The following is a 51,338-nucleotide window of genomic DNA, read 5'->3' as shown; positions in this document are numbered from 1 at the left end:
GCACATCCCGCACAAACAACAACACCCCACCACCCAACCTCCCCCCCCCTCCCCCCCCCCCCCCCCCCCGCCCCTTTGCCGTGCGTGCCCGCGGTCCCGTCGCCGACCTTGACATCCCGCGTAGAACTGACGGACAGTCAGATTCACATCGACGATGTGACGCCGGGAGGCCTGCGCCGTGCACCTCGCCCCGACCGAAGGCCAGTTGCGGCTCCGCGCCGAACTGCGCGCGTACTTCCGTGCCCTCATACCGGACGGCACCCCCGCGGACCCGGCCGCCCAACGCGCCCTGCTGCGCCGCATCGGGGCCGACGGCCTGCTCGGCCTCGGCTGGCCCGTCGAGTACGGCGGCCAGGGGCGCGGCGCCGACGAGCAGTTCGTTTTCTTCGACGAGGCCTACCGGGCCGGCGCCCCCGTCTCGATGGTCACCCTCAACACGGTGGGCCCGACCCTGATGAAGTACGGGACCCCACAGCAGAAGGACCACCTCCTGCCCGGGATCCTGCGCGGCGAGACCGTCTTCGCCATCGGCTACTCCGAACCCGAGGCCGGCACGGACCTGGCCTCCCTGCGCACCCGCGCCGTACGCGACGGAGCCGACTGGATCATCGACGGCCAGAAGGTCTTCACCTCCAACGCCCAGAACGCCGACTGGATCTGGCTGGCCTGCCGCACCGACCCCGCGGCCCCCAAGCACAAGGGCATCTCGATCATCCTCGTGCCGACCGACGCGCCCGGCTTCTCGTGGACCCCGATCGAGACGGTGGGGGGCCTGACCACCACCTCCACGTACTACGACGCGGTCCGCGTGCCCGCGGGCAACCTCGTCGGCCCCGAGCACGGCGGCTGGAGCCTGATCACCAACCAGCTCAACCACGAGCGGGTGGCCCTGGCCGCCATCGGCATGCAGGCCGAAAACTTCCACGACGCCGCGCTCCGACACGCCCGCACCCCCGATCCGGTGACCGGCGAACGCCCCGCGGACCGGCCCTGGGTGCAGTCCCGGCTCGCCGAGGCCCACGCCCGGCTGGCCGCCGTCCGCCTCCTCAACTGGCGCCTCGTCCAGGACGTGGGCGCCGGCACCCTGGCCCCCGGTGACGCCAGCGGCGTGAAGTTCTTCGGCACCGAGAACGCCGTCGAGGTGTACCGGGCGTGCCAGGAGGTGGTGGGCGAGCAGGCCCTCGTACGGGGAGACGGCCCGGGCGCCTTCGCGGACGGCGAGCTGGAGCGGATGAACCGGGCCGCCCAGATCAACACCTTCGGCGGCGGGGTCAGCGAGGTCCAGCGGGAGATCGTCGCCATGATGCGGCTCGGCATGAAGGGGAGGAAGCGATGACCGCCACGGCGCCCGGGGAGACGCAGGACGCGGCAGCCCGGCGGTTCCTCGCGCAGCTCCTGGCCTACGAGGGCCGGCCCGCCGCCACCACCGGGCAGGGCAAGGACCCCGTCAACGAGGCCATGATCCGGCACTGGTGCGAGGCGATGGGCGACACCAACCCCGCCTACACGGGCCCGGGCGCCATCGCCCCGCCCACCATGCTCCAGGCGTGGACGATGGGCGGACTGTCGGGGCACACCGCCCGCTCCGGCGCCTACGACGAACTCCTCGCCCTCCTCGACGGCGCCGGCTGCACCTCCGTCGTCGCCACCGACTGCGAACAGGAGTACCTGCGCCCGCTGCGCCCCGGCGACACCGTCACCTTCGACGCCGTCATCGAGTCCGTGTCGCCGCGCAAGACGACCAGGCTGGGCTCCGGCCACTTCGTGACCACCCGCATGGACCTCCGCGTCGGCGACGAACCCGTCGGCACCCACCGCTTCCGGATCCTCAAGTACGCCCCCGCCGCCCGGCCGCCCCGCCCGGCCGGTCCCCCGCAGGCCGCCGCACCGCCCGCGCGGCCGGAACGGCCCCGTCGTCCCCGCCCCGTGATCAACCGCGACAACCAGGGCTTCTGGGACGGCGTCCGGGAGCACAAGCTGCTGATCCAGCGGTGCACGTCCTGCGCGACCCTCCGCTTCCCCTGGCTGCCCGGCTGCAACGCCTGCGCGGGCCTGGACTGGGACACCGTCGAGGCCTGCGGTGAGGCCACGGTCTTCAGCCACGTCGTGATGCACCACCCGCCGTTCCCGGCCTTCGACCCGCCGTACGCGGTCGCGCTCGTCGAACTCGCCGAGGGAGTCCGCATGATCACCAACATCACCGGCGTCCGGTACGACGCGGTGCGCATCGGGATGCCCGTCCGGCTGGAGTTCCTGCGGGTGGACGAGGACCTGGAGCTGCCCGTGTTCCGCGGCGGGGCGGAGGCCTGATGGACTTCCACCCCACCGAGGAGCAGGCCGCCGCGGTCGCGCTCGCCGCCCGCATCTTCCGCGACCTCGCCACCCACGAACGCCTCGCCGTGGCAGGCACCGGAACCGACGCCGAACTCTGGAAGGCCCTCACCGGGTCCGGGCTGATCGGCGCGGTGGAGGACACCGGCCTGCTGGGGCTGGTGCTGTTGCTGGAGGAGCAGGGCCGCACCACCGCACAGGTCCCGTACGCCGCCACCTGCGCCTACGGGGTCCTCCCCGTCGCCGCGCACGGCAGCGCCGAGCAGCGCGCCCGGCTGCTGCCCGCCCTGGGGACGGGCGAGGCGGTGGCCACCGGAGCGTTCCCGGCCCGCGGACGCTTCACCGCCTCGGCGAACGGCCGGCTGACCGGCACCGCTCCCGCCGTTCCGTGGCTGCGCGGCGCCACCCACGTCCTGGTCCCGGATGCCGAACGGGCCCTGTGGCTCGTCCGGACGGACGCGCCCGGTGTGGAGACCGCACCCGTGGAGACCACCGCCCCCTGGGCCGCCGGCCGGCTGGTGCTGGCCGGGGCCGAGGCCGAACCGCTGGGCCCGGCCGCCGCTCCGGGCGGGCAGTCCTACAAGGCCGTCCTCGCCGCCGCCCGCACCGCCTTCGCGGGGCTCCAGGCGGGCGTCTGCGCGGGCGCCGTGGCCCGCGCGGCCGAGTACACCTCCACCCGCGAGCAGTTCGGCCGACCGCTCTCCACGAACCAGGGCGTGATGCTGCGCGCGGCCGACGCGCACATGGACACCGAGGCGATCCGGGTCACCGCCTACGAGGCGGCCTGGCGCATCGACCAGGGGCTCCCGGCGCACGAGCACGCCCTGACGGCCGCCTGGTGGGCCTCGGAGGCGGGCAAGCGGGTCGTCCACGCGGCCCAGCACCTGCACGGCGGGACGGGCGCCGACCTGGACCATCCCGTCCACCGGCACTTCCTGTGGGGGCGCCAGCTCGACGCCCATCTCGGCTGCGGCAGCGAGCTGCTGGCCGAGCTCGGCGCCCTCCTGTCCCGGCCGCACACGGCATCCGAGGGGGAGCACGCATGAACGTGGGCGACACACTGCCGCCGCTGGAGATCCCGATCACCCGCACGCTCATCGTCGCGGGCGCGATCGCCTCCCGGGACTACCAGGACGTGCACCACGACGCCGAGCTCGCGCGCGAGAAGGGCTCCCCGGACATCTTCATGAACATCCTGACCACGAACGGCCTGGTCGGCCGGTACATCACCGACCACCTGGGCCCCCGGACCGTCCTGCGCAAGGTGGCCATCCGGCTGGGCGCCCCGAACCACCCGGGCGACACGATGACCCTCACCGGCACCGTCACGGCCCTGCACGGGGACACCGCCGAGATCCGCGTGGTCGGCGCCAACGGCATCGGCCACCACGTCACCGGTTCCGTCACCGTGACCCTGCCCGCGCCGGGAGCCACGGCATGCGCCCCGGGAGCCACGGCATGAGCGTGCGCAGCAGGGACGGGCTCGGCGGTCGGGCCGCCATCGCCGGCATCGGCGCGACCGAGTTCTCCAAGGACTCCGGCCGCAGCGAGCTCAGGCTCGCCGTCGAAGCCGTGCACGCCGCCCTCGACGACGCCGGGCTCACCCCCGCCGATGTCGACGGCATGGTCACCTTCACCATGGACACCAGCCCCGAGATCACGGTCGCCCAGGCCGCCGGGATCGGGGACCTCTCCTTCTTCTCCCGCATCCACTACGGCGGCGGCGCAGCCTGCGCCACCGTCCAGCAGGCTGCCCTCGCCGTCGCCACCGGCGTCGCGGAGGTCGTCGTCTGCTACCGCGCCTTCAACGAGCGCTCCGGCCGCCGCTTCGGCTCCGGCGTGCAGCATCGCGAAGCTTCGGCGGAGGGCGCCGCCCTGGGCTGGTCGTTGCCCTGGGGGCTGCTCACCCCGGCCTCCTGGGTGGCCATGGCCGCCCAGCGCTACCTGCACGCCCACCGCCTCACCCCCGAGGCGTTCGGTCACGTCGCCGTCACCAGCCGCCGGTACGCCGCGAACAACCCCGCCGCCTGGTTCCACGGCCGGCCCATCACCCTCGCCGAGCACGCCGCCTCGCGCTGGATCGTCGAACCGCTGCGGCTGCTGGACTGCTGCCAGGAGACGGACGGCGGACAGGCGATCGTCGTCACCAGTACCCGGCGGGCCCGCGACCTGCGTCACCCGCCCGCCGTGATCTCCGCGGCGGCGCAGGGGGCGGGCCGCCGACAGGAGGGCATGACCTCCTTCTACCGCGACGACCTCACCGGCCTGCCCGAGATGGACGTGGTCGCCCGGCAGCTGTGGCGGACCAGCGGACTGCGCCCCTCGGACATCGACGTCGGCATCCTCTACGACCACTTCACGCCGTTCGTGCTAATGCAGCTGGAGGAGTTCGGCTTCTGCAAGCCCGGCGAGGCCGCCGACTTCGTGGCCGCGGACGCGCTGCCCCTCAACACCCACGGCGGCCAGCTCGGGGAGGCGTACCTCCACGGTATGAACGGCATTGCCGAAGCCGTGCGCCAGCTGCGCGGCACCTCCGTCAACCAGGTCCGCGGAGCCGCACACGCCCTGGTCACGGCCGGGACCGGGGTGCCGACCTCCGGGCTCATCCTCGGGGCGGACGGCTGAGGCCCCGTGCCCCGGCGCCCGCACGCCGCCACCGCCCCCTCCACCTTCAGGAGGTGGGGCGCACCCCACCCCTACAACCTGAGGCGGACCCGGCTTCGGCACTTGCGGCCGATCCCCGCACGTCCCCGCGCTTCTAGCGTGGAGCCATGACCACGCCCGTGTGCACGCTCGCCTCGCAGCCGACGCCGTACCCGTCGTTCTCGGCGTACGTCCGGACCCGGGGCGCGGGCCTGCTGCGCACCGCGCGCTCGCTGACGCCCAACCCGTGCGACGCAGAGGACCTGCTCCAGACGGCACTGGCCAAGACCTACGCCGCCTGGGACCGCATCGAGGACCACCGGGCCCTGGACGGCTACGTCCGGCGCGCCCTGGTCAACACCCGCACCTCCCAGTGGCGCAAGCGCAAGGTCGACGAGTTCGCCTGCGACGAGCTCCCGGAGACCGAGGTGCCGTCGGGCACCGACCCCGCCGAGGCACAGGCCCTGCGCGACGCGATGTGGCGCGCCGTGACCCGGCTGCCCGACCGGCAGCGCGCCATGGTCGTCCTGCGCTACTACGAGGACCTGACCGAGGCCCAGACCGCCGAGCTGATGGGGGTCTCCATCGGCACGGTCAAGAGCGCCGTCTCCCGCGCGTTGGTCAAGCTCCGCGAGGACCCGGAGCTGAGCCCGGTCCGCTGACCCGGGCCCCTCCCGTCCTGCTCGACCAGGGCTGTTTCACGTGAAACCCCGGCCGTTGTTCCATGTGAAACACGGGCCGTCGTTTCACGTGAAACACCGTCCGCCCGCGCAGCTGCGTGTGCGCCGTGCACCGTCCGCGCCACCCCGGCCTGTGCGTGGCGCCACTCCGGGCCCCCCGACAGCGATTGCGCGCCGTGTTTGTACCTCCGGGTAGTGACATGCCGACCGGTACGTGCGCAGAATCGGCAGCATTCCAAGCCGCCGCAGCGCCGCAGCGCCCACGGGAGGACGCTTTGCTGAGCACGATGCAGGACGTACCGCTCCTCGTCAGCCGGATACTCCGTCACGGGATGACGATCCACGGGAAATCCCAGGTCACCACCTGGACCGGGGAGGCGGAGCCGGACCGGCGCAGCTTCGCCGAGATCGGAGCCCGGGCCGGGCGTCTGGCCCATGCCCTGCGCGACGAGCTCGGCGTCCAGCAGGACGACCGTGTGGCCACCCTGATGTGGAACAACGCGGAGCACGTCGAGGCGTACTTCGCGATCCCCTCGATGGGCGCCGTCCTGCACACCCTCAACCTCCGGCTGCCCCACGAGCAGCTCGTCTTCATCGCCAACCACGCCGCCGACCGCGTCGTGCTGGTCAACGGGACGCTGCTGCCGCTGCTCGCCCCGCTGCTGCCGCACCTGCCCACGGTCGAGCACGTGGTCGTCGCCGGCATCGGCGACCGCTCCGCGCTCGACGGGCTCGGCGTCCGCGTCCACGAGTACGAGGAGCTCCTCGCGGGCCGCCCGGACCACTACGACTGGCCGGAGCTGGACGAGCGCCAGGCCGCCGCCATGTGCTACACCTCGGGCACCACCGGCGACCCGAAGGGCGTCGTCTACTCGCACCGCTCCGTCTACCTGCACTCGATGCAGGTCAACATGGCCGAGTCGATGGGGCTGAACGACAAGGACACCAGCCTCATCGTCGTCCCGCAGTTCCACGTGAACGCCTGGGGCCTGCCCCACGCCACCTTCATGACCGGCATCAACATGCTGATGCCGGACCGGTTCCTGCAGCCGGCCCCGCTCGCCGAGATGATCGAGCGGGAGCGGCCCACGCACGCCGCGGCGGTCCCCACCATCTGGCAGGGGCTGCTCGCCGAGGTCACTGCGAACCCGCGCGACCTGAGCTCCATGCGGCAGGTCACCATCGGCGGCGCGGCCTGCCCGCCCGCCCTGATGGAGGCGTACGACAGGCTCGGCGTCCGCCTCTGCCACGCCTGGGGCATGACCGAGACCTCGCCGCTGGGCACCATGGCGCACCCGCCGGCCGGCCTGAGCGCCGACGAGGAGTGGCCGTACCGGATCACCCAGGGCCGCTTCCCGGCGGGCGTCGAGCCCCGCCTGGTCGGCCCCGGCGGCGACGTCCTGCCCTGGGACGGGAAGTCGGCGGGCGAGCTGGAGGTGCGCGGTCCCTGGATCGCCGGCGCCTACTACGGCGGCGGTCTCGGCGAACCGCTGCGCCCCGAGGACAAGTTCAGCTCCGACGGCTGGCTCAAGACCGGCGACGTCGGCGTGATCAGCCCGGACGGCTTCCTCACGCTCACCGACCGGGCCAAGGACGTGATCAAGTCCGGCGGCGAGTGGATCTCCAGCGTGGAGCTGGAGAACGCGCTGATGGCGCACCCCGATGTCGCCGAGGCTGCGGTCGTCGCCGTCCCGGACGAGAAGTGGGGCGAGCGCCCCCTGGCCACCGTCGTCCTCAAGGCGGGCGGGAGCGTGGACCACACGGCGCTGCGGGCCTTCCTCGGCCAGTCCATCGCCAAGTGGCAGCTGCCCGAGCGCTGGACGTTCATCGAGGCGGTCCCCAAGACCAGCGTCGGCAAGTTCGACAAGAAGGTGATCCGCCGGCAGTACGCCGACGGCGAGCTCGATGTGACCGTGCTCGACTGAGCCGCCGTCAGCCGCGCGTGAGCCAGGGCCGCAGCAGCCTGCTGACGGCGGGCATGGCCACGTAGGTCATCAAAGTGCTGAAGACGGCGGCGAAGACCGCCGTCCGCAGCACGAAGTGCACGTCCACCAGATACGGCCCGAGCACCGCGTTGCCCACCAGCGAGATCGGGAAGATGGCCAGCCCCGAGCTGATCGCCATCTTCCACCGAGGCGGCGCGGGCTGGGCCGTACCCGGCTTGGCGAACCACGTCTCCATGCCGTGCAGCTCGCGCCGGGCTATCTCGGTGTGGTGGTGGCCCTCGCAGTTCGCGAAGAAGGCGGCCCGCTCCGGGGAGTCCTGCCACCGCTGCAACGCGACCTGGTCGCGGAAGCGGTGCACGAGGAACCAGGGCCCGCCCGCCCGCGCCGGGCGGAACAGCCCGTAGCCGAGGTGGTCCGGGAAGGACGTGGCGGCCTCCAGGATCCCGCGCGCCCAGTTCTCGAACGCCTCCTCGTACCCCGGCTCGACCTGACGGGCGATGAGCAGGCTCACCTCCCCGTTGTCGGCGGGGACGGCGTGTTCGGACGTGTGGGTGATGGCCATCAGGCCAGGATGGCTAGTTGGTGCCGATCTTGGCGAGGAGGTCCACGATGCGACCCTGGACGTCCGCGGTGGTGGCCCGCTCGGCGAGGAAGAGCACGCTCTCCCCGGAGGCGAGCCGCGGCAGCGCGGCCTCGTCGATGCCGGTGGCCGTGTAGACCACCAGCGGGGTCCGGTTCAGCTGGCCGTTGGCGCGCAGCCAGTCGACGATGCCGGCCCGCCGGCGGCGTACCTGCATGAGGTCCATGACCACCAGGTTGGGCCGCATCCGGGACGCCAGCTCCGCCGCGTCGGTGTCCGCGCCCGCCCGGGCGACCTGGAGCCCGCGCCGTTCGAGCGCGGCCGTGAGCGCCGTCGCGATCCCGTCGCGCTCCTCGATCAGCAGGACCCGCGACGGATGCTGCTCGCTGTCGCGCGGCGCGAGCGCCTTCAGGAGCACGGCCGGGTCCGCGCCGTACGCCGCCTCGCGCGAGGCGTGGCCGAGCCCGGCGGTGACCAGTACGGGCACCTCCGCGGCGACCGCGGCCGCGCGCAGCGACTGCAGGGCGGTCCGGGTGATCGGGCCGGTCAGCGGGTCCACGAACAGGGCCGCGGGGAACGCGGCGATCTGCGCGTCGACTTCCTCGCGGGAGTGCACGACCACCGGGCGGTAGCCGTTGTCGCTGAGCGCCTGCTGCGTCTGCACATCGGGCGCCGGCCACACCAGGAGCCGGCGCGGATTGTCCAGCGGCTCCGGCGGCAGCTCGTCGTCGACCGGCGGTGGAACGGGCCGGCTGACCACCTCGACGGCCCCGCCGGGCCCGTCGAGCGGCTCCGGCCCCTCGGCCGCGCCCGCTTCGGGGGCGCCTATCACGAACGCACGGCCCTGCGGGGCGGGCTCGGCGAGCCGGCGGCGCCGACCGGACCCATTGGTGGCGGCGCCGTTACCGGACGCTGCGGTCGGGTCGACCGAGATGCCCTGGCCGAGGGTGCCGAGGGCGCGGACGCTGATCGGCTGTCCCGGCTCGGCCGCGCCGTCCTGCGGCTGCCGCGCTCCGGGCACGGCGCCACGGCCGGCCGTGGCGGCCTCGTCGTCCTCGGGGGCGGTCCGGGCCGCCGGAACCGGCCAGGCGGGAGTGGGCGGCAGCGCACGGCGCCGCCCGGTCGGCGGTACGGACTCCCCGTCGCCCGCGGCCGCCGGCGCGGCGGAAGCCGTGGACTCTGCGCCGGGCGTACCCAGCGTGCGCCGGGCACGCCGCCCGACCGGGGCCTCGCCCTCGGCGGAGCCACCGGGAGCTGACCCCGGAACCGGGACTGCGACCGGGACCGGAGCGGAGGCGGGAGCCGGGGCACCGGCCGGCGCCGATCCGGTCGGGCCGGGCGCGGCCGGGAACGGTCCGACGGCGGCCCCGGGCGGAACGGGAGCGGCGGCCGGGACGGCGGCCGAAGCCGGCACGGGGACCGGACCCGGCGTCGGGCCGGCGGGCAGCGCGAAGCCGCCCTCCGGGGCGATCGGCCGGGCGGGAGCCGGTCCGCCGGCGGGTGCGGCCGGAGCGAGCCCGGTCGCGGGCACCGGCCCGCCGGGCCGCGCGGGACCGGCCTGGCCCAGTGCACGCCGCCGACCGGCGGGGTGCTCGCTCACCGGAACCGGCGGCACGGAGGGCACGGGCGGCAGTGCGGGCATGGCGGTGCCCTGCGGGGGCACGGGCCTGCCGGTACCACCCTCGGCGCCGGAACCCGAGCCCGGGCCGTCGCCGTCGCCGTCGCGGCCGCGCCGGCGGCCGGTGCCGAGGCCGGCCGGGTTCACCGGGGACTGGGCGAGCGCAGGGGCCGCCGCGTCCGCGGGTGTCTCGCCGGCCCGCCGCCGCCCGGACGGCAGTGCCAGTGCGCCCCCGGCCGCAGCGGAGTCGGGCGCGCCCGCCTCGTCGGCGGAGTCCTCCAAGAAGGCGTCCACACCACGCCGGCCGCGCCGCCCGGTGCCCTTGGGGGCCGCGCCCCCGGATCCGGCGGCCGGCGCCGAGGCCCCGCCGCCCTGTGCATCCGGCTCGCCCTTCGCGTCAGCCGCGGCCTCCGGCTCGGGTTCCGGTTCGGGTTCCGGTTCCGGATCGGGCAGGGTCACCGTGCCGGCGCCCGAGCCCAGCGGGAGTTCCAGCACGTACGCGCCGCCGGGTGCGCCGGGCACCTCCACCGTCTGCAGCATGCCCCCGTGCGCGGTCACGATGCCGCGCACGATCGGCTCGTGCACCGGGTCTCCGCCCTGGTAGGGCCCGCGCACCTCGATGCGTACGACCTTGCCGCGCTGCGCGGCGGCCACCACGATCGTGGAGTCGGCGTACCCGCTGCCCTGGGGGGTCTTGCCGGTGGCGTCCACTCCGGCGACATCCGCGACGAGGTGGGCGAGGGCGGTGGCGATGCGTTCCGCATCGACCTCGGCCTCGATGGTCGGCGCGTGCACGGCGAACTGCGCCCGGCCCGGGCCGATCAGTTCGACGGCGCCGTCGACGCCGGCCTTGACGACCCCGTCCATGAGGACGTTCTTCTTCTTCAGCTTCTCGCTGCCGGCGTCCAGTCGCTGGTAGGCGAGCACGTTGTCGACGAGCGTGGTCATCCGGGAGTACCCGGCGGCGAGGTGGTGCAGCAGCTGGTTGGCCTCGGGCCACAGCTGGCCGCCGTCGTCGGCGGCCAGCGTGGCCAGCTCGCCCCGCAGCTCCTCCAACGGGCCGCGCAGGGAGTCGCCGAGGACCGCGACGAGCTGGGCGTGCCGGGCGACCAGGGCGTCGAAGGGCCGCCGGTCGGTGAAGGTCATGACGGCGCCCACGAGGACGTCGCCGTCGCGCACGGGAGAGGTGGTCAGGTCCACGGAGACGGGCTGACCGGCCTTGTTCCACAGCACCTGGCCGCGCACCCGGTGCTTGCGGCCGCTGCGCAGGGTGTCGGCGAGCGGGGACTCCTCGAAGGGGAACGGGGAGCCGTCGGCGCGGGAGTGCTGGATCAGGGCGTGCAGCTCGCGGTTGCCGAGGTCGGTGGCCCGGTAGCCGAGGATCTGTGCGGCCGCCGGGTTGACGAGGACGACGCGGCCGTCGGTGTCCGTGCCGACGACGCCCTCGGCGGCGGCACGCAGGATCATCTCGGTCTGCCGCTGCGAGCGGGCCAGCTCGGCCTCGGTGTCCACGGTCTCGGACAGGTCGCGTACGACGAGCATCAGCAGCTCATCCCCGGTGTAGGCGGGCTGCGGCTCGCGGTAGGCGTCCCGGCCGTCCAGGTGGGCGTGGGTGACCTCGACCGGGAACTCGCTGCCGTCGGTGCGCCGCGCGACCATCCGCTTGGGCTTGGCCCGGTTGCCGTCGTCGTCGCCGGGACGGCGCATCGAGCCGGGGATCAGCTTGGAGTCGAATTCGGGGAACAGGTCCAGGACGCCGCGGCCGACCAGGCCGGTGCCGGGGCTCTCCATGACCTCGAGGGCGATCGAATTCGCGTTGACGACCGTGCCGTTGGCGTTGACGAGAAGCAGCGCGTCCGGAAGCGCGTCGAGTATTGCTGCGAGGCGAGCAGCGCCTCGGGATGGCCTGCTGCTCACGACGAGCTTCCTCCCTGACCACGACTACCGGCATGTCACGGGAGGAGTCTAAGGGCACGGCCCCGGCCTGAGGTGGCGGATGTTCCGGGTACTCCGGGCATCCGCCGCATCCTCCCAGGTCAGGGGCGCCCGGCCGGAAGCACAGGTTCCAGGTTGCGCCACCGCGCGATCTCGCACCCGTTGGTTCGCCGGAATGAGGCGTTCACCCTGTAGCCCTGCCAGGTGCCGGTGATGTGCGCCCGGGCCGGTCCACCGTCCTGCTGGGTGCACATCTGCCGGTCGGGCTCGGCGGCGAAGGGGTTCTCCCCCGTCCTGGCGAACCGGTCGAGCCGGGCGCACGCCTGCTCCGCCCGGGGGTGGTCCCCGCCGGCGGGATTGCACTCGAGCCGGTACTCCCCGTCCGCCCGCGGGTTGCCGGTGTGCGAGACGGAGATGGTGAGGCGGTCGGGGGAGGACAGCAGCCGCTCGAGGGGCAGTGGGGTCAGCGGGGGCAGCGGGCCCCCGGCGGCGGTGGCCAGGACGGAGGTGACGGCGAAGGCGGCGAGTCGCAACATGGGGCACTCCAGGTCGTCCGTACGTCGTACGCCGGGACCAACGACGCGCGCACGCGGTGCGTGACGGCTGCCGCGGACGCGTGTGCCGGGAGTGATTAAGCCTTTGCTCTGTGGCCAGCTCGCCTAGTACCGTTGGGAGCGGATTGGTGAGCGGCCCTGCGGCTGTGTCATCATCTGCACGCACCTTCGTACGCGAGGGTGTGCTGGAGGCGTCGCCTAGTCCGGTCTATGGCGCCGCACTGCTAATGCGGTTTGGGGCTTACCCCCCATCGAGGGTTCAAATCCCTCCGCCTCCGCAGCCACCGAAGCCCCGGTCCTCACGGACCGGGGCTTCGCTGCTTCTGCGGCGCGTTCCGTATCCCGCGCACCCCCCTCGCACCGCGCACTCCCTCGTCGCGCACTCCCCTCGCACATCCCGTGCGCGTCTTGTGCACCGCCGAGCGCATCCAGCCCGTCCTGCGCATGCCGAATGCGTCGGCCACGCCGCCCGGATCGCGGCCGCCTTCGAGGTCCGTAGGCGCCGGGCCGGGGGGAGTATCAGTCCGGACGATCACCCTCCGGGGCGTTTTCGCAGGTCAGAGCCGGTTTGGTTAACGGATTTCGCGTCCCGGCAAGGTCCATGTATTGTTGTTCTCGCAAGGCCAACGGGGCGAAAAACCCCGGGAAGCCCAAGCACTCGTAGCTTAACGGATAGAGCATCTGACTACGGATCAGAAGGTTGCAGGTTCGAATCCTGCCGAGTGCACAGCCCAAGAGGCCCCCCGGTTCGCCGGGGGGCCTCTTGCGTTGGGTCGGCGGGCCGCCGGGGCCGGTGGACTACCGGACGCGGGGGAGGCCCGTCACCGACAGGACCAGGGAGTAGAGCGAGGTCGTGGCGGTGATGAAGAGGCGGTTGTTCTTCGGGCCGCCGAAGGCGATGTTCGAGACGGGCTCCGGGACGCGGATCCGGCCGATCAGGGTGCCGTCCGGCGCATAGCAGTGCACGCCCTCCTCCATGGCCGCCACCCACAGCCGGCCCTCGTCGTCAAAGCGGATGTTGTCCACGTGGCGGCATTCGGCGAAGACGCGGTCGCCGCCGAGCGTGCCGTCCTCGCGGACCTCGAACGCGCGGATGTGTCCCGCCACGGTGTCCGCCGCGTACAGCTCGCTCTCGTCGGGCGAGAAGACCACGCCGTTCGGGCCGCGGAACCCGTCCGCGACGATCCGCACCGCGCCGGTCACCGGGTCCGCGCGGTACAGGTTGCAGGCGCCGATCTCGGACGGCGCGCGCACGCCCTCGTAGTCGCTGGTGATGCCGAAGTCCGGGTCCGAGAACCAGATCGAGCCGTCCGAACGCACCACGGCGTCGTTCGGGCTGTTGAGCCTCTTGCCCTCGAAACGGTCGGCGATGACGGTGACACGGCCGTCCGGTTCGGTCCGGGTGACGCGCCGGTTTCCCTGCTCGCAGGTGATCAGGCGGCCCTCGCGGTCCAGCGTGTTGCCGTTCGGGTGCCCGGCCGGGGACCGGAAGACCGAGACCGTGCCCGTCGCCTCGTCCCACCGGAGCATCCGGTCGTTGGGGATGTCGCTCCACACCAGCTGCCGCCAGGCCGGGAGGTAGAGCGGGCCCTCCGCCCAGCGGCAGTCGTCGTGGAGCCGTTCGAGGCGGGCGTCGCCGTTGGCGCAGCGGCCGGTGCGGAAGCGCTCGTCCAGGACCTCGTACAGATCGGGGTCGGCAATGGATGACATCATTCCCCCTGATGAGTGAACTGCCGAATCGTGTTCGGTTTCTTGGGCAGATTGCAGGATCATGTACCGTCGATGCAAGGGATTGCCCGACAGTGGGGAGGAAAATCGCGTGGACGACATCGACCGGGCACTCGTCCGGCGCCTCCAGCAGGACGCGGGCCAGCCGTACGCCGCCCTCGGCGCGGCCGTCGGGCTCTCCGCCGGGGCCGCCCACGAACGGGTGCGCAAACTCCGCGAACGCGGGGTCATCCGGCGGACCACCGTCGACGTGGACCCGGCCGCCGTGGGGAGCGGGGTGCTCGCCTACGTGATGGTCGACGCCAACGCCTGGATGGGGGACTCGGCCGGCGCCTTCGAGGCCATCACCGAGCTCCAGGAGGCCCACGTCATCGCCGGCAGCGCCTCGGTCCTCGTGAAGGTGCGCACCGCCACCACCGAGCAGCTGCAGGACGTGCTGCGCCGGCTCTACGCCATCGACGGGGTCAGCGGCACGCACGCCACCGTCGTCCTGGAGACCTTCTTCGAGCGGCCCCTCCCGCTGTGACCTGGCGGTGCACCGGGATCCGGTGGAGCAGCGGCCACCCGGCCATCGGCTGGTACGCCGAAGGGCGCGGCGAACGGAGCAACCCGCTCGGGTACGGCCGGCCCCTCGCCTTCGCCGCCCGGGGGGAGCGGAGCTGCCTCGGCGTGCGCCGCGCCGGGAAACGGACCCCGTGCCCCACCGCCGCCCGCGTCCCGGGTCGCGCCACGAGTGCCCAGTGCCCCGAATGCGCCCGCCTGGACCGGTCGTTCTCGGTGGCCGCCGACACCAACGCCGCCGACCCGCGCCCCTACCGCGTCTACCTGGCCTGGTTCGGGCCCGGCATGGTCAAGGTCGGCATCACCGCCGAGGAGCGGGGCCCCGCCCGGCTGCTGGAGCAGGGGGCGGTCACCTGGGCCTGGCTCGGCCGCGGCCCGCTGATGGCCGGTCGGCGCACCGAGGAACTGCTGCGCGCCGCCCTCGGGGTGCCCGACCGGATCCCGTACGCCCGCAAGCGCGCCGCCCGGGCCGCCCTGCCTGACCCGGCCGACCGGGCCCGGGAGGTCGCCGCCCTGCACGGCCGGGCCCTCGCCCTGCCGGGGTGGCCCTCGTCCCTGGAGCCACTGGCCTGCGAAGTCACCGACCACGCCGGGCCGTTCGGGCTGACCGCACTGCCCGCCCCGTTGCGGGTGGCCACCGAGATGGTGCCGGGCGGAGCCGTCGTCGGCCGGCTCGCCGCAGCGGCCGGCCCCGATCTGCACCTGGCCGACGGGCTCGTCGTCGACACCCGCCTGCTGGCCGGCTGGGAGCTCGTCGCCCCCGCCGCCGGCCGGACCACCGAGGTGCCGACGGCCGCCCTCGTCCTCCCGTCCGGCACCGCGGACGGGCAGGACGGGCTCTTCTGAGCCCCGGCTCCTTCCTGAGCCCCGGCTCCTTCCTGGGCCCAGGCTCCCCCTCCAGGTCCCGGCGGCCGTCTGCCGTGCCCCAAGGTCAAATCTTGGATCCCCTTGGCCGTTCGGGCCGCTTTGCGGTGGACAGTGCGCCGGGCCGCCGCCGAGGGTGTGTTCATGACCATCAAGCCCGTGCCCGCCTTCGAACCGCCGTACCTGATGGCGGTCTTCAGCTCCGTCCGCACCGCCGAGGACAGCGGCTACCCGGAGACCTCCGTCCGCATGGACGAGCTCGTCCGCGAGATCCCCGGCTTCCTCGGCTACGAGTCCGCCCGCACCCCTGGCGGGCTCGGCATCACCGTCGGCTACTTCCGCGACCACGACGCCCTCGCCCGGTGGCGGCAGGACCTCGAACACCAGGCGGCGATGAAGCGGGGCCGCGACGAGTGGTACGAGAGCTACACCCTGCACGTCGCGACCGTGGAGCGGAGCCATGGCTTTGAACGCAACGGCTGAGGCGGTCCGCGCCTTCCGGGAGCGGCTCGGCCTGCCCGGACTCGTCGACGTCCACACGCACTTCATGCCTGAGCGGGTCCTGGCCAAGGTGTGGGACTACTTCGACGCGGTCGGCCCGCTGACCGGCGTCGCCTGGCCCATCACGTACCGGCACGAGGAGGAGCGGCGGGTCGCGCTGCTGCGGGAGTTCGGGGTCCGGGCGTTCACCGCCATGCTGTACCCGCACAAGCCGCAGATGGCGGCCTGGCTCAACTCATGGTCCGCCGGGTTCGCCGCCCGCACCCCCGACTGCCTGCACACCGCGACCTTCTTCCCCGAGGAGTCGGCCGCCGCGTACGTCCGCCAGGCCGTCGACGCCGGAGCCCGGATCTTCAAGGCGCACCTCCAGGTCGGCGGCTACGACCCCGGCGACGCACTGCTCGACCCGGTCTGGGGGATGCTCGCCGAGGCCGGCATCCCGATCGTGGTGCACTGCGGCTCGGGTCCCGTCCCCGGCAAGCACACCGGCCCCGGACCCATCTCCGCCGTGCTCGCCCGCCACCCCGGGCTGGCACTGGTCGTCGCCCACATGGGGATGCCCGAGTACGGGGAGTTCCTCGACCTCGCCGAGCGGTACGAGCGGGTCCGCCTCGACACCACCATGGCCTTCACCGACTTCTCGGAGCGGTTCGGCCCCTTCCCAGCCGCCGAACTCGGACGGCTCGCGGACCTCGGCGACCGGATCCTGCTCGGCACCGACTTCCCGAACATCCCCTACCCGTACGAGCACCAGCTCGCCGCCCTGGAACGGCTCGGCCTGGGCGACGACTGGCTGCGCGCCGTCTGCCACGACAACGGGGCCCGGCTGTTCGGCCTGGACTGATCAGCCGTTTCTCAGGAAATTCACAGAAAGGCGCAAGAACGCTCTCAGGGGCGGCCGCCAACGTGGTCACATGACTGCGACGACCGCCTCCCCCGCGTCCACGTCCACCGGCAGCCCGACCGCCCTCGTCCGCCCCGACGGCGGGCCCTGCAGGGTGCTCGTCGTCGACGACGAGGCCGCGCTCTCCGAACTGCTCTCCATGGCCCTGCGCTACGAAGGCTGCGAGGTCCGGACCGCGGGCGACGGGGCGGGTGCGGTGCGGGCCGCCCGCGAGTTCCGGCCCGACGTGGTGGTCCTCGACGTCATGCTGCCCGACATGGACGGCCTCGCCGTCCTCGGGCAGCTGCGCCGCGCCATCCCGCAGATCCCGGTGCTGTTCCTGACCGCCAAGGACTCGGTCGAGGACCGGATCGCCGGGCTGACCGCGGGCGGCGACGACTACGTCACCAAGCCGTTCAGCCTGGAGGAGGTCGTGGCCCGGCTCCGCGGCCTGGTCCGCCGCTCGGGGGCGGCCCAGGCCGCGCGCGGCGGCTCCGTCCTCGCCGTCGGCGACCTGGTGCTCGACGAGGACAGCCACGAGGTGTCCCGGTCGGGCCGGGAGATCCACCTGACCGCCACCGAGTTCGAGCTGCTGCGCTACCTGATGCGCAACCCGCGGCGGGTGCTCAGCAAGGCCCAGATCCTGGACCGGGTGTGGTCGTACGACTTCGGCGGCCAGGCCAACGTGGTCGAGCTGTACATCTCCTACCTGCGGCGGAAGCTGGAGAGCGGCCCCGGCCTGCCGTCGATGATCCACACCCGGCGCGGCGCCGGATACCTGATCAAGCCGGCCGACTAGTGCCGCCGTCCTCCCCCCGCCCGCGGCGGACCCGGCGCCCCCGCTCCTGGTCCCTGCGGGCCCGCCTCGTGGTGTCCGCGGTGCTGCTGATCGCCGTCGTCGGCGCGGCGATCGGCACCGTCACCACCCTCGCGCTGCGCGAGTACCTCGTCAAAAAGGTCGACCAGCAGCTGCGCATCTCCGTGGACATGGCCAACCGGTGGTCCCCGGGCGGGAAGCCCCCCGCCGAGAACAACCTCGGCTTCGTCGTCGCCCCCGGCACCCCGGTAGGAGCCGCCGGGATCCGGATCGCGAACGACGGCACGGTCACCGGCTGCCGCCTCGCCGCGCTCGGCGGGCCCGGATACGACCAGCGCCAGCAGCTCACCCAGGCCCAGTCCGACGCCCTCGCCGGAGCCGCCCGCAAGGCCGCGGCACGCCGCGGCCCGGCCGAGCCCGCCGACCTGGAGCTGCCCGGCCTCGGCACCTACCGCGTCCAGCTCTCCCGCGACGGGACCGTGGCCCTCGGCTTCCCGCTCACCGAGGTCGACTCCACCGTGAGCACCCTGGTCGCGGTCGAGGTCTGCGTCACCCTGGCCGGGCTGATCGCCGCCTCCCTCGCCGGGCAGGCCCTCGTCGGGGTCGCCCTGCGCCCCCTGCGCCGGGTAGCGGCCACCGCCACCCGGGTCTCCGAGCTTCCCCTGCACAGCGGCGAACCCGTCCTGCACGAGCGCGTCCCCGAAGCCGAAGCCGACGAGAGGACCGAGGTCGGCCAGGTCGGCGCCGCCCTCAACCGGATGCTGGGGCACGTCTCCTCCGCCCTCACCGCCCGCCAGCAGAGCGAGATGCGGGTCCGGCAGTTCGTCGCCGACGCCAGCCACGAACTGCGCACCCCCCTCGCCTCCATCCGCGGGTACGCCGAACTCACCCGTCGGGGACGCGAGGAGCCCGGCCCCGACACCCGGCACGCCCTGGGCAGGATCGAGTCCGAGGCGACGCGCATGACCGGCCTCGTCGAGGACCTGCTGCTGCTCGCCCGGCTCGACGCCGGCCGGCCCCTCTCCCTGGCCGACACCGACCTGGCCCCGCTCGTCGTCGACGCGGTCAGCGATGCGCGGGCGGCCGGCCCCGGCCACCACTGGCGGCTCGACCTCCCCGACGAGCCCGCGCCCGTCCGCGCCGACGCGGCCCGGCTCCAGCAGGTGCTGGTCAACCTGCTCGCCAACGCCCGCACCCACACCCCGCCCGGCACCACCGTCACCGCCCGTGTTTCACGTGAAACAACGACCGTCCGGCTGAGCATCACGGACGACGGCCCCGGCATCCCGCCCGCCCTGCTCCCGCACGTCTTCGAGCGGTTCGCCCGCGGCGACGCCTCCCGCTCGCGGGCGGCAGGCTCCACCGGTCTGGGGCTCGCCATCGTCGAGGCCGTGGTCGCCGCGCACGGCGGCCGCGTCGACGTGCAGAGCGAGCCGGGGCGGACCTGCTTCGAGGTCCTGCTCCCGCTCGCTCAGGAGACGCCCCCGGCAGGCATCTGGGCAGGCAGCCGGACAGGATTCCCGACAGGCATCCCGACAGGCATTCAGGCGGTCATCCCGGCGGGCGCCGCTGACCGCCCGGCGGACTCACAGACGGGGCACAGGCTCACCACACAGCGGTGACAGCCCGCGCCGCGAGGCTCGGACCATGCCAACCGACACCTCCATCGGCGCCCTCCCGGCACGGGCGCACCTCGCGCCCGTGCCCGGCGAGCCCGTACTCGACGTGGTGATCCCGGTCTTCAACGAGGAGAAGGACCTGGGCCCGTGCGTGCGCCGGCTCCACGACCACCTCACCCGCACCTTCCCGTACCCCTTCCGCATCACGATCGCCGACAACGCGAGCACCGACGGCACCCCTGAGGTCGCGGCCGGTCTGGCCGCCGGCCTCGAAGGGGTCCGGAGCACCCGGCTGGAGGAGAAGGGCCGCGGCCGCGCACTGCGCACCGTGTGGTCGCGCTCCAAGGCCCCCGTCCTCGCGTACATGGACGTCGACCTGTCCACCGACCTCAACGCGGTGCTGCCGCTGGTCGCCCCGCTGATCTCGGGCCACTCCGACCTCGCCATCGGCACCCGGCTGGCCCGCTCCTCGCGCGTGGTGCGCGGCGCCAAGCGGGAGTTCGTCTCCCGCGCCTACAACCTGCTGCTGCGCTCCTCGCTCGCAGCCCGGTTCAGCGACGCCCAGTGCGGGTTCAAGGCCATCCGCCGGGAGGTCGCCGAGCGGCTGCTGCCGCTCGTGCAGGACACGGGTTGGTTCTTCGACACCGAGATGCTGGTCCTCGCCGAGCGGGCCGGGCTGCGGATCCACGAGGTGCCGGTCGACTGGGTGGACGACCCGGACTCCACGGTCCACATCGTCCGGACCGCGGTGGACGACCTCAAGGGTGTTTGGCGGGTGGGCCGGGCCCTGGCTCTCGGTGCGCTGCCGCTCGACCGGCTCACCCGCCCCTTCGGCGACGACCCCCGCGACCGCAGCGCCCTGCCGGGGGTGCCCCGCGGGCTGGCCCGCCAGCTGCTGGGCTTCTGCACCGTCGGGGTGCTGTCCACCCTCTGCTACCTCGCGCTGTACTCCCTGTTCCGGCTCGGCGCCGGGCCGCAGCTCGCCAACGCGGCCGCCCTGCTGCTGTCCGCCGTCGCCAACACGGCCGCCAACCGCCGCCTCACCTTCGGCGTCCGTGGGCGGGCGCGGGCCGTGCGCCACCAGGCCCAGGGCCTGGTCGTGTTCGCGGTGGGCCTCGCCCTGACCGGCGGCTCGCTGGCCGCCCTCGGGGCGGCGACGGCCGATCCCGCCCACAGCACCGAACTGGCCGTCCTGATCACGGCCAACCTCGCCGCGACCGTACTGCGGTTCCTGCTCTTCCGCGCCTGGGTCTTCCCCGACCGGCGCACCCCTGCTGCCAAGGACGACAACCGATGACCACCGCCGTACCACCCATGGACTCCCCGTTCCCCGAGGGGGCCGCCCCCTCCCGCGCCGCCCCGGCGACCAGCGTCGGTGCCGGTGCCGTGACCCGCCCCCGCTGGGAGCTCCCGGCGCTCGCCGCCCTGCTGCTGGCCACCGCCGTCCTGCTGCTGTGGAACCTCAGCGCCTCCGGCTACGCCAACTCCTTCTACTCCGCCGCCGTCCAGGCGGGCAGCGAGAGCTGGAAGGCCTTCTTCTTCGGTTCCTCCGACGCCGGGAACTCCATCACCGTGGACAAGCCCCCGGCAGCCCTGTGGCCGATGGCCCTGTCCGTCCGGCTGTTCGGGCTGGGCAGCTGGCAGATCCTCGCACCGCAGGCCCTGATGGGCGTCGCCACCACCGCCGTGCTGTACGCCGCCGTGCGCCGGCACTTCGGTCCCGCGGCGGGCCTCATCAGCGGCGCCGTCTTCGCCCTCACCCCGGTCGCCGCGCTGATGTTCCGCTTCAACAACCCGGACGCGCTGCTGACCCTGCTGCTCACCGTCACGGTCCACTGCGTGCTGCGCGCCCTCGACGGCGCCCGCACCGCCTGGCTGGTCGGGGCGGGCACGGCGATCGGCTTCGCCTTCCTGACCAAGACGCTGCAGGCCTTCGTGATCCTGCCGCCGCTCGCCCTCGTGTACGCCGTCTGCGCGCCGACCCGGCTGCGCCGCCGGCTGGGCCAACTGCTCCTCGCGGGGGTCGCGATGGTCGTGGCCGGCGGCTGGTGGGTCGCGGTCGTGGAGCTGTGGCCCGCGTCCTCGCGCCCGTACATCGGCGGCTCGCAGACCAACTCCTTCCTGGAGCTGACCCTCGGCTACAACGGCCTCGGCCGGATCAACGGCAACGAGACCGGCAGCGTCGGCGGTGGCGGACGCCCCGGCGGCGGAGGCGGGGGCGGCTGGGGGGAGACGGGCATCGACCGGCTGTTCTCCGCGAACGTCGGCGGACAGATCTCCTGGCTGCTCCCGGCGGCCCTGGTCATGTTGGTCGCCGGCCTGGTGATCACCTGGCGGGCCGGCCGGGCCGCCGACACGGTCGAGGGCATGGCTCGGGCGGCGTTCCTGACCTGGGGCGGCGCCCTGCTGATCACCGCCGCGGTGTTCAGCTGGATGCAGGGCATCTTCCACGAGTACTACACGGTGGCGCTGGCCCCCTTCGTGGCCGCGCTGGTCGGCATGGGCGTGGCCGTGCTGTGGGAGGAGCGGGGCAGCAAGGCCGCCGCGCTCACCCTGTCCGGCACCCTGGTGCTGACCGCCTGGTGGTCGTACGTCCTGCTCGGGCGCTCCCCCGACTACCTGCCGTGGCTGCGCTGGGCCGTCCTCGCGGCCGGGGCGGCCTCGGCCGCCGGGCTGCTCCTCGGGGCGCGGATCGGCCGCCGGGCGGCGCTCGGTGCGGCCGCGCTGGGCCTGGGCGCCGCCCTGGCCGGACCCCTCGCCTACTGCCTGACCACGGTGGACGCCGGGCACAGCGGCTCGATCGTGACGGCCGGGCCCGCGGTGCAGGGCGGCCGCGGCGGGATGGGCATGCGCTTCGGCGGCGGTGAACTCCCGCCGGGCGCAGGCCCGATGGGCGGCTTCCGCGGCGGCCCGCAGGGCGCCGTCCCGCAGGGCATGCCGGGCGGCCCCGGGAACGCGCCCCAGGGCGGCCTCCAGGGGGCTCCGCAGGGCGTGCCGGGCGGCGGCCAGGCCTTCCCCGGCGGCCAGGGCGGCCAGGACGGCCGCAGCGGCCAGGGCAGCGGTGCCGGGCGCGGCGGCCGCGGCGGACAGGGCACCGGCGGTGCGCCGGCCGTCCCGGGTGCTCCGGGCCGGGCGGGCGGCGGCGGCATGGGAGGCCTGCTGGGTGGTACCAAGGTGGGCAAGGAGGCCACGGCCGCCCTGCGCGAGGACGCGGACCGGTACACGTGGGCGGCGGCCGCCGTCGGCGCGCAGAACGCGGCGGGCTACCAACTCGCCTCGGGTGAGCCGGTGATGCCGATCGGCGGGTTCAACGGCAGCGACCCGTCGCCGACGCTCGCCGCCTTCCAGGCGTACGTGAAGGCCGGCAGGATCCACTACTTCATCGCCTCGGGCGGCATCGCGGACGGTGGCCGGGGCGGTGGCGCCGGCGGGGAGGGCCCGGTCATGCGCGGTGGTCCGGGCGGCTCCACCAGCACGGCGATCGAGACCTGGGTGAAGGCGAACTTCCGGTCCGTCACCATCGGCGGGGCCGCCTTCTACGACCTGACCGCTCCCGCGAGCGCCACGTCCGCCCCGTCCTGAACGCGCCCGAACGCGAGGGGCACCCTCTAGCATCAAGGGGGCGGACCGGTCATTCCGGGCTGATCCAGCTGTTGTGAGGAGGGTGCCTCCATGGCGACCGCGGCCGTTCCCGGCAACACCCGGACCAGCGTGTGGCTGTCCGTCCGTCCCGCCGCACCCGCCAGACGCCGCAGCGGCGAGGGTGCCTTCCTGCTCGACCGGGAGCGGATCACCGGGGCCACGGTGCGGCTGCTCGACACCGAGGGGCTGGCCCGGTTCTCCATGCGGCGGCTCGCGGCCGCTCTCGGGGTCACCGCGATGTCCCTCTACTGGTACGTCGACACCAAGCACGACCTGCTCGAACTCGCCCTGGACCGGGCCCTGGGCGAACTCCCTCTCCCACCCGGCGGGCCCGCGGACTCGGCGCGCGAGGGGTGGCCCGGCCGACTGCGGCTGCTGGCCTGCGGATACCGCCGGCTGCTGGCGGACCACCCCTGGGTGGGGCCGCTGGCAGCCGCGTACCCGAACATCGGGCCGCACGCGCGCGCCTTCGATGCGGCCCTGCAACGCCTGCTCGACGCCACCGGCCTGGCGGATTCCGGCCGGACCGGCGCCCACTTGGCGGTGTGGCAGTTCCTGCACGGCTGCGGGGGCACGGCCCGGCGGGTGCCCGACGGGGACTTCGGTCTCGCCCTCGACGTGCTGATCGCCGGGATCGAGGCGAAGGCCGGCCCGGGGCCCGGCTCCGGCCCGGGCTTCCGCTTCGGCTTCGGCCCCGGCCCGGCCTCCGGCCCGGGCCCGGGCGGCCCCGGCTAGTCCTCCGAAGAGGCGGCCGGGGTCTGCACCGACGGCTTCGACTGCAGGGCGACCTCCTTGATGAAGACCACCAGCAGCAGCGCGAGGAGCGCGGCGGGCGCGGCGTAGAGGAAGACGTCGCCGACGCCGTGCCCGTACGCGGACTCGATGACCTCGCGCAGCGGCGCGGGCAGCCGGTCGAGGTCGGGGATCCCGCCCCCGGCGGTGCCCCCGTGGCCCAGTGCGGCCGCCTTGGGTCCGAGGGCCGCCAGGCCGTCCTTCACGTAAGTGGTGACGCGGTGGGCCATCACCGCGCCGAGCGCCGAGACGCCCACGGCGCCGCCGAGCGAGCGGAAGAACGTGACGACGGAGCTGGCCGCGCCGAGGTCCTCGGGGGCCACCTGGTTCTGGGTGGCGAGGACCAGGTTCTGCATCATCATGCCGAGGCCGAGACCGGTCAGCGCCATGTAGACGGCGATGTGCCAGTACGGGGTGTCGTACCGCAGGGTGCCCAGCAGCCCCAGGCCGGCGGTCAGGAGCACGCCGCCGGAGACGAGCCAGGCCTTCCACCTGCCGGTCTTGGTGATCACCTGGCCGGAGACGGTGGAGGAGACGAAGAGGCCGCCGATCATCGGAATGGTGAGGATCCCGGACATCGTGGGGGACTCGCCGCGGGCCAGCTGGAAGAACTGGCTGAAGAACACCGTCCCCGAGAACATCGCGATGCCGACGAACAGCGAGGCCGCGGAGGCGAGGCTGATGGTCTTGTTGCGGAACAGGCGCAGCGGGATGATCGGCTCGCTCGCCCGGGATTCGACGAGGAGGAAGAGCAGGCCGAGCACGACGGCGCCACCGGTCATGGCCAGCGTGGTCCAGGAGACCCAGGCGTAGGAGTCACCGGCCTGGGTGACCCAGATCAGCAGCAGCGAGACGGCGCCGCTGATCAGGAAGGCGCCGAGCCAGTCGACCTTGACGTCGCGGCGGACCACCGGGAGGCGGAGCGTCTTCTGCAGGACGACCAGCGCGATGACGGCGAAGGGCACGCCCACGTAGAAGCACCAGCGCCAGCCCAGCCACTCGGTGTCGGTGATGACGCCGCCGAGCAGCGGGCCGCCGACGGTGGCGACGGCGAAGACCGCGCCGAGGTAGCCGCTGTAGCGGCCGCGCTCGCGCGGGGAGATCATCGCGGCCATCACGATCTGGGCGAGGGCGGACAGGCCGCCGACGCCGATGCCCTGGACCACGCGGCAGGCGATGAGCGTGCCGGTGTTCTGTGACATGCCGGCCACGACGGAGCCGAGCACGTAGATGACCAGGGAGGCCTGGACCAGCAGCTTCTTGCTGAAGAGGTCGGACAGCTTGCCCCACAGCGGGGTGGCCGCCGTCATCGACAGCAGGGCCGCGGTGACCACCCAGGTGTACGAGGACTGGGTGCCGCCGAGGTCGCTGATGATCTGGGGCAGGGCGTTGGAGACGATCGTGGACGACAGGATCGCCACGAACATGCCGAGCATCAGCCCGGACAGCGCCTTCATGATCTGCGGGTGGGTCATGGGCGCGGGGGAGGGGGCGGTGGCGGACGCGGATATGGGTGCGTCGCCGGCGGAGGTCTGCGACTGGTCGCCTCCCCGCACACCAGAGGGTGTGGTGGTCGTCATGGGGTTCCTTCGTCTGGGAGCTCGGTCGTCCGGAAGCTCGACCGGAGCCGGGCCAGCAGGCTGTTGAGTACGTCGATGTCGTGCGCGGACCAGTCGGCCAGGGCCCGTTCCAGCGCCTCGGTGTACCGGGCGGAGGCCTCGGCCAGGAGTGCGGAGCCGGCCGGGGTGAGCCGCAGGATGCGGCACCGGCCGTCGCCCGGGTCGGCGTCGCGGGTGATCCACCCGCGGTCGGCGACCTGGGCGACGTGGCGGCTGGTGACCGAGATGTCGATGGCCATGAGGTCGGCGAGCCGGCTGAGCCGCATGTCGCCGTACCGGTCGATCAGGGTGAGCACGGCCGCGGAGCCCGGCGGGCACTCCGCGGGGAGGTGGCGGGCGAGCTCCCGTTTGACGGCGCCGACGCCGGTGAGCCGGCGGGCCAGCTCCTCGTAGCGGGTGCTCTGGTCCGCGGCCGCCTGGGTGGTCACCGGGATCCCCCTCCATCTCGTTGCTTCAGGCAACCGTAAGAGAGATTGGTTGCTACAGGCAAATGAATCCACGGGGGGAGGCGGTAAAGGAATCGGAAAACCCGCTAGGGTCCAGGGCCATGGCTTCGAACCACAACGCACCGGCCCCGGACGCCCACCACGACCCCGCGGGCAGCACCCAGATGTTCCGCGCGTTCGTCGAGGAAGGGGCCCCCTCCCGCGAAGCCGCCGGCGTGCCGGCGTCCGGCCGGCGCCGGCGCGAGCAGGCCGCGGGCTCCGGGAGGGCGGGCGCGCGGATCGCCGTCGCCGTTGCCCTGGCCGCGGTGTTCGGCATCGCGCTGTGGCTCACCGTGCGCTGACGGGCACCGCGCCGAACGGTCGCCGGGCCGCCACCGCTGCTGCTGTTGCCGTCGGTGGCGGTCGGGTCAGCTCCAGGCGGCCGTGACCCTGCGGGTCTCCACGTGCATGCCCCACGGGACCCGCCAGGACTCGACGCACACCGTGTAGGTCTGCGTACGCGTCGTCCCGCCGGCCAGGGGCGCCGGGAGCGGCTGGGTGGTGGTGACGGTGGCCCAGTCGGTGCCCAGGGCTCCGATGACGTGCGTCTCGAACCCGACCGTGCCCGAACGGGCCGCCGTGCTACCGGTATTGGTGATCCCCACGGTGACGCGCTCGCACCAGCGGTCCGCCGCCGGCGCCCGCAGCGGGCCGGTGAGCACCAGCTCGGCCGGCGTGGACGCGGGCGGCGTGCCCGGGCCTCCCGGCGTCCCCGGCGTCCCCGGCGTGCCCGGGCCTCCCGGGGTGGTGCCCGGCGCGGGCCCGGGGGATCCGGGCGGGGCCGGCGTGCCGGGGGTGCCGGGCGCGGTGGTGGTCCCGCCGCCCTGTGGGGTGCCGGGGCCCGGGGCCGGGATTCCCCCCGGCCCGACCGTGCCTTCGCCCCGGCCGGAGCCGGCCGGGGTCCGCGCATCCGGGGAACCGGGCGGCGTACCGGCGGAGGAAGGGGATCCGCCCGCCGCGGCCGGGCCGCCGAGCTGTTGGAACTCCACCGGCCCCTGCGGGGCCACGTTGTCGCCGGGGCGCCGTTCGGGGCCGGGGGCCACGGCTCCCGCGGCGGTGTGGCCGTCGCGTGCCGTACCGCCGCAGCCGGTCAGGGTGGCGGCGGCCGTGCAGAAGGACAGGGCGGCGAACAGTGCGGCCCTGCGGCGGTGTCCCGGTCGCATCGCCGCAGTGTTGCTGACGGTGCGTCAAATCGGAACCCCTGCCGCAGGGCCGGTGTGCTGTTCCGGCCTCCGGTCGGGCCGCGGACGTCGCGGGACTAGTCGCCGATCAGGCCGACGCGCAGCTGCGCGAGGGTGCGGGTCAGCAGGCGGGAGACGTGCATCTGCGAGATGCCGACCTCCTCGCCGATCTGCGACTGCGTCATGTTGGCGAAGAAGCGCAGCATGATGATCTGCCGCTCCCGGGCGGGGAGTTTGGCGAGCAGCGGCTTCAACGACTCGCGGTACTCGACGCCTTCGAGTGCGGTGTCCTCGTAGCCGAGGCGGTCGGCGAGGGAGCCGTCGCCGCCTTCGTCCTCGGGCGAGGGCGAGTCGAGCGAGGAGGCGGTGTAGGCGTTGCCGACGGCGAGACCGTCGACCACGTCCTCCTCCGACACCCCGAGAACGGCGGCGAGTTCGGGCACGGTCGGCGAGCGGTCGAGCTTCTGGGCGAGCTCGTCGCTGGCCTTGGTGAGCGCGAGGCGCAGCTCCTGGAGGCGGCGCGGGACACGCACGGACCAGGACGTGTCCCGGAAGAACCGCTTGATCTCGCCCACGACCGTCGGCATCGCGAAGGTCGGGAACTCCACGCCGCGGTCGCAGTCGAACCGGTCGATCGCCTTGATCAGGCCGATGGTGCCGACCTGGACGATGTCCTCCATGGGCTCGTTGCGGCTGCGGAAGCGGGCGGCCGCGTACCGCACGAGGGGCAGGTTCAGCTCGATCAGGGTGTCGCGTACGTACGCCCGTTCGGGGCTGTCCGCGTCCAGGCCGGCGAGGCGCTGGAAGAGGGAGCGGGAGAGGGTGCGGGTGTCGATGGCTTCCGAGTGTTCGGACACGGCCGGTGCCTCGCTCTTGACGAGCGTGAGCACCTTGGAGCTGCCCTGATCTGCGGACATGCCACCCCCTTGAGGTCGCGGACGGTCGCGTACGGCGCGCCCGTCGGAGGAACGCAGCCTCCACCTGAATACCGGAGCCGGGGCTGCGGCAAACGCGGTTCCAGCAGAATGTCACATGTCGGCAACGCGCTGTAGCGCCAAGTCGACATATAACTCCAGCGATAGAGCGGAATGAGCCGGTTCTGTCGGGAAACCGGGCCGCGATCTCCACCCGATCCGGTTACGCCTCGATCCTGTTTGCGGATCGGAGTCGAGCGAAACTCCGGGCGAGCAGCCGCGACACGTGCATCTGGGAGACGCCGAGCTCGGCACTGATCTGCGACTGCGTCAGATTGCTGTAGTACCGAAGGAGGAGGATCCGCTGTTCGCGCTCCGGCAGCTGTACGAGGAGGTGGCGCACGAGGTCGCGGTGCTCGACCCCGGCCAGCTCGGGGTCCTCGTAGCCGAGCCGGTCCAGCAGCCCGGGCAGGCCGTCACCCTCCTGGGCGGCTTCCAGCGAGGTCGCGTGGTAGCTGCGCCCGGCCTCGATGCAGGACAGCACCTCCTCCTCGCTGATCCGCAGCCGCGCGGCGATCTCGTGCGTGGTCGGGGTGCGCCCGTGCAGGGTGGTGAGGTCCTCGGTGGCCGCGTTCACCTGGACCCACAGCTCGTGGAGCCGGCGCGGGACGTGGACGGTGCGCACGTTGTCGCGGAAGTATCGTTTGATCTCGCCGACCACGGTCGGCATGGCGAAGGTGGGGAACTGCACGCCCCGGTCCGGGTCGAACCGGTCGATGGCGTTGATCAGGCCGATGGTGCCGACCTGGACGACGTCCTCCATGGGCTCGTTGCGGCTGCGGAAGCGGGCGGCCGCGTACCGCACGAGCGGGAGGTTCGCCTCGATGAGCGCCCCGCGCACCCGGTTGTACTCGCTGCTGCCCGGCTGCAGGCCCTTCAGCTGCCCGAACAGGACCTGGGTGAGGGCCCGGGTGTCCGCGCCCCGGCTCTGCGGTCTCGGGGGCGCAGGCGGCTCCTCCGGGGCGTCCTGCTGGGGCGGCACCTGAGGCGCCGTACTGGCCGACACGGTCACGCCACCCCTTCAAGTCAACTCATCCGTCAAAAGCGGTCATAGCATCACAAGAGATGTGCACTGTGTGCAAGCACCGTATATCACCGTGTTGAGGGCAAGTTGGGCATAATGGGGTGTTCTGGGTGTAAGTGCCACGAGGGTGGAGAACACAAAACCCCCCACCCGTCGGAGTGGGGGGCCGGTTAGTCCGGAAACCGCATCAGCGTACGGGTTCAGCTCACCAGTTCGGTCATGAACGCACCTATGCCGTGAGCGGCGTCGGAGATGCCCTGGAAGCCTATTTTGACGATGTCGGCCGCCTTCACCGGCTGGGTGATGATCACGAAGAGCACGAACACCACGAGCCCTCCCGTGATCATCTTCTTGGTCTCCATGAGCGGTGTCGGCCTCCCCAACCGGTCCTGCGAAGTCGGGTGAGTCTAACCGGTCGCATGAGGGCACTCACCCGGACTTTATGGACCAATGACCCTGCGTTCCGGGCCGTTTGCCACTGTCCGCGCGGGCGCGGGCGGCGCAGGATGGGGGCGAGCCCACCGGTTCTGGCAGGAAACCGGGGGGTGAGGGACAGGGCCTCGCTGCGGGGCCCGGGTCGTGCGCTTCCCCCTGACGGCGGCCCGGGCATGCAGGCCCCGTCGGCGTCGGGGGAAGCCGCCCGTCCCCCGACGGAGCCTCCCCCGTCCCGTGTGCGGCAGGCCCCGGCTCCGGCCGGGGCCTGCCGCACGTGCGGGGCCGTTCGCCCGGCCGGGCTACTCGATGCCGCCGAGGATGCCGAGGACGGGCTCCACCGGGGCGACGACCGGCGCGAGCTGGTCCGGCAGCGCGCCCAGCTGGTTGAGCTGGTTCAGGTCGTTGAGCTTGGCGCCGATCTCCTGGACGGAACCGGGCATGGCCCCCTCCGGCATGCCCGGGGCCGCCTGCGGCAGGTCGGGCAGGGTGAGCGGGGCCGCGGGCGCGGCGGAGGCGGCGGGTGCGGCGAGGCCCGCGGCGGCCCCCGCGAGGGCGATGGCGGCGAGCATGCGCTGGGTCTTGGTCATGCCGTGTCAACGGCCGAGCGGGCGGCCGGTCACGCCGGGCCCGGGGTGCGCCACCGGTCGGAGTACGCGCGGGCGCGGCCGCGAGGGCCCCCGGGTTCGGATCGCCGACGGTTCGGGCGGCTCCCCGTTCGGCCGGCTCCCCGTTCGGGCCGGAAACCGCCGAGAGCCCCGGCCCTTGCGGGACGAGGCTCTCGATTCGGAGCGGTAGCGGAGGGATTTGAACCCCCGATGGGTTGCCCCATACTCGCTTTCGAGGCGAGCTCCTTCGGCCACTCGGACACGCTACCGAGAGAGATCCTAGCCCAAGGACGCCCCAGTTCTGAAATCGGTGTCCCGGCAGCCGCGCCGAGCGGCCGCGCGGGGCCCGTGCAGCGGGTCTCACAGCTCCCGGAAGAAGTCCGTCAGCTGTCGCGCGCACTCCTCGGCGAGCACCCCGCGGATCACCTCCGGACGGTGGTTGAGCCTGCGGTCCCGTACGAGGTCCCACAGCGACCCCGCGGCCCCCGCCTTCTCGTCCCCCGCCCCGTAGACGACCCGGGCCACCCGCGCCTGGACGAGTGCCCCGGCGCACATCACGCACGGCTCCAGGGTGACCACGAGGGTGCACCCCGGAAGCCGCCATTCCCCGAGCTGGGCGGCGGCCCGGCGCAGCGCCAGGACCTCGGCGTGCGCCGTCGGGTCGCCGGTGGCCTCGCGCTCGTTGTGCCCGGTGGCGAGGAGCTCCCCGTCCGGGCCCAGCACGACGGCGCCGACCGGCACGTCGCCGGCCGGCACCGCCCGGGCGGCCTCCTCCAGCGCCAGGCGCATGGAGTCCCGCCACGGGTCCCGTACGGGATCGGGGCCGTGCGTGGGGTGGTGCTCGGTGATCACTAGCGGACGGCCTCCAGTACCTCGGTCGCGCCGAGCGAGTCGGCGATCTCCGCGAGGGCGTCCCCGTCCAGGGCCATCAGTTCCTTGTGGCTCACCCCGAGGTCGTCCAGCAGCCGGGGGTCGCCGAGCGGGCCGGCCGGCACGGGTTCGGCGCCCGTTCCGGTCCGCTCGTCCTCGTCGTCCGCGTCGGCGAACGCGGCGATCCTCTCCTCCTCGCCGTCCTCGGTGCCGTCCAGGTCCAGTTCGTCGAGTTCGTCGTCCTCCTCGTCGCTGCCCAGCAGCTCGTCGGTCAGCATCGAGCCGTAGGAGCTGCGGGAGGCCAGGGCGGCGTTCGAGACGAAGTACCGCGGGTCCTCCTCGCCGTCCACGCGGACGACGCCGAACCAGGCGTCCTCCTGCTCGATGAGGGCGACCACCGTGTCGTCGTCGACAGCGGCGGCACGGGCGAGATCGATCAGATCACTGAGGGACTCGACGTCGTCGAGTTCCATGTCGCTCGCTTCCCACCCGTCTTCGGTGCGCGCGAGCAGTGCGGCGAAATACACCGTGACTCTCCCACTGGTCATAGGCGTGCCGGTTGGAGGTCCCCCCGGCCGGAGGTGGGAAGGGTTGGAACGGCCGTCCTGCTCGCCGCTTCGTGCCCCGCCCAATCGGCATCGTGGCAGAAACAGCGGCTTTGCGAGAGGTCTTCCGCGCTTGCGTCGTGCCGCGCCGTGTGCCGTGGCGCGTACCGCACGGCCCGCAGGCCACCCGTGGCTCCCGGGTGTACGGCAGGGCGGAGCGGCTTCCGGGGCGGGCACGCGGTACCGCCGACCGGCGGTCGCCCGTGCGCGTGGCTCCGGCGCGGCTGCGGGCGCGGCTCCTGCGGGGGCCAGGCGGTACGGGCGGTGCCAAAGGGGCGTGCGGTGCGTGCGGTGCCGGTGGTGCGGCCGCGGGTGCGGCCCGTGGAACGGCCGTGGAACGACCGGTGATACGCCCCGCTGCCGCCGGGCGGCGACCCACGCCCGGCGCCGCCCGTCGTCACCAGCGGAAGGTGCGCATGCGCATCTGCTGGCGCATCCGGGCCGCGCGGGCGCGGCGCGGCTGGACGCGGTCGCGCAGGGCGCGCGCCTCCATCAGGTCGCGCAGGAACTGCGCGCGGCGCGCCCGGCGCTGCGCCGCCGTTTCCGGCACCCCGTCCTCGCCGCCACCGCCGCGGTCGTTTCTTCTCGGCTGCGTGTCGGGCATCGGCCACCACCCACCCTGGCTGGTCCGGTCGTCCTCCTCCGCCGGCGCGAAGCAGACCCCCCGCACCCCCACCTTCCCCCGGTCGGGCCGATTGATGCCACCCCCATGCAGGTCAGCTGCAGGTCAGATGCAGTGCAGGCGCCGGTCAGGCATCGTCCGTGAGGGTGGGGACGACGGCCACCGGACCGTGCGCGTGGTGCAGGACGGCGTGCGCCACCGAGCCGATCGTCACGTTCCGGATGGTGCGCCGCGGGTGGTGCCGGCCCACCACGACGAGGGCCGCGCCGCGCGAGGCCTCGACGAGGCGGCCCGCCGCGTCCCCGGGGACGGCGGCCTGGACGACGGGCACCCCGGGCCAGCGCTCCCGGAACGGGCCCAGCCGTTCCGTCTGTGCGCGCAGCATCTCCCGCTCGGCCGGGACGGCGTCGGCGCCGTCCGCGAGCCCTTCCGGGGTGAGCACGGCGAACGGCGTGTCGACCATCACGAGGGGCGTCGGCGGGATGGCGTACGCGGAGACCACCTGGACGGTGGTCCCCCGCGCGGCGGCCTCCGTGAAGGCGAAGACCAGGACGTCGTCCGGGGTCTCGGCGGCGTGCAGGCCCAGCACCACCCGGTCGGCGGAGGCGTCCGGGCCGGCCTCCGCCGTTCGCGCCTCGTGCGGGACGACCACCACCGGGCAGCGCGCGGTCGCGGCCACGGCGCGGCTGTTCGAGCCGAGCAGCAGGGCTGCGAAGCCGCCGCGCCCGCGGGACCCCATGACCAGCGTCCGGGCCTCGGAGCCGATCACCCGCAGCGCTTCGGGCACGGAGCCGGTGAGGGCCTCGTAGCGCACCTCGGCGGGCAGCTCGGGGGCCTCGGCGAGCAGGTTCCGGATCCGCTCGGCCACCGGGTCGTCGTACTCCTTCGGGGCGGCGTGGGACAGGACCTGGCGGCGGGCCGTGTACAGCTGGGAGGTGTCGGGCAGCACGTGGGCGACGAGCAGGCCCGCGCCGTGCCGGAGGGCGGCCTGCCGGGCCCACTCCAGCGCCCGCAGGCTGTGGTCGGATCCGTCGACGGCCGCGATCACCGGTGCGCTGCTGCTCACCCGTCCAGCGTGCTGGGCGCGGGGCCGGGCCGCATCCCAAGGACGCCCGGGGACGTGCCGGTGCCGCCCCGGGGGACTGCGGCCGGGCGCGGCGGGGAAACCACGGGGGAGCACGGCCGGGCGCGGCGCGCCGTCGGGGCGCACGGGGGTGCGCACACCGCGTAGCCTTTCGGATGTGGGTCGCGCGAACGTTGCGGCCGTTTTTTGCAGGTCGCAGGTCGAAACCCGACTCTTGAGCTTTGGAGGATGTAGTGCGTTTGCAGGTCGTCGATCACCCGTTGGTGGCGCACAAGCTGACCACTCTGCGCGACAAGCGCACCGACTCCCCCACCTTCCGCCGTCTCGCCGACGAGCTGGTGACGCTCCTCGCGTACGAGGCCACACGCGACGTGCGCACCGAGCAGTCGGACATCGAGACGCCGGTCGCCCCGACCACCGGTGTGAAGCTCTCGCACCCCCGCCCGCTGGTCGTGCCGATCCTGCGCGCCGGCCTGGGCATGCTGGACGGCATGGTGCGGCTGCTGCCGACCGCCGAGGTGGGCTTCCTGGGCATGGTCCGCAACGAGGAGACCCTGGAGGCCTCCACGTACGCGACGCGCATGCCGGAGGACCTCTCCGGGCGCCAGGTCTACGTGGTCGACCCGATGCTGGCCACGGGCGGCACGCTGGTCGCGGCGATCCAGGAGCTGATCAAGCGCGGAGCCGACGACGTGACGGCCGTGGTGCTGCTGGCCGCGCCGGAGGGCGTCGAGGTCATGGAGCGCGAGCTCGCGGGCACCCCGGTGACGGTGGTGACGGCCGCAGTGGACGAGCGGCTCAACGAGCACGGCTACATCGTGCCGGGGCTGGGCGACGCGGGCGACCGCATGTACGGCTCGGCCGAATAGACAGTACGGACCAGTACGGACCGCAGCGCGGGCGGCAGTCAGTACGGACCGCACCGCGGACCGGACTGCGCACGGCACGCCTTCGGGGCGCGGGGACGGCCCCGCGCCCCGAACGCGTCAGCAGGTGGCGGCGGGCGCGGGCTGCGGGTTGGCCAGCAGGGCCAGCTCCTTGTCCGCGGCCTCCTGCGGGCTGAGCTGCGTGAAGGCGTCGCCGAGGATCAGGTCGACGTCCGAGCCCTCTCGGGCGTCGTTCTGCAGGGTGTCGCCCTCGATCTGGGTGCCCAGGACCGAGTAGACCGCCTTGTCGGTCTTCGCGGAGCCGAGCAGTATCCCGGTCCCGGGGACCTTCTTGTCGAAGTCGGCCGGGGCGTTGCCGACCTGGCCGATGGCGAAGCCGCGCTTCTTCAGCTCGTCGCCGACGGCCTTGGCGAGCCCCGCGCGCTGCGTGGCGTTGTACACGTTGACCGTGATGTCGCCGGGCTTCGGGAGCACGACCGCCGGAACCGCGCCGGTGGAGGGCGCGGCGGCGGGCGCCGCACCCCCCTTGGGCTTGCCGCCGGGGCAGTTCCCGGCGGCGGTGCCGCGTTTGCCCTGGCCCTCGCCGTCGCCGCGGAACACGTGGATGAGCTGCAGAGATCCGTAGGCCAGCAGGGCGAGACCGAGGACCGCGCCGAGCACGGTGAAGACGATCCGCCGGCGACGCCGAGGTCGGCTCAGACGGGGGTAGGCCGTCCCCGTGACGCGGTACTTTCCGCCCATGCCGGGGGGAGTGAGCATGCTCATGGGCGCAGCGTAATACCGGCCGCGGTCGATGCCCACCAAATGATCTGTTGATAGGGCAAGACCGACCCAAAAGGCGCAATTCGCGCAAAAGGCGCCGGGCGTGTCGCTGCGCACCACCGGGTGCGGCCGGATGCCGCCCGGTGCTGCCGGGGTGCTGCCGGGTGAAGCCTGATGGCGCCGGGTGAAGCCGGGAGCGGGCCGGTGGCGTCAGTCCATCTCGAGGACGCGCGCGTGCAGCACCTGACGCTGCTGCAGGGCCGCGCGCACGGCGCGGTGCAGACCGTCCTCCAGGTACAGGTCGCCCTGCCACTTCACGACGTGCGCGAAGAGGTCCCCGTAGAAGGTCGAGTCCTCGGCGAGCAGCGTTTCGAGGTCCAGCTGCCCCTTGGTCGTCACCAACTGGTCGAGCCGGACCGGGCGCGGGGCGACGTCCGCCCACTGCCGGGTGGTTTCCCTGCCGTGGTCGGGGTACGGCCGCCCGTTTCCGATGCGCTTGAAGATCACACGGAAAGCCTACCGGGCCGGCGGCTGCGGGCGCAGCCTCGCACCGGCGGTGCAAAGGTGGCGTACAGGGCTATATCGGGAGTGAGTGTCGTATGAGCGAGAGCACCGACCCCGCGTCGCCGGCCGACCGGATCGCCGCCGGATACGCCTTCACCGGACCGGCGCTCGACCTGGGCGCCCTGCTCTGGGACGGAACCTGCCTGCCGGACCGGCAGATCCGCGTCCCCCTCGCGATGCTGAACCGGCACGGCCTGGTCGCCGGCGCCACCGGCACCGGGAAGACGAAGACGCTGCAGCTCATCGCGGAGCAGCTGTCGGCGGCCGGAGTGCCGGTCTTCCTCGCCGACGTCAAGGGCGACGTGTCGGGGATCTCGGCGCCGGGCGCCCCGAGCGACCGGACGGCGCAGCGCGCCGGGGAGGTCGGCCAGGACTGGCGGGCCGCCGGGTGCCCCGCCGAGTTCTACGCGTTGGGCGGGATCGGGACGGGCATTCCGCTGCGGGCCACGGTGACCGACTTCGGGCCCGTCCTGATGGCGAAGGTGCTCCGCCTCAACCGGACGCAGGAGCAGTCGCTGGGCCTGGTCTTCCACTACGCCGACGCCAAGGGGTTGGAGCTGGTCGACCTCAAGGACCTGCGGGCGGTCGTCGCCTTCCTCGTCTCCGACCGGGGGAAGGCCGAGCTCAAGGGGATCGGCGGGCTGTCCGCGGCGACGGCCGGGGTGATCCTGCGCGCGCTGACCGCGTTCGAGCAGCAGGGCGCCGACGCGTTCTTCGGCGAACCCGACTTCGACACCTCCGAGTTCCTGCGGACCGCCCCGGACGGGCGGGGGCTGGTCTCCGTACTGGAGCTGCCCGCCGTGCAGGACCGGCCGCAGCTCTTCTCGACCTTCCTGATGTGGCTGCTCGCCGACCTCTACGGCGGCCTGCCGGAGGCCGGCGACCTGGACCGGCCCAAGCTCGTCTTCTTCTTCGACGAGGCCCATCTGCTGTTCAACGGGGCGTCGCAGGCCTTCCTGGAGGCCGTCACCCAGACCGTGCGGCTGATCCGCTCCAAGGGGGTCGGCATCTTCTTCGTGACCCAGTCCGCCAAGGACGTGCCGGGGGACGTGCTCGCCCAGCTCGGCAACCGGGTGCAGCACGCGCAACGCGCCTTCACCCCCGACGACGCAAAGGCCCTCAAGGCCACGGTGCGGACGTTCCCCCGCTCGGAGTACGACCTGGAGGAGCTGCTGACGGGACTGGGGACCGGCGAGGCGGTGGTCACCGTCCTCGGCGAGACCGGCGCGCCGACCCCGGTGGCGGCGACCCGGCTGCGGGCCCCGCAGTCCCTGATGGGCCCGGTCGGGGCGACGGACCTGGAGCGGGCGGTCAGGTCCTCGCCGCTGTACGGGCGGTACGCGCAGCCGGTCGACCGGGAGTCGGCGTACGAGCGGATCAGCGCCGAGCAGGCTGCAGCCGAGGCGGCGGCGGAGGCGGCAGCGGCGGCAGCGGCGGAGTCCGAGTCGGCGGCGCAGGAGTCGGCTCGGACGGAACGGGCGGAGAGGTCCGCGAAGGCCGGGCAGGAGCCGTCCCTGGCCGAACAGGTCGTCGGGAGCGGGCTGTTCCGCTCGTTGGCCCGTTCGATCGGGACCCAGCTGGGACGGGAGATCTCCCGTTCCCTCTTCGGTACGGCGAAGCGCCGCAGGTGACGGATGGTCACACGGTCGGGTGACACCGGTGCCCCGGCCGCTGACAGACTTCGGCCATGCGGACCGAACTCATCGACACCACGTCCGGCAAGGTCGACCGGGCCCTGCTCGACGCCCGCCGGGCCATCGGAAGCCCCGCCCTGGGCCTGGTGCTGACGCTCGTCATCGTCACCGACGAGGAGAACGCCTACGACGCCCTCCGCGCGGCCTCGGAGGCCGCGCGCGAGCACCCGTGCCGCATCATCGCGGTGATCAAACGCACCTCGCGCGGCCCGTACAAGCTGCCCCAGACCCGCCTGGACGCCGAGCTGCGCGTCGGCTCCGACGCCGGCAGCGGGGAGATCGTGGTGCTGCGCCTGCACGGGGCGCTCACCGGCCAGGCGGGTTCCGTGGTCCTGCCCCTGCTGGTGCCGGACGCCCCCGTGGTGGCGTGGTGGCCGGTCGACTCTCCCGCCGACCCGGCCCGGGATTCGCTGGGCGCGCTCGCGCAGCGCCGGATCACGGACGCCGACGCGACCGCGGACCCGCTGGCCGCGCTGGCCGAGCGGGGGGCCTCGTACGCCCCCGGCGACACCGACCTCGCCTGGACCCGGCTGACGCCCTGGCGGGCGCTGCTGGCGGCGGCGGTGGACCAGAAGCCGCTCCCGGTGACCGGCGGCGCGGTGGAGAGCGAGGCCGACAACCCGAGCGCCGAGCTGCTGGCGCGCTGGCTGGAGGACCGGCTCGGGGTGCCGGTGGAGCGGGTCGTCACCGACGGGCCGGTGATCACCGGGGTCCGGCTGGACACCGCCGAGGGCCCGATGCGCGTGAACCGCCCCGACGGGGCCCTGGCCGCCCTGATCCTGCCGGGCAGCCCGGACCGCACGGTGGCCCTGAAGATCCGCAGCACCGCCGAGCTGATCTCGGAGGAGCTGCGGAGGCTGGCCCCGGACGAGGTCTACGCCTCGGCGCTGCGCAGGCGGCCGGCCCAGGCGTCGCTCTCCGCGTAGTGGTTGTCGTACACCGGCTGGCTGTCCAGGATGTCCTGGACGGTGGCCTCGCCGGCGCGGACCCGGCCGAGCAGCCGGTAGTAGTCGAAGCGGCCCATGCCGGGCGTGAAGCCGACGAAGACCTCGGCGGTGTGCCCCTGGTGGGGGGCGAAGGCGTGCTTCACGCCGGGCGGGACGGAGAGGAAGTCGCCGGCGGTGAGGGTCTTGACCTCGTCGCCGACGAGGACGTCCAGGCGCCCGGACAGGACGTGGAAGAACTCGGTCGCCCTGGTGTGGAAGTGCACCGGGGCGCCGGCCGCGCCCTCCTCGAAGGTGGCCGTGTTGCAGGTGAGTTCGGCGGTGTCGGTGAGCAGGGTGATGGTGCTGCCGGGGCCGTCGGTGATGGTCTCGGCGGTGGCGGCGCGGGTGAGGACCTCGTGTCCTGCGGTCGTCTGCGTCTTCTGCGTCGTCTGCATCGTCTCGCTGTTCATGACCACTAATCTACGGAGCCGGTTGACCGGTGGCAGGGGTCAATCAGAGGGTGCTCTCCCCGGTCAATTCCGGCTTCGGGACGGCCTTCCCAGGTCCCGTCGCAACCTCTCGGCCCTCAGCTCTCGGCCTTGCCCGTCTTCGCCTTCGCGGCCGCCTTCATCTCCTGCTTGTACGCCCGCACCCTGGCCAGGGACTCCGGGCCCGTGATGTCGGCCGCCGACCGGTAGACGTCCGCCTCCCCGTAGCCCCCGGCCGCCTCGCGCCACCCCGCGGGGCGCACGCCGAGCTGCTTGCCGAGCAGCGCGAGGAAGATCTGGGCCTTCTGCTCGCCGAAGCCCGGCAGGTCCTTGAGCCGCTTCAGCAGCTCCGCGCCGGTGTCCGCGTCGGCCCACAGGGCGGCCGCGTCCCCGTCGTAGTGCTCCACCAGGTACGCGCACAGCTGCTGGACCCGCTTGGCCATGGCGCCCGGGTAGCGGTGCACGGCCGGCTTCTCGGAGAGCAGCGCGGCGAACGCCTCCGGGTCGTAGGCGGCGATCGCGTGGGCGTCCAGGTCGTCCGCCCCCATCCGCCGGGCGATGGTGTACGGGCCGGAGAACGCCCACTCCATGGGCACCTGCTGGTCCAGCAGCATGCCGACCAGCGCGGCGAGCGGACTGCGGCCGAGCAGCTCGTCGGCCTCCGGCTGTTGGGCGAGCCGCATCGTGATGTCCATGGGTCCAGCCTCTCGCGCGGCCGTGTTCCCCGCGCGGTCGGCGCACCGCGCGCCTAGCGTGAGTAACCGGAAACGGTCACGACCACGAACGAACACGGCGACACACGGGAGTCGATCGATCATGGCTGAGTTCTCGGAGGGTGCACCCTGCTGGGTGGACGCGATGTTCAAGGACGTGGAGGGCGCGAAGGCCTTCTACGGCGAGGTGCTGGGGTGGAGCTTCGGCGAGGCATCCAGTGAGTACGGCAACTACACGCAGGCCTACTCGGACGGCAAGGCGGTCGCGGCCGTCGTCCCGCCGATGCCGGGCGCGGACGCCCCCTCGCAGTGGTGCCTTTACTTCGCCTCGCCCGACGCGGCTGCCACCGCCGAGAAGATCAAGGCGGCGGGCGGCCAGGTCATGATGGGCCCGATGCAGGTCGGCAGCTTCGGCACGATGGTGATCGCGCAGGAGCCGAGCGGCGCCGTCTTCGGCATCTGGCAGCCCGGCGACCACAAGGGCTTCGAGAAGATGGGGGAGCCGGGGGGCTACGCGTGGGCGGAGGTCTTCACCCGGGACGTGGGCAAGGTGGACGGCTTCCTCCCGCGGGTCTTCCCGTACGGCGCCCAGCAGATGGAAACGGGCGACGGCCCCGAGGCGGCCGGGATGGACTTCCGGGTCTTCAGCGCCGGCGGCCCCGACAAGCCGGTGCTCGGCCGGATGCTGATGGGCGAGGAGTTCCCGCCCGAGATCCCCTCGTACATCCAGGTCTACTTCGGGGTCCCGGACTGCGACGAGGCCGTGGCGAAGGCGCAGAAGCTGGGCGGTGCGCTCCACTTCGGCCCGATGGACAGCCCGTTCGGCCGGTTCGCCGCGCTGGCGGACCAGCAGGGCGCCGCGTTCGCCGTCATCGACATGTCGACGACGTCCGGCGAGACGCCGCAGATGACGGACGTCTGACCGGCCGTCCGGACCGAGGCGCACGGTCGGCCGGGCATCCGCGGCGGGTGCCCGGCCGCCCTCCGCCTTCCGCCTTCCGCCTTCCGCCGTACGACGTCCGTACGGCGCCGCCCGCACGAGTGGGGACCCCTTTCCATGAGCCTGAGCATCCGCAACCGGCTGGCCGGCACCGTCACCGACGTGACCGCCGGCGAGGCCATGACGACGGTGAAGGTCCGGCTGGAGGGCGGCCAGGACATCGTCGCCGCCATCACCAGCGACGCCGCCCGGGAACTCGGCCTCGCGGCCGGTTCGTCCGTCAGGGCCCTGGTGAAGGCCACCGAAGTGGCCCTGGCCACCGTCGCCCTCGACAACATCAGCATCCGCAACCAGCTGGCCGGTACCGTCGCCGGCATCTCCACCGGCGCCGCGATGGCCACGGTCACGGTGGTCGTCAACGACAGCGTGCTCACCGCCGCGGTCACCAAGGACGCCGTCGAGGCGCTCGGCCTGGCCGCCGGGGCGCCGGTGGTCGCACTGATCAAGGCGACGGAAGTCGCCCTGGCCGTCGACTGACCGGCGGACCGCGCCGACGGAGCCGACCGCGCCGACGGGGCCGACCGCGCCGACGGGGCCGGCCGGGCGGATCGGACCGGTCAGGCGGCTGCGGGGTAGTCGCCCAGGGCCGCGAGGAGGAGCACGTACGCGTGGTCCGCCTCCGGTGTCAGCTCGGCCTCGATCTCGTCGTCCGTACGCCCGGCCAGGGTGAGTTCCTGCACGCGCCGGAACAGCAACCGGTCCGCGGCGCCGATCAGGGCGGCGGCGATCCGCGGGGTGATCGCCGGAGCCGTCTGCGCCGTGGCGGCGGCGAGGGCGGCGGCGAGCGCCTCCTCGCGCAGCTCGTGCAGCTCGCGCAGGCGCGCGCCGAGCGTGGGGCTGTCGGCGACCATGCGGGCGAAGGCGGGCCCGGTGAACCCGGCGACCGGGCTGTGCTCGACCAGGGTGGCGCGGAAGGCCCGGCCGAGGGCGGTCAGCGGCGCCTCGCCCGGGGCCCGCTCGGCGACGGCCCGTGCGAGCTGTGCCGTGAACACCTCGTGGTGGTCGAGGGCCAGGTCCTCCTTGCGCGGGAAGTAGTTGGTGACCGTCTTCTTCGCGACGCGCGCGGCGGCGGCGATCTCGGCGATGGTCGTCAGTTCGAAGCCCTGCTCGATGAAGAGCCGGGTGGCGCAGTCGGAGATCAGCTGCCTGGTCTCCTGCTTCTTGGACTCACGGAGCCCCAGCTCGGTACCCATGAGTGGAATCTTACCCCCGTAGCAAAATTCCTCTTGCCCCGCGAACTCGCCCTGGCGTAAATTTATGTCCGAGGTAAACGTCGCCTCGTAAGACCCAAGCCCTGCATCCCGATCCCTGCGATCCGGGACCGGTACCTGTCGAGGGAGCCGCCGTGCACGTGATCACCCCCACCGCCACGAACGTCATCGAGACCCCGAACGCCCGTATGACCGGCCTGGCCGCGCCCAGCCGGGGCAGCGCCGAGATCAGCACCTGGACCGTGGCCATGGAGGCCGGTCGCACCGGCCCCGAGCACTCCGTCAGCCGCGAACAGGTCTGGACGGTGACCGCCGGGGCCCTGGAGGTCACCTGTGACGGCCGCACCGAGCGGATCGCGGCCGGCCGGACCGTCGTCCTCCCGCCGCACCTGCTGCGCCGGGTCCACGCCCCGCAGGCGGCCGAGGCGCACGTCGCCATGCGCGCCGACGGGGTGGTCTCCGTCCCCGGCACCGAGGGCACCCGCACCCTGCCCTGGGCCTCCTGAGGCCGGCGGTCCCCGCGCATGGACGAGCGGGCCGAGCCGGGCGAGCCGCGGCGCGACGTGTGGGCGACGGGCGCCGCCTACGAGCGGTACATGGGCCGGTGGAGCAGGCTCGTGGCGGAGGAGTTCGTACAGCGGCCGGCGGACGCCGCCGACGGGCTGCGCTGGCTCGACGTGGGATGCGGAACGGGGGCGCTGACCGCGGCGGTCGCCGCCCGGCGGCGCCCCCGGCTCGTGGTGGGAGTCGACCGGTCCCCCGGCTTCGTGGCCACGGCCCGCGCGTCCGCGCGGCACTCCGCCCCGGAGCACTTCGTCGTGGCGGACGCGATGTGCCTGCCGGCCCGCGACGCGGAGTTCGACGCCGCCGTCAGCGGCCTGGCGCTCAACTTCCTCCCCGACCCCGCCGCGGCGGTCGCCGAGATGGCCCGGGTGGTCCGGCCGGGCGGCCTCGTTGCGGCGTACGTGTGGGACTACGCCGAGGGGATGGGCCTGCTGCGCCGGTTCTGGGACGCCGCCCGGCGGGTGGACCCCTCCGCCGCCGCGCTGGACGAGGGCCGGCGGTTCCCGTTCTGCCGCCCGGAGCCGCTCCGCGCCGCATGGTCCGGCGCCGGGCTCGCCGACGTCCGCGTGGCCGCGATCGAGGTGCCGACCGTCTTCGCCGACTTCGCCGACCTGTGGGCGCCCTTCCTCGCCGGACAGGGCCCCGCCCCCACCTATACGGCCGCCCTGTCCCCGGCGGGCCGGACCCGGCTGCGCGACGCGCTCGGGGCGGCCGTCCCCCGCGGCCCGGACGGCTCCGTCGCGCTGACCGCCCGCGCCTGGGCGGTCAGCGGCCGCAGACCACCCCGCACCCGCCCCCGCCCGTAGGAGCGACGGCGACGACCGGCCTGCGTGATCAGGCCTCGGCGGCGGCGCGGCGCGGGGCGCTGTGGAAGACCTGGGCGGTGTGCCAGGACCGGTGGGCCGCCGCTATGGGCAGGGCGCCCGGCCGGGGGCCGAGGAGCGGGCGGCCCGCGAGGGCGGTGACGTGCTCGCGGGCGGCGGGACTGCGGCCGACGAAGCGCTGGGAGACCAGGATGCGGTGGCCGTCGCCGATGCCGAGGACGCCCTTGTCGAAGAGCTTGTGGTGCAGGGAGCACAGGCACAGCCCGTTGTCGATCTCGTCGGGGCCGCCGAACGCCCACCAGTGGACGTGCGCGGCCTCCAGCCCGACCGGGACCGCCCCGATCCGCCCGTCGTAGCCGCAGAAGGCGCACTGGTACTCGTACGCCGTCAGCACGAGCTCCCGCATCCGGCGGTCCCGCTGCTTCCGGGCGGCGGAGAGCCGCTGCGTCTGTTCCGGCTCCGGCTCCAGGCCGACCGCCGCGCACAGGTCGCCGTGGAGCGAGGGCGGGAAGTTCAGGTCGAGCAGGACCCGCACCATCCGCCCGAGCAGCGAGGGCTCCCGCTGCAGCGCCGCCCGCAGCTCCGGCGCGAGCCGCCCCGCGGCTCCCGCGGCCCGCAGCTCCCGGACCCCGCTGCCGGGGCTGCCCGGTCCGCGATCGGTCCGCACCTCCCACACCCCGTCGCTCACGAGGTGGTGGAAGGGGTAGGCGGGCGTCGTCCTGTGGGTCGGACCGTACTCGGCCAGCAGCTGCTTCAGGTCCTCTTCCACGGCGCCGTACTTCAGCTCGGCGTCGGCGTCCTGTTGGAACCGGCCGAGCGCGTACAGGAACAGCAGCGGCTTGTGCGGGGCCCGCGCTCCGCCCCTGGTCCACTGCCGCAGCTTCGCCGTGCTCTCGACCCAGTCCACGAGCAGTGATCGTAGAACGAGTCGGAAACCGGGACGGGAAAACGCCGAAGGATTTCGAACTCGTGAGGGGTTGCCCCCAACACGCTTTCCAAATGTTCGTACGGGGGTCCGGCGGGGGTCGTGGGTGTTCTGACCTGCGGTGGAGCGTTCGGGGTGGCCCACTTCGGGCAGCCGCGGACGGAGGTGAATGCAACCAGAACCGCAACCACTGCTCGGCTACTTGCGGCCCTCGGGGCCGTACCACTGGAGGGGCTGGCCGGTTACTGCGGCGATGCATTCGAAGTCGTGGTCGCAGTGCAGGAGGGTGAGTCCCCGCAACTCGGCAGTCGCGGCGACGACGAGGTCCACCGCACCGGCGCTACGGTGCTTGCCTTGCTTGGTGAGGGCCTCCTGGACCTGCCAGGCCCGGTCGTAAGCGCGGTCGTCGACGGGGACCCAGCCGAAGATCAGCCGCATGTCCTCGATGCCGCGCGCCCGGTCGGCAGCTGCTCGGGCGCTGTAGAAGAACTCCAGCTCGGTGATGGGGCATGTGGCGACAAGGCCGGCGGCCGCCGCCTGGTCCCAGCCGTACTGTTCCGCGTCGCCCCGCATGAAGCGGGCGAGGGCGCTGGTGTCGATCAGGTAGAGAGCGGCGTTCACCGTCGGTAGTTCCGCTTGTCCTCGAAGAGTGTCAGATCGAACGCGCCTTCGTCGGCCGCGGCGCGCAGGCGGGTCAAGGCCAGCGCCCGCCGCCTGTTCTCCAGCACCTCGCGCAGGGCTGTGTTGACCGTGTCCTTCTTGGTGCTGGTTCCCAGGGCTTTGGCGACGTCTGCCACCAGGTCGTCATCGAGATCAATCACTGTCCGACTCATGCGTACCCCCTTATATCAACTATGAAATCAATTATATCTCCCATGCTTCATCGATGCCATGGGTCGTCCCTCGGGCTGAGATCCAGGTGTGCTGGATGGACGTTCACGTCGGCATGACGCTGTGGATCCGGGAGAGCGTGAAGACACGCTCGTCTTCTCGCAGGTGGCACCAGGCTTCGAGGTAGGGCGGGTCGAGTTCGAGGCGGCTGAGCGTGCGCACGGTCCGGTTGCCGGAGGTGGCGACGTACTCGACGGTGATGGCCTGACCGGCGTCGATGGCGTGGGAGAGCTGGCGGACGTCGCTGTACGGCAAGTGCTTCGCCCACCCGGCGACGATCTCCTCGGTGTCGGTGTCGGTGTCGGTGTCAAAGGGGACCCTGCTGCCGAACGGGTCGGGATCCGGCGTGGTCAGTGGAGCGGTGAGCAGCCGGGCGGCCAAGGCGCTCGGGTCGGTGGCGGCCGGTTTCCTCGTGGCGTCGCGGACCGTCTTGCGGCGTTCGGCGCCGCCGCCGGCCCGTCGCGGGGTCGGTACCGGGGCGGCGGCCCTCTGCAGTCGGGTCTTCTCGATGCGTACGGTTCCGTCGGCGCTCTCGGCGAGGGGGGCGTAGCCCTCGGCCCGGAGTGCGGCGAGGGTCGCGTCGAGCGGGCTGCGGCTGACCAGCACCGTGGGCGCGAGCCGTCGCAGCCCGAGTTTGGCGAGCTTGCGGTGGGCGGCGAGCTCGGTGAGGAGCGTCGGCTCCTCGCCGTGGATGACGCAGGCGGCGGGGGCGATGCGCACGCGGCCGTGACTGCGGGCGGTGTCGGTGATGAGATAGGTCAGGGGCTGGGGGAGCGGCCCGGAGGCGACGGCGGCCAGGTCGGCTGTGAGGCCGTCAGGCGAGTGTCCGGCATCCAGGGCCCGGCGGACACTGCCGGTACTGAACCGCCAGACCGAGGCCGTGCCGCTGGTCTCGCGGTCGGCGACGGAATCCAGCAGCGCGGCGAGTGACGCGGATGGCGTGCCGGTGACGATCGCGGTGAGGTCGGCGCCGATCCGTGCCGTTCGGGTAGCCGTGGGCAGGAGCCGTCGGCACGCGGCGGACAGTCCTGCGGTGTCGTCTTCCAGCAGCGCGGTACCAAGGGGAGACAGCGCGCCGCGAGCGAGTGTGCCGAGCAGCTCGGCCTCGCGGATCACTGTGGCGAACGGTGTCGCGTCCTGGGGTGACGCGTCGGCGAGAGGCCGATACCAGGCCACCAGCGGCCCCAGGTCGGAGCCGGTGGCCGTGCCGCGCCCAGCCGGGAGCTGTGCCGCCGCGTGGAGCAACCCGTGCCGGGCCTGTAGGCAGCCGCCGCAGGGAGGTGTCCCCGCGAGGGCGGGGAGCGCCTTGTTGTCCTCGTCTCGTGCCTGAGTAGGGGTGAGGGCCAGGCTGTGCCATGCGTGGAGCAGTACGGTGAGCCGTTCGGCGGGCTCCTGGTCCGCCCAGGCGTCGTATGCCTCGGTGGGTACCACGCGGTCATGGTCCCGGCCCAGCAGTCCGGCCGCGTACGCCGTCTCCAGGGTGAGGCGTACGACGGCTTCGTCAGCCTGGGCGGCCTTGCCGATCCGGGCCAGCTCACGTGCACCGATCCCACCGGACTTGAGCCTGGTCGGAGCGGACGCGGAACAGGCGGCCAGGACCGACGCGGCCTGGGCGGCGAAGGCCGTGGCCGCGGCCGCGGCCTCCCGCTCCACCTCGGCGGAGCTGACGGGCACCAACTGCGGGGAAGGCGGAAGGGGATCGAACGGGGCGTGCCAGCCCGGCCCGCGCAGCGCCAGCGCGACTTCGACGGGCATGCGCGCGGGGCCGTACCGGTGGCGGTCCACGATCAGGAGTCCCCGGTCGAGTGCCCATCGCGCGCCGGGTTCGAGCTCGGGCCCGGACGACCCGAACATGATGAACCGCCGCTGCCCCGCGGTGGAGTCCGCTCGGCGGGCGAGCAGCTTCCGGGTGACCGCGGGTGCCCGTGCCACGACTTCGGCGACGGCTCCCGGGTCGTTGTGGTGTTCCACCAGGGCCGCCAGCCGCTGCTGCTTGGTGCTCGGCGGCTTGGTACCGAGTGCCACCAGCATGGCGCGGAGCTCCTCAGAGGTCGCGCCTGCCAGCAGCTTCTCCAGAGGGGCGTCCAACCCCAGAGGTGCCTCCCACGCCTGCCGCAGGGGAGAGGCCATGCGGAGTGCCCCTGCGCCGTCCGGCCACACCAGGGCATGATCGGCCAGCGCCTCCAGGATGAAGTCCAGACCGCGAGCGGCTTCGCCGTCCGCTGCTCCCAGCAGCTTCGCCAGGTCGTCGCGCGACGCGGGCCCTCCCCGCGCCGCCAGCGCCTCGGCCACTTGCAGGCACGGCAGCGTGAGTGGCGGCAGGGCGAGTGCCACCGAACCCGGGCGCTGGAGGCGGTCCGCCAGCTCACCTACCGTGCGCGGTTCTGGAGCCGCCGCCGCGTCCTTCCGCGTGGCGAGTACGCGTGCCAGGCGCGGAGCGTCGAGCGAACCCAGCCAGGCTGCCAGCGTTGATCGGGACTTCATGGGGCACCTCGTAGGACCAGGCAGCATCACCGGGAACGGCCCCGGCGCAGGGCCAAGCATGGTGCATACGACCGGCGGCGCGGGTGACGAACGGGAGCGGTTCCTCCTTGGGGACTGCGTTTCGCGGGCGGTTTTGCGCGAACCTTGGAATGTCCCGATTGGGGGGATGTGAATGCAACCGGAACTGCAGCCAGGGCATGCCGAAGAGCCGGACCGCAATCAACGGTCCGGCTCTTCGTTTCGCCTGTTCAGGCGGCTGCGGAGGATACGAGATTCGAACTCGTGAGGGGTTGCCCCCAACACGCTTTCCAAGCGTGCGCCCTAGGCCTCTAGGCGAATCCTCCGCGACGAACAATACAAGACGATGAGGGGTGCTCGCGAACTCGATCCCGGGGGGCTCCATCCGCTAGGGTGGGGTCAGCCCCTCACGTGGCGCTATCTCACCCAACTCCCCCAGGGCCGGAAGGCAGCAAGGGTAAGTGGGCTCTGGCGGGTGCGTGAGGGGCGCTTTGCGTTCCGGGGCGGGCTCCGGGAGGGCGGGCGGGCCCGCTTTGTCGGCGGGCCCCGATAACCTCGTAGACGTGTCGTCCCTTGCGCTGTACCGCCGCTACCGCCCCGAGTCGTTCGCCGAGGTCATCGGGCAGGAGCATGTCACTGCTCCGCTGATGCAGGCCCTGCGGAACAACCGGGTCAATCACGCGTACCTGTTCAGCGGGCCCCGCGGCTGTGGCAAGACCACCAGCGCGCGCATCCTCGCCCGGTGCCTGAACTGTGAGCAGGGCCCCACGCCCGATCCCTGCGGCGAGTGCCAGTCCTGCCGGGACCTGGCGCGCAACGGTCCGGGCTCGATCGACGTCATCGAGATCGACGCCGCTTCGCACGGTGGTGTGGACGACGCCCGCGACCTGCGCGAGAAGGCCTTCTTCGGCCCGGCCTCCAGCCGGTACAAGATCTACATCATCGACGAGGCGCACATGGTCACCTCGGCGGGCTTCAACGCCCTGCTGAAGGTGGTCGAGGAGCCCCCGGAGCACCTCAAGTTCATCTTCGCGACCACCGAGCCCGAGAAGGTCATCGGCACCATCCGGTCCCGGACGCACCACTACCCCTTCCGGCTCGTGCCGCCCGGGACCCTGCGGGAGTACCTGGGCGAGGTCTGCGGGCGCGAGGGGGCCAAGGTCGAGGACGGCGTGCTGCCGCTCGTCGTGCGCGCCGGCGCCGGGTCGGTCCGTGACTCCATGTCCGTCATGGACCAGCTGCTGGCGGGCGCGGGCGACGAGGGCGTGACGTACGCCATGGCCACGTCCCTGCTCGGCTACACCGAGGGGTCGCTGCTGGACTCCGTCGTGGACGCCTTCGCCGCCGGGGACGGGGCCGCCGCGTTCGAGGTCGTCGACCGGGTGATCGAGGGAGGCAACGACCCGCGCCGGTTCGTCGCCGACCTGCTGGAGCGGCTGCGCGACCTGGTGATCCTGGCCGCCGTGCCCGACGCCGGGGAGAAGGGCCTCATCGACGCCCCCGCCGACGTGGTCGAGCGGATGCAGGCCCAGGCCTCGGTGTTCGGGGCCGCCGAGCTGAGCCGCGCCGCCGACCTGGTCAACACCGGGCTCACCGAGATGCGGGGCGCGACCTCGCCGCGGCTGCAGCTGGAGCTGATCTGCGCCCGGGTGCTGCTGCCCGCCGCCTTCGACGACGAGCGGTCCTTCCAGGCCCGGCTGGAGCGGCTGGAGCGCGGCGGCGCCGCCCTGGCCGCGGCCGCCGGCGCCGGGCTCCCCGGTGCGGGGGTTCCCGTCGCCGCTGCGGCCGCCGTCCCGCCCATGGGGTACGTGCCCGGGCCCGAGGCGCACGCCATGGCCCCGGTTGCGGCCCCCGCGGCTCCGGTCGCGCCGGCTGCGCCTGCCCCCGCGCCCGCGGCCCCGGCGCCCGCTGCCGCCCCGGCTGCTGCCGGCCCGGCGCCCGCCGCCGCTCCGCCCGCCGCCGCTCCGCCCGCCGCGGCCGCGCCCGCTCCTGCCGCCCAGCCCGGGGCCTGGCCCGGGGCCGCGCAGCCCGGGTCCGGGGCCCGGGGGGCCTGGCCCACCGCGGCCGCGCCCGGCCAGGGCGTCCCGGCGCCCGCCGCCGCGGACCCCGCCCCCGCCGTGCAGGCCCCGGCCGCGGCCCCGGCACCCGCCGCCGCTGCCGCGCCGTCGCCCGGCATGGCCGCCGGCGCCGGGCAGGTGCAGGCGATGTGGCCGCAGATCCTGGAGGCCGTCAAGAACCGCCGCCGCTTCACCTGGATCCTGCTCAGCCAGAACGCCCAGGTCACCGGCTTCGACGGGACGACCCTGCAGCTCGGCTTCCCGAACGCCGGAGCCCGCGACAACTTCGCCAGCAGCGGCAGCGAAGAGGTGCTCAAGGCCGTCCTGGCCGAGCAGTTCCAGGTCAACTGGAAGATCGACGCCGTGCTGGGCCAGGGCGGGAACCCCGGACCGGCCGCGGCCTCCGCGTACGCCGCCCCGGCCTACGGCGCCCCGGCCGCGCCCGCCTACAGCCCGCCGCCCGCACCCGCGCCCGCCCCGGTGCAGCCGACTCCGGCCGCCCCGCAGCAGCCCCGGCCGCAGCAGCCCCCGCAGGCCGCCGCCGCGCCGCAGCCGCCCGTCCCCCAGGCGCCCCCGCCGGTGGCCCCGGAGGACGACGTGCCGGAGGAGGACGACCCGGACCTCGTCGAGAGCGCCCTCACGGGGCACGAGCTCATCGTGCGGGAGCTCGGGGCCACCGTTCTGGAGGAATACACGAACGACTAGGGGGCCGCGTTTGGGTGGCCGCACGAAGGGGCGGTCGCCCGGCGGGCTAGGCTGCATGGCGTGAAGGTCCTCGTCATCGGCGGCGGCGCCCGCGAACATGCCCTGTGCCGCTCTCTGTCCCTCGACCCCGACGTCAACGCGCTCTACTGCGCCCCCGGCAACGCCGGCATCGCCGAGGTGGCGGAGCTGCGCCCGGTCGACGCCCTCGACGGCGCGGCCGTGGCCGGTCTCGCCACCGAGCTCGGTGCCGACCTGGTTGTCATCGGCCCGGAGGCGCCGCTGGTCGCCGGTGTCGCCGACGCCGTCCGCGCCGCCGGCATCCCCGTCTTCGGCCCGTCCGCCGAGGCGGCGCAGCTGGAGGGCTCGAAGGCGTTCGCGAAGGACGTGATGGCCGCGGCCGGCGTCCCGACCGCGCGCAGCTACGTGTGCACCACGCCGGAGGAGGTGGACGCGGCCCTCGACGCCTTCGGCGCGCCGTACGTGGTCAAGGACGACGGCCTCGCCGCCGGCAAGGGCGTCGTGGTCACCGAGGACCTGGACGCCGCCCGCGAGCACGCCCTGGCCTGCGACCGCGTCGTCATCGAGGAGTACCTCGACGGCCCCGAGGTCTCGCTGTTCGCGGTCACCGACGGCACCACCGTCCTCCCGCTGCAGCCCGCGCAGGACTTCAAGCGCGCGCTCGACGGCGACGAGGGGCCCAACACCGGTGGCATGGGTGCGTACTCGCCGCTGCCGTGGGCCGACCCGAAGCTCGTCGACGAGGTCCTGGAGACGGTGCTCCAGCCGACCGTGGACGAACTGCGCCACCGCGGGACCCCGTTCTCCGGTCTGCTGTACGCCGGTCTCGCGATCACCTCGCGCGGCGTGCGCGTCATCGAGTTCAACGCCCGCTTCGGCGACCCCGAGACGCAGGTCGTCCTCGCCCGGCTGCGGACCCCGCTCGCGGGCCTGCTGCTGAGCGCGGCCAAGGGCACCCTGGACGCCGAGCCCCCGCTCACCTGGCGGGAGGACGCGGCCGTCACCGTCGTCATCGCCTCCCACAACTACCCCGGCACCCCGCGCACCGGGGACCCGATCGAGGGCCTGGCCGAGGTGGCCGCCGAGGACGGTCCCGACGCGTACGTGCTGCACGCCGGAACTCGGCGCGAGGGCGACGCCGTCGTCAGCGCGGGCGGTCGCGTCCTGTCGGTGACGGCGACCGGCTCCGACCTGGCGCAGGCCCGCGAGAAGGCGTACAAGGCCGTCGCGAGGATCCACCTCGACGGCTCGCACCACCGCACGGACATCGCCGCCAAGGCGGCCGGCACGGCCTGAGGCCGCCGCGCTGCAGCGCAGCCGTGACGCGGGGGGGGGGGGGGGGGGGGGGGGGGGGGGGGGGGGGGGGAGGGGGGGGGGGGGGTGGGGGGGGGGTGGGGGGAGGCGCAGGA

49 protein-coding genes, 4 tRNA genes, 1 other RNA gene and 1 pseudogene are annotated in these 51,338 nt (G+C 73.6%); 29 read left to right on the top strand and 26 right to left on the bottom strand.

Going from position 1 to position 51,338, the window contains the following annotated elements; genetic code table 11:
- The first annotated feature begins 178 nt into the window (after positions 1–178).
- From ACZ4VL_RS05000 to ACZ4VL_RS04970, 7 genes are all read left to right on the top strand, one after another.
- Positions 179–1,336, top strand: a complete 1,158-nt coding sequence (locus ACZ4VL_RS05000) for an acyl-CoA dehydrogenase family protein (RefSeq protein ID WP_468195949.1) — start codon at positions 179–181, stop codon at positions 1,334–1,336.
- Complete coding sequence (locus ACZ4VL_RS04995) at positions 1,333–2,310, top strand: bifunctional MaoC family dehydratase N-terminal/OB-fold nucleic acid binding domain-containing protein (protein WP_468195946.1); 978 nt, start codon at positions 1,333–1,335, stop codon at positions 2,308–2,310. The genes ACZ4VL_RS05000 and ACZ4VL_RS04995 overlap by 4 nt, the downstream gene beginning before the upstream one ends.
- A complete protein-coding gene (locus tag ACZ4VL_RS04990; RefSeq protein WP_468195944.1) occupies positions 2,310–3,377 on the top strand; it encodes an acyl-CoA dehydrogenase family protein in 1,068 nt (355 codons plus the stop codon). Before ACZ4VL_RS04995 ends, ACZ4VL_RS04990 begins: the two co-directional genes overlap by 1 nt.
- Positions 3,374–3,793 (top strand): MaoC family dehydratase, encoded by a 420-nt coding sequence (locus ACZ4VL_RS04985; RefSeq protein WP_468195941.1) that lies wholly within the window; start codon positions 3,374–3,376, stop codon positions 3,791–3,793. Before ACZ4VL_RS04990 ends, ACZ4VL_RS04985 begins: the two co-directional genes overlap by 4 nt.
- Positions 3,790–4,956: a lipid-transfer protein gene (locus ACZ4VL_RS04980; protein WP_468195939.1), complete on the top strand. Its 1,167-nt coding sequence runs from the start codon at positions 3,790–3,792 to the stop codon at positions 4,954–4,956. Before ACZ4VL_RS04985 ends, ACZ4VL_RS04980 begins: the two co-directional genes overlap by 4 nt.
- Positions 4,957–5,102: 146 nt before the next feature.
- Positions 5,103–5,636: a SigE family RNA polymerase sigma factor gene (locus ACZ4VL_RS04975; RefSeq protein WP_468195936.1), complete on the top strand. Its 534-nt coding sequence runs from the start codon at positions 5,103–5,105 to the stop codon at positions 5,634–5,636.
- 293 nt (positions 5,637–5,929) lie between these two features.
- A complete protein-coding gene (locus ACZ4VL_RS04970) occupies positions 5,930–7,579 on the top strand; it encodes a long-chain fatty acid--CoA ligase (RefSeq protein ID WP_468195934.1) in 1,650 nt (549 codons plus the stop codon).
- Between the two features lie 7 nt (positions 7,580–7,586).
- Here the strand turns inward: ACZ4VL_RS04970 and ACZ4VL_RS04965 are convergent, their stop codons facing one another.
- From ACZ4VL_RS04965 to ACZ4VL_RS04955, 3 genes are all read right to left on the bottom strand, one after another.
- Entirely contained in the window at positions 7,587–8,162 is a 576-nt protein-coding gene (locus ACZ4VL_RS04965; protein WP_468195932.1) for an antibiotic biosynthesis monooxygenase, read from the bottom strand.
- Positions 8,163–8,175: 13 nt separating this feature from the next.
- Positions 8,176–11,715, bottom strand: a complete 3,540-nt coding sequence (locus ACZ4VL_RS04960) for a PAS domain-containing protein (RefSeq protein ID WP_468195930.1) — start codon at positions 11,713–11,715, stop codon at positions 8,176–8,178.
- Between the two features lie 119 nt (positions 11,716–11,834).
- Positions 11,835–12,269, bottom strand: a complete 435-nt coding sequence (locus tag ACZ4VL_RS04955) for an SSI family serine proteinase inhibitor (protein ID WP_468195928.1) — start codon at positions 12,267–12,269, stop codon at positions 11,835–11,837.
- A 205-nt stretch (positions 12,270–12,474) separates the two neighbouring features.
- On the opposite strand from ACZ4VL_RS04955, the gene ACZ4VL_RS04950 reads away from it, so the two are divergent.
- Together ACZ4VL_RS04950 and ACZ4VL_RS04945 are read left to right on the top strand one after the other, a co-directional pair.
- Positions 12,475–12,565 (top strand) — tRNA-Ser (locus ACZ4VL_RS04950).
- A 376-nt stretch (positions 12,566–12,941) separates the two neighbouring features.
- A tRNA-Arg gene (locus tag ACZ4VL_RS04945) sits at positions 12,942–13,014 on the top strand.
- A gap of 71 nt (positions 13,015–13,085) precedes the next feature.
- Here the strand turns inward: ACZ4VL_RS04945 and ACZ4VL_RS04940 are convergent.
- Entirely contained in the window at positions 13,086–13,997 is a 912-nt protein-coding gene (locus ACZ4VL_RS04940; protein WP_468196144.1) for an SMP-30/gluconolactonase/LRE family protein, read from the bottom strand.
- A gap of 109 nt (positions 13,998–14,106) precedes the next feature.
- On the opposite strand from ACZ4VL_RS04940, the gene ACZ4VL_RS04935 reads away from it, so the two are divergent.
- The 9 genes from ACZ4VL_RS04935 (at position 14,107) to ACZ4VL_RS04895 (ending at position 23,637) form a co-directional block, all read left to right on the top strand.
- Positions 14,107–14,541 (top strand): Lrp/AsnC family transcriptional regulator, encoded by a 435-nt coding sequence (locus ACZ4VL_RS04935; RefSeq protein ID WP_468195925.1) that lies wholly within the window; start codon positions 14,107–14,109, stop codon positions 14,539–14,541.
- Positions 14,538–15,422: a DUF2797 domain-containing protein gene (locus ACZ4VL_RS04930; protein ID WP_468195923.1), complete on the top strand. Its 885-nt coding sequence runs from the start codon at positions 14,538–14,540 to the stop codon at positions 15,420–15,422. Before ACZ4VL_RS04935 ends, ACZ4VL_RS04930 begins: the two co-directional genes overlap by 4 nt.
- 162 nt (positions 15,423–15,584) lie before the next feature.
- Positions 15,585–15,923: an antibiotic biosynthesis monooxygenase family protein gene (locus ACZ4VL_RS04925; RefSeq protein ID WP_468195921.1), complete on the top strand. Its 339-nt coding sequence runs from the start codon at positions 15,585–15,587 to the stop codon at positions 15,921–15,923.
- Positions 15,901–16,785 carry an amidohydrolase family protein gene (locus ACZ4VL_RS04920; RefSeq protein WP_468195919.1) on the top strand — a complete coding sequence of 295 codons (885 nt, stop codon included), beginning with the start codon at positions 15,901–15,903 and terminating at the stop codon, positions 16,783–16,785. Before ACZ4VL_RS04925 ends, ACZ4VL_RS04920 begins: the two co-directional genes overlap by 23 nt.
- Before the next feature lie 70 nt (positions 16,786–16,855).
- Entirely contained in the window at positions 16,856–17,623 is a 768-nt protein-coding gene (locus ACZ4VL_RS04915) for a response regulator transcription factor (protein ID WP_468195916.1), read from the top strand.
- Entirely contained in the window at positions 17,623–19,263 is a 1,641-nt protein-coding gene (locus tag ACZ4VL_RS04910; RefSeq protein WP_468195914.1) for a sensor histidine kinase, read from the top strand. The genes ACZ4VL_RS04915 and ACZ4VL_RS04910 overlap by 1 nt, the downstream gene beginning before the upstream one ends.
- 25 nt (positions 19,264–19,288) lie before the next feature.
- A complete protein-coding gene (locus ACZ4VL_RS04905) occupies positions 19,289–20,557 on the top strand; it encodes a bifunctional glycosyltransferase family 2/GtrA family protein (protein ID WP_468195911.1) in 1,269 nt (422 codons plus the stop codon).
- Positions 20,554–22,842, top strand: a complete 2,289-nt coding sequence (locus tag ACZ4VL_RS04900; RefSeq protein WP_468195909.1) for an ArnT family glycosyltransferase — start codon at positions 20,554–20,556, stop codon at positions 22,840–22,842. Before ACZ4VL_RS04905 ends, ACZ4VL_RS04900 begins: the two co-directional genes overlap by 4 nt.
- A 90-nt stretch (positions 22,843–22,932) precedes the next feature.
- Positions 22,933–23,637: a TetR/AcrR family transcriptional regulator gene (locus ACZ4VL_RS04895; RefSeq protein ID WP_468195907.1), complete on the top strand. Its 705-nt coding sequence runs from the start codon at positions 22,933–22,935 to the stop codon at positions 23,635–23,637.
- Between the two features lie 43 nt (positions 23,638–23,680).
- Here ACZ4VL_RS04895 and ACZ4VL_RS04890 read toward each other — a convergent pair.
- Positions 23,681–25,169 (bottom strand): annotated as a pseudogene (locus tag ACZ4VL_RS04890) (MDR family MFS transporter); the annotation flags it as partial.
- 101 nt (positions 25,170–25,270) lie between these two features.
- Entirely contained in the window at positions 25,271–25,741 is a 471-nt protein-coding gene (locus ACZ4VL_RS04885; protein ID WP_468195905.1) for a MarR family winged helix-turn-helix transcriptional regulator, read from the bottom strand.
- Positions 25,742–25,860: 119 nt separating this feature from the next.
- On the opposite strand from ACZ4VL_RS04885, the gene ACZ4VL_RS04880 reads away from it, so the two are divergent.
- Positions 25,861–26,100 (top strand): hypothetical protein, encoded by a 240-nt coding sequence (locus tag ACZ4VL_RS04880; RefSeq protein WP_468195903.1) that lies wholly within the window; start codon positions 25,861–25,863, stop codon positions 26,098–26,100.
- A gap of 66 nt (positions 26,101–26,166) precedes the next feature.
- Here the strand turns inward: ACZ4VL_RS04880 and ACZ4VL_RS04875 are convergent, their stop codons facing one another.
- The 10 genes from ACZ4VL_RS04875 to ACZ4VL_RS04830 all read right to left on the bottom strand — a co-directional run bounded on the left by ACZ4VL_RS04875 (position 26,167) and on the right by ACZ4VL_RS04830 (position 33,180).
- The gene (locus tag ACZ4VL_RS04875; RefSeq protein WP_468195900.1) at positions 26,167–26,961 is read right to left on the bottom strand and encodes a hypothetical protein; all 795 of its coding nucleotides are present in this window, start codon (positions 26,959–26,961) and stop codon (positions 26,167–26,169) included.
- A gap of 95 nt (positions 26,962–27,056) precedes the next feature.
- Entirely contained in the window at positions 27,057–27,896 is an 840-nt protein-coding gene (locus ACZ4VL_RS04870) for an RNA polymerase sigma factor SigF (protein WP_468195897.1), read from the bottom strand.
- A gap of 220 nt (positions 27,897–28,116) precedes the next feature.
- Complete coding sequence (locus ACZ4VL_RS04865) at positions 28,117–28,965, bottom strand: RNA polymerase sigma factor SigF (protein ID WP_468195895.1); 849 nt, start codon at positions 28,963–28,965, stop codon at positions 28,117–28,119.
- Between the two features lie 212 nt (positions 28,966–29,177).
- Positions 29,178–29,339, bottom strand: a complete 162-nt coding sequence (locus ACZ4VL_RS04860; RefSeq protein ID WP_360621039.1) for a hypothetical protein — start codon at positions 29,337–29,339, stop codon at positions 29,178–29,180.
- A 372-nt stretch (positions 29,340–29,711) separates the two neighbouring features.
- The gene (locus tag ACZ4VL_RS04855) at positions 29,712–29,999 is read right to left on the bottom strand and encodes a hypothetical protein (RefSeq protein WP_361098827.1); all 288 of its coding nucleotides are present in this window, start codon (positions 29,997–29,999) and stop codon (positions 29,712–29,714) included.
- 202 nt (positions 30,000–30,201) lie between these two features.
- Positions 30,202–30,286: transfer RNA gene (locus ACZ4VL_RS04850), tRNA-Ser, on the bottom strand.
- Between the two features lie 91 nt (positions 30,287–30,377).
- The gene (tadA, locus tag ACZ4VL_RS04845; protein ID WP_468196141.1) at positions 30,378–30,806 is read right to left on the bottom strand and encodes a tRNA adenosine(34) deaminase TadA; all 429 of its coding nucleotides are present in this window, start codon (positions 30,804–30,806) and stop codon (positions 30,378–30,380) included.
- 62 nt (positions 30,807–30,868) lie between these two features.
- Entirely contained in the window at positions 30,869–31,414 is a 546-nt protein-coding gene (locus ACZ4VL_RS04840) for a tRNA adenosine deaminase-associated protein (protein WP_468195892.1), read from the bottom strand.
- Between the two features lie 475 nt (positions 31,415–31,889).
- The gene (locus ACZ4VL_RS04835) at positions 31,890–32,096 is read right to left on the bottom strand and encodes a hypothetical protein (protein WP_468195889.1); all 207 of its coding nucleotides are present in this window, start codon (positions 32,094–32,096) and stop codon (positions 31,890–31,892) included.
- 145 nt (positions 32,097–32,241) lie between these two features.
- Positions 32,242–33,180, bottom strand: a complete 939-nt coding sequence (locus tag ACZ4VL_RS04830; protein WP_468195887.1) for a universal stress protein — start codon at positions 33,178–33,180, stop codon at positions 32,242–32,244.
- 251 nt (positions 33,181–33,431) lie between these two features.
- Between ACZ4VL_RS04830 and upp the strand changes: the two genes are divergently transcribed.
- On the top strand, positions 33,432–34,067 hold the full coding sequence (gene upp / locus ACZ4VL_RS04825; RefSeq protein WP_114058231.1) for a uracil phosphoribosyltransferase: 636 nt from the start codon (positions 33,432–33,434) through the stop codon (positions 34,065–34,067).
- A 117-nt stretch (positions 34,068–34,184) separates the two neighbouring features.
- Here upp and ACZ4VL_RS04820 read toward each other — a convergent pair whose 3' ends face one another.
- Together ACZ4VL_RS04820 and ACZ4VL_RS04815 are read right to left on the bottom strand one after the other, a co-directional pair.
- Positions 34,185–34,850 (bottom strand): LytR C-terminal domain-containing protein, encoded by a 666-nt coding sequence (locus ACZ4VL_RS04820; RefSeq protein WP_468195884.1) that lies wholly within the window; start codon positions 34,848–34,850, stop codon positions 34,185–34,187.
- Between the two features lie 207 nt (positions 34,851–35,057).
- The gene (locus tag ACZ4VL_RS04815; RefSeq protein WP_114058229.1) at positions 35,058–35,354 is read right to left on the bottom strand and encodes a type II toxin-antitoxin system VapB family antitoxin; all 297 of its coding nucleotides are present in this window, start codon (positions 35,352–35,354) and stop codon (positions 35,058–35,060) included.
- Between the two features lie 92 nt (positions 35,355–35,446).
- Between ACZ4VL_RS04815 and ACZ4VL_RS04810 the strand changes: the two genes are divergently transcribed.
- Together ACZ4VL_RS04810 and opcA are read left to right on the top strand one after the other, a co-directional pair.
- Complete coding sequence (locus tag ACZ4VL_RS04810; RefSeq protein WP_468195880.1) at positions 35,447–37,042, top strand: helicase HerA-like domain-containing protein; 1,596 nt, start codon at positions 35,447–35,449, stop codon at positions 37,040–37,042.
- Between the two features lie 56 nt (positions 37,043–37,098).
- A complete protein-coding gene (opcA, locus tag ACZ4VL_RS04805) occupies positions 37,099–38,031 on the top strand; it encodes a glucose-6-phosphate dehydrogenase assembly protein OpcA (protein WP_468195878.1) in 933 nt (310 codons plus the stop codon).
- Here opcA and ACZ4VL_RS04800 read toward each other — a convergent pair.
- Positions 37,980–38,501, bottom strand: a complete 522-nt coding sequence (locus ACZ4VL_RS04800) for a cupin domain-containing protein (protein WP_468195875.1) — start codon at positions 38,499–38,501, stop codon at positions 37,980–37,982. The genes opcA and ACZ4VL_RS04800 overlap by 52 nt on opposite strands.
- Before the next feature lie 116 nt (positions 38,502–38,617).
- Positions 38,618–39,214 (bottom strand): HhH-GPD-type base excision DNA repair protein, encoded by a 597-nt coding sequence (locus ACZ4VL_RS04795; protein WP_468195874.1) that lies wholly within the window; start codon positions 39,212–39,214, stop codon positions 38,618–38,620.
- Between the two features lie 121 nt (positions 39,215–39,335).
- Between ACZ4VL_RS04795 and ACZ4VL_RS04790 the strand changes: the two genes are divergently transcribed.
- Both ACZ4VL_RS04790 and ACZ4VL_RS04785 read left to right on the top strand, forming a co-directional pair.
- Entirely contained in the window at positions 39,336–40,154 is an 819-nt protein-coding gene (locus tag ACZ4VL_RS04790) for a VOC family protein (RefSeq protein WP_468195872.1), read from the top strand.
- Between the two features lie 135 nt (positions 40,155–40,289).
- Complete coding sequence (locus ACZ4VL_RS04785; protein WP_468195869.1) at positions 40,290–40,709, top strand: TOBE domain-containing protein; 420 nt, start codon at positions 40,290–40,292, stop codon at positions 40,707–40,709.
- An 80-nt stretch (positions 40,710–40,789) separates the two neighbouring features.
- Here the strand turns inward: ACZ4VL_RS04785 and ACZ4VL_RS04780 are convergent, their stop codons facing one another.
- Complete coding sequence (locus ACZ4VL_RS04780) at positions 40,790–41,425, bottom strand: TetR/AcrR family transcriptional regulator (protein ID WP_468195867.1); 636 nt, start codon at positions 41,423–41,425, stop codon at positions 40,790–40,792.
- A 152-nt stretch (positions 41,426–41,577) separates the two neighbouring features.
- On the opposite strand from ACZ4VL_RS04780, the gene ACZ4VL_RS04775 reads away from it, so the two are divergent.
- Both ACZ4VL_RS04775 and ACZ4VL_RS04770 read left to right on the top strand, forming a co-directional pair.
- Entirely contained in the window at positions 41,578–41,949 is a 372-nt protein-coding gene (locus ACZ4VL_RS04775) for a cupin domain-containing protein (protein WP_468195864.1), read from the top strand.
- A gap of 18 nt (positions 41,950–41,967) precedes the next feature.
- Complete coding sequence (locus tag ACZ4VL_RS04770; protein WP_468195862.1) at positions 41,968–42,813, top strand: class I SAM-dependent methyltransferase; 846 nt, start codon at positions 41,968–41,970, stop codon at positions 42,811–42,813.
- Positions 42,814–42,841: 28 nt separating this feature from the next.
- On the opposite strand, the gene ACZ4VL_RS04765 is transcribed toward ACZ4VL_RS04770, so the two are convergent.
- The 5 genes from ACZ4VL_RS04765 to ACZ4VL_RS04745 all read right to left on the bottom strand — a co-directional run bounded on the left by ACZ4VL_RS04765 (position 42,842) and on the right by ACZ4VL_RS04745 (position 47,475).
- Positions 42,842–43,738 carry a phosphorothioated DNA-binding restriction endonuclease gene (locus tag ACZ4VL_RS04765; RefSeq protein ID WP_468195860.1) on the bottom strand — a complete coding sequence of 299 codons (897 nt, stop codon included), beginning with the start codon at positions 43,736–43,738 and terminating at the stop codon, positions 42,842–42,844.
- A gap of 216 nt (positions 43,739–43,954) precedes the next feature.
- Positions 43,955–44,377, bottom strand: coding sequence for a PIN domain-containing protein (locus tag ACZ4VL_RS04760; RefSeq protein ID WP_468195857.1), 423 nt, complete (start codon positions 44,375–44,377; stop codon positions 43,955–43,957).
- Positions 44,374–44,589, bottom strand: coding sequence for a type II toxin-antitoxin system VapB family antitoxin (locus ACZ4VL_RS04755; protein WP_468195854.1), 216 nt, complete (start codon positions 44,587–44,589; stop codon positions 44,374–44,376). The genes ACZ4VL_RS04760 and ACZ4VL_RS04755 overlap by 4 nt, the downstream gene beginning before the upstream one ends.
- Before the next feature lie 103 nt (positions 44,590–44,692).
- Positions 44,693–47,131 (bottom strand): helicase C-terminal domain-containing protein, encoded by a 2,439-nt coding sequence (locus ACZ4VL_RS04750; RefSeq protein WP_468195852.1) that lies wholly within the window; start codon positions 47,129–47,131, stop codon positions 44,693–44,695.
- Positions 47,132–47,390: 259 nt separating this feature from the next.
- Positions 47,391–47,475, bottom strand: a tRNA-Ser gene (locus ACZ4VL_RS04745).
- A 72-nt stretch (positions 47,476–47,547) separates the two neighbouring features.
- Between ACZ4VL_RS04745 and ffs the strand changes: the two genes are divergently transcribed.
- The 3 genes from ffs to purD all read left to right on the top strand — a co-directional run bounded on the left by ffs (position 47,548) and on the right by purD (position 51,225).
- Positions 47,548–47,646: signal recognition particle sRNA small type (gene ffs, locus ACZ4VL_RS04740), an RNA gene on the top strand.
- 66 nt (positions 47,647–47,712) lie between these two features.
- A complete protein-coding gene (locus ACZ4VL_RS04735) occupies positions 47,713–49,911 on the top strand; it encodes a DNA polymerase III subunit gamma and tau (RefSeq protein WP_468195850.1) in 2,199 nt (732 codons plus the stop codon).
- Between the two features lie 60 nt (positions 49,912–49,971).
- On the top strand, positions 49,972–51,225 hold the full coding sequence (gene purD, locus ACZ4VL_RS04730; RefSeq protein ID WP_468195848.1) for a phosphoribosylamine--glycine ligase: 1,254 nt from the start codon (positions 49,972–49,974) through the stop codon (positions 51,223–51,225).
- The last annotated feature ends 113 nt before the right edge of the window (positions 51,226–51,338 follow it).

It is taken from the genome of Streptomyces sp. NPDC029014, assembly GCF_055564695.1.
Note: the sequence above shows the minus strand (reverse complement) of the source record. Positions and strands in the feature narration are given on the sequence as shown.

Excerpts from the sequence above, each read along its gene's own strand:
- ACZ4VL_RS04905 (WP_468195911.1), top strand. The coding sequence starts at position 19,289 with ATGCCAACCGACACCTCCATCGGCGCCCTCCCGGCACGGGCGCACCTC.
- ACZ4VL_RS04755 (WP_468195854.1), bottom strand. The coding sequence starts at position 44,589 with ATGAGTCGGACAGTGATTGATCTCGATGACGACCTGGTGGCAGACGTC.
- ACZ4VL_RS04980 (WP_468195939.1), top strand. The coding sequence starts at position 3,790 with ATGAGCGTGCGCAGCAGGGACGGGCTCGGCGGTCGGGCCGCCATCGCC.
- ACZ4VL_RS04790 (WP_468195872.1), top strand. The coding sequence starts at position 39,336 with ATGGCTGAGTTCTCGGAGGGTGCACCCTGCTGGGTGGACGCGATGTTC.
- ACZ4VL_RS04895 (WP_468195907.1), top strand. The coding sequence starts at position 22,933 with ATGGCGACCGCGGCCGTTCCCGGCAACACCCGGACCAGCGTGTGGCTG.
- ACZ4VL_RS04920 (WP_468195919.1), top strand. The coding sequence starts at position 15,901 with ATGGCTTTGAACGCAACGGCTGAGGCGGTCCGCGCCTTCCGGGAGCGG.
- ACZ4VL_RS04875 (WP_468195900.1), bottom strand. The coding sequence starts at position 26,961 with ATGCGACCGGGACACCGCCGCAGGGCCGCACTGTTCGCCGCCCTGTCC.
- ACZ4VL_RS04880 (WP_468195903.1), top strand. The coding sequence starts at position 25,861 with ATGGCTTCGAACCACAACGCACCGGCCCCGGACGCCCACCACGACCCC.
- ACZ4VL_RS04770 (WP_468195862.1), top strand. The coding sequence starts at position 41,968 with ATGGACGAGCGGGCCGAGCCGGGCGAGCCGCGGCGCGACGTGTGGGCG.
- ACZ4VL_RS04870 (WP_468195897.1), bottom strand. The coding sequence starts at position 27,896 with ATGTCCGCAGATCAGGGCAGCTCCAAGGTGCTCACGCTCGTCAAGAGC.
- ACZ4VL_RS04955 (WP_468195928.1), bottom strand. The coding sequence starts at position 12,269 with ATGTTGCGACTCGCCGCCTTCGCCGTCACCTCCGTCCTGGCCACCGCC.
- ACZ4VL_RS04780 (WP_468195867.1), bottom strand. The coding sequence starts at position 41,425 with ATGGGTACCGAGCTGGGGCTCCGTGAGTCCAAGAAGCAGGAGACCAGG.
- tadA (WP_468196141.1), bottom strand. The coding sequence starts at position 30,806 with ATGCGCCTGGCGCTGGAGGAGGCCGCCCGGGCGGTGCCGGCCGGCGAC.
- ACZ4VL_RS04975 (WP_468195936.1), top strand. The coding sequence starts at position 5,103 with ATGACCACGCCCGTGTGCACGCTCGCCTCGCAGCCGACGCCGTACCCG.
- ACZ4VL_RS04990 (WP_468195944.1), top strand. The coding sequence starts at position 2,310 with ATGGACTTCCACCCCACCGAGGAGCAGGCCGCCGCGGTCGCGCTCGCC.
- ACZ4VL_RS04900 (WP_468195909.1), top strand. The coding sequence starts at position 20,554 with ATGACCACCGCCGTACCACCCATGGACTCCCCGTTCCCCGAGGGGGCC.
- ACZ4VL_RS04995 (WP_468195946.1), top strand. The coding sequence starts at position 1,333 with ATGACCGCCACGGCGCCCGGGGAGACGCAGGACGCGGCAGCCCGGCGG.
- ACZ4VL_RS04750 (WP_468195852.1), bottom strand. The coding sequence starts at position 47,131 with ATGAAGTCCCGATCAACGCTGGCAGCCTGGCTGGGTTCGCTCGACGCT.
- ACZ4VL_RS04925 (WP_468195921.1), top strand. The coding sequence starts at position 15,585 with ATGACCATCAAGCCCGTGCCCGCCTTCGAACCGCCGTACCTGATGGCG.
- ACZ4VL_RS04800 (WP_468195875.1), bottom strand. The coding sequence starts at position 38,501 with ATGAACAGCGAGACGATGCAGACGACGCAGAAGACGCAGACGACCGCA.
- ACZ4VL_RS04915 (WP_468195916.1), top strand. The coding sequence starts at position 16,856 with ATGACTGCGACGACCGCCTCCCCCGCGTCCACGTCCACCGGCAGCCCG.
- ACZ4VL_RS04965 (WP_468195932.1), bottom strand. The coding sequence starts at position 8,162 with ATGGCCATCACCCACACGTCCGAACACGCCGTCCCCGCCGACAACGGG.
- ACZ4VL_RS04940 (WP_468196144.1), bottom strand. The coding sequence starts at position 13,997 with ATGTCATCCATTGCCGACCCCGATCTGTACGAGGTCCTGGACGAGCGC.
- ACZ4VL_RS04785 (WP_468195869.1), top strand. The coding sequence starts at position 40,290 with ATGAGCCTGAGCATCCGCAACCGGCTGGCCGGCACCGTCACCGACGTG.
- ACZ4VL_RS04860 (WP_360621039.1), bottom strand. The coding sequence starts at position 29,339 with ATGGAGACCAAGAAGATGATCACGGGAGGGCTCGTGGTGTTCGTGCTC.
- opcA (WP_468195878.1), top strand. The coding sequence starts at position 37,099 with ATGCGGACCGAACTCATCGACACCACGTCCGGCAAGGTCGACCGGGCC.
- ACZ4VL_RS04985 (WP_468195941.1), top strand. The coding sequence starts at position 3,374 with ATGAACGTGGGCGACACACTGCCGCCGCTGGAGATCCCGATCACCCGC.
- ACZ4VL_RS04835 (WP_468195889.1), bottom strand. The coding sequence starts at position 32,096 with ATGCCCGACACGCAGCCGAGAAGAAACGACCGCGGCGGTGGCGGCGAG.
- ACZ4VL_RS04795 (WP_468195874.1), bottom strand. The coding sequence starts at position 39,214 with ATGGACATCACGATGCGGCTCGCCCAACAGCCGGAGGCCGACGAGCTG.
- ACZ4VL_RS04820 (WP_468195884.1), bottom strand. The coding sequence starts at position 34,850 with ATGAGCATGCTCACTCCCCCCGGCATGGGCGGAAAGTACCGCGTCACG.
- ACZ4VL_RS04855 (WP_361098827.1), bottom strand. The coding sequence starts at position 29,999 with ATGACCAAGACCCAGCGCATGCTCGCCGCCATCGCCCTCGCGGGGGCC.
- ACZ4VL_RS04810 (WP_468195880.1), top strand. The coding sequence starts at position 35,447 with ATGAGCGAGAGCACCGACCCCGCGTCGCCGGCCGACCGGATCGCCGCC.